The following is a 57051-nucleotide window of genomic DNA, read 5'->3' on the forward strand; positions in this document are numbered from 1 at the left end:
TTTTCCGGCAGGCCTGGCGATCCTCGAGGCTATTTTCGACGCACTCGAATTGCAGCGCATGGACCATTGCGAAGGCGCCCTGCGTGAAGGCGTGCTCTACGACCTGCTCGGCCGCCATCACCATGAAGACGTGCGCGAGCGCACTCTGACGTCGTTGATGGAGCGTTATCACGTCGACCTCGAACAAGCGGCGCGGGTCGAGCGCAAGGCCTTGCACGCGTTCGATCAAGTGGCAGTGGATTGGGAGCTGGATGACGGCATCTGGCGTGAGCTGCTGGGCTGGGCAGCGAAAGTCCACGAAGTCGGCCTGGACATCGCGCACTATCACTATCACAAGCATGGCGCTTATCTGATCGAACATTCGGACCTCGCCGGGTTTTCCCGCGAAGACCAGCAGATGCTCGCGCTGTTGGTGCGCGGCCATCGGCGCAACATTCCCAAGGACAAATTCGCCGACTTTGGTGATGACGGCATCAAGTTGATTCGGCTGTGTGTCTTGCTGCGCTTTGCCATCCTGTTCCACCACATCCGCGGCACGCAGGCGATGCCGCAGGTGGTATTGCGCGCCAAAGGCAACAATCTGGATGTGCAATTCCCGGAGAACTGGCTGGATGAAAATCAGCTGACCCAGGCCGACTTCGGCCTCGAAGCGGACTGGCTGACGCGGGTGGGGATTGTGCTGACGGTTCACTGATTAGCGGGCAGTTGCAAAAAAGGCGATCCGTTGGGATCGCCTTTTTTATTGGGCTTGGCTTGAGAGCGGAGGTGACGCTTTCCCCTCACCCCAGCCCTCTCCCGGAGGGAGAGGGAGTCGATTTCCTTTGGCTTCAAGGCCTGAGTTCGACTCGATATTTCAGGTCGGCGTAACTCGCCCATACAACACGGTCAGTCCCCTCTCCCTCCGGGAGAGGGTTAGGGTGAGGGGCTCTTGGTTTTGCTCTCGGCTTTGCTTTAGCTGCTCACCGGCAGAATCGGGCTGCCCAGCCGCTCCAGCAACGTCGCCTGCGCGCTGCGCGGGTTCTGGTTGCCGGTGGGCGTGTTGCGGATGTAGCGACCGTCCGACTGCAGACTCCAGCTGTGAGTGTTGTCGGTCAGGTACAGCTCCAGCTCTTTCTTCACTCGGGTCAGCAGTTTCTTGCCTTCCACCGGGAAGCAGGTCTCGACACGCTTGTCGAGGTTGCGCTCCATCCAGTCGGCGCTGGAAAGGAACATCTGCTCGTCGCCGCCATTGAGGAAGTAGAACACCCGCGTGTGTTCGAGGAAGCGACCGATGATCGAGCGCACGTGGATGTTGTGCGAAACCCCGGCAATCCCCGGACGCAGGCAGCACATCCCACGCACTACCAAATCGATCCGCACGCCGGACTGGCTGGCCTTGTACAGCGCGCGGATGATCTTCGGATCGGTCAGCGAGTTGAACTTGGCGATGATGTGAGCCGGTTTGCCGTCAACGGCGAATTGGGTTTCCCGGGCAATCATGTCGAGCATGCCCTTCTTGAGCGTGAACGGCGCATGCAGCAGTTTTTTCATGCGCAGGGTCTTGCCCATGCCGATCAACTGGCTGAACAGTTTGCCGACGTCTTCGCACAAGGCGTCGTCGGACGTCAGCAGGCTGTAGTCGGTGTAAAGCTTGGCGTTACCGGCGTGGTAGTTGCCGGTGCCAAGGTGCGCATAACGCACGATTTCGCCAGCCTCGCGACGCAGGATCAGCATCATCTTGGCGTGAGTCTTGAAGCCGACCACACCATAGATCACCACTGCGCCGGCCGCTTGCAGACGGCTGGCCAGTTGCAGGTTGGACTCTTCGTCGAAACGCGCGCGCAGCTCGATGACCGCAGTGACTTCCTTGCCGTTACGCGCGGCATCGACCAGGGCATCGACGATCTCGGAGTTGGCGCCAGAGCGGTACAGGGTCTGACGAACGGCGAGAACGTGCGGGTCTTTCGCCGCCTGCCGCAGCAAGTCGACCACCGGCGTGAACGACTCGAAGGGGTGCAGCAGCAAAATGTCCTGCTTGCTGACCACGCTGAAAATGTTTTCGCTGTTCTGCAGCAGTTTTGGAATCTGCGGGGTGAACGGCGTGTATTGCAGCTCCGGATGGCTGTCCAGACCGGTGATGCTGAACAGCCGCGTCAGGTTGACCGGGCCGTTGACCTGGTACAGCTCGCTTTCGCTCAGGTTGAATTGCTTGAGCAGGTAGTCCGAGAGATGTTTCGGGCAAGTGTCGGCGACTTCCAGCCGCACCGCATCCCCGTAACGACGCGAGAACAATTCCCCACGCAGCGCGCGAGCCAAGTCCTCGACATCTTCGGAGTCGAGCGCCAGGTCAGCGTTTCGGGTCAGGCGGAACTGGTAGCAGCCCTTGACCTTCATGCCCTGGAACAGGTCATCGGCGTGGGCGTGGATCATCGACGACAGGAACACGTAGTTGTCGCCCGCGCCGCCGACTTCTTCCGGCACCTTGATGATCCGCGGCAACAGACGCGGCGCTGGAATGATCGCCAAGCCGGAATCGCGACCAAAGGCGTCGATGCCTTCCAGTTCGACGATGAAGTTCAGGCTCTTGTTCACCAGCAACGGGAACGGGTGCGTCGGGTCGAGGCCGATCGGCGTGATGATCGGGGCGATCTCGTCGCGGAAATAGCGGCGCACCCAGGTCTTGAGCTTTACCGTCCAGTTGCGCCGGCGGATGAAGCGCACCTGATGCTTTTCCAGCTCCGGCAGCAGGATGTCGTTGAGGATTGCGTACTGGCGGTCAACGTGACCGTGCACCAGCTCGCTGATTCGCGCCAGCGCCTGATGCGGCTGCAAGCCGTCAGCGCCGGCCTGTTCGCGGGCGAAGGTGATCTGCTTTTTCAGCCCGGCGACGCGGATCTCGAAGAATTCGTCGAGGTTGCTGGAGAAGATCAGCAGGAACTTCAGCCGCTCCAGCAACGGATAGGACTCGTCCAGCGCCTGTTCCAGCACGCGGATGTTGAACTGCAATTGCGAAAGCTCGCGGTGGATGTACAGGCTGCTGTCATCCAGGCCGGGAATGGCGATCGCCGGCACCACCGCAGCGGTTTCGGCCGCCGGCGCGGGTGGCGCTGGCTCCAGTTCCGGCGGGGTTTCAGAGATTTGCTCGACCACCGGTTGAGCTTCTTTTACGGCAACTTCAGTGAGTCCTTCGGTATTCATGGAATGTTCCTGGGAGGGCTATTTCTGCTCTCGTAACAATTGAGCGGCACGAACGGCAAAGTAAGTCAGGATGCCATCTGCACCGGCACGTTTAAAGGCGGTCAGTGACTCGAGAATCACCGCTTCGCTCAACCAGCCATTCTGAATCGCGGCCATGTGCATGGCGTACTCGCCACTGACCTGATAGACGAAGGTCGGCACCTTGAAGGCATCTTTTACCCGGAAAAGAATATCCAGGTAGGGCATGCCGGGTTTGACCATGACCATGTCAGCGCCTTCAGACAGGTCGGCACCGACTTCGTGCAGCGCTTCGTCGCTGTTGGCCGGGTCCATCTGATAAGAGGCTTTGTTGGCCTTGCCGAGGTTCGCCGCCGAGCCCACCGCATCGCGGAACGGCCCGTAGTAGGCGCTGGCGTATTTGGCCGAGTAGGCCATGATTCGCACGTTGACGTGGCCGGCGATTTCCAGCGCTTCGCGGATGGCCTGGATGCGCCCGTCCATCATGTCCGAGGGCGCTACTACCTGAGCGCCGGCCTCGGCGTGGGACAGTGCCTGACGCACCAGCGCATCAACGGTGATGTCGTTCTGCACGTAACCGTCGTCGTCGAGAATGCCGTCCTGACCGTGGGTAGTGAACGGGTCGAGCGCGACGTCAGTGATTACACCCAGCTCCGGGAAGCGTTCACGCAGGGCGCGAGTCGCACGCTGGGCAATGCCATCGGGATTCCACGCTTCAGCGGCGTCGAGGGATTTGAGTTCCAGTGGCGTCACCGGGAACAGGGCCAGCGCCGGAATGCCCAACTCGACCCACTTGGCCGCTTCCTCAAGCAGCAGATCGATGGTCAAGCGCTCTACACCCGGCATCGAGGCCACGGCTTCGCGGCGGTTCTCACCGTCGAGGACGAACACCGGCAGGATCAGATCGTCGACCGTCAGTACATTTTCCCGCACCAGTCGACGCGAAAAATCATCACGGCGGTTGCGACGCAGGCGGGTGGCGGGGAATAGACGGTTGGCTGGGGTAAAGCTCACGGCAGACTCCTGAGCCCGCGCAAACGGGCGAGCGTGACAGTTATAGACGGCCATTATGACGAACAGATGACAGTTGTGTGAGACCCGTGACACGTAGCCGCATTCCATTCTCAGTGTAGGAATTGTTCACGTCGAGACACATTTGGACACTTTCATGAATGTGTCTGAAGGGTTAGGCTGCGCGTTCATTTCGCCAGCACCCAGACAATGCTCCAACAATTTCTGCATGACTTTGGCTACTTTGCCTTGTTCCTCGGCACATTCTTCGAGGGCGAAACCATTCTGGTGCTCGCCGGCTTCCTCGCGTTCCGTGGATACATGGACATCAATCTGGTGGTAGTCGTGGCGTTCTGCGGCAGCTACGCCGGCGATCAGCTGTGGTACTTCCTCGGCCGCAAGCACGGGCGCAAGCTGCTCGCGCGCAAGCCGCGCTGGCAGATGATGGGCGACCGCGCGCTGGAGCACATCCGCAAACATCCGGACATCTGGGTCCTGAGCTTCCGCTTCGTATATGGCCTGCGCACCGTGATGCCTGTGGCGATCGGCCTATCCGGTTATCCGCCGGGACGCTATTTGCTGCTCAACGGTATCGGTGCGGCGATCTGGGCCACCGCGCTGGCGGCGGCGGCTTATCACTTCGGCGCGGTGCTGGAAGGCATGCTCGGCAGCATCAAGAAATACGAGTTGTGGGTGCTCGGCGCCCTGCTGATCCTCGGCCTGGGCCTGTGGCTGCGTCGGCGCTTCAAGAATGCGCAACTGGCGAAGAAGATTTATCAGGACGAGCAGATCGCCAAAGCCGCCGAGGCCGAGCAGTTGCGCCAGGCCGAGTCAGCCAATCCTGCCGAGCCCAAAACGCCCGCCGAATAAGCGCGCACTGGCGGCCACCCGGTGGCCACGCCAAATAATGAACACCCCGCCTCGATTGCGATCCATTGAGAGAGCGCTTTGCGCCCGCTTGTCGCCGACCATGACCCTATGGCAACGCGCGACGATTTAGCGGACATTGAGCGCCATGAATCTGGAGAGAAGCCCATGAGCAAAAAAGTTGCAGTGATCCTGTCCGGCAGTGGCGTGTACGACGGCGCCGAAATCCAGGAAAGCGTCATCACTTTGTTGCGCCTCGACCAACGCGGCGCGCAGGTGCAGTGCTTTGCCCCGAACATCGCGCAACTGCACGTGATCAACCACCTCACCGGCGAAGAAATGCCTGAGTCGCGCAACGTCCTGGTGGAATCGGCGCGGATTGCCCGTGGCAACATCAAAGATCTGCGCGAGGCCGACGTCAACGATTTCGATGCGCTGATCGTCCCCGGCGGTTTTGGCGCGGCGAAGAATCTGTCGAACTTCGCGATCGAAGGCGCGGGGTGCACCGTACAACCCGAGGTGCTGGCCTTGGCGGAGGCGTTCGCCGAAGCGGGCAAACCGGTCGGGCTGATCTGCATCTCCCCGGCACTGGCAGCGAAAATCTACGGCCCTGGCGTCACCTGCACCATTGGCAACGATGCCGACACCGCTGCGGCGATGAACAAGATGGGCGCGACCCACGAAGAGTGCGCGGTGACAGAAATCATCGAAGACAAGGCGCGCAAACTGGTGACGACCCCGGCGTATATGCTGGCGCAGAACATCAGCGAGGCGGCTTCGGGGATCAACAAACTGGTCGACCGCGTGCTAGAGCTGACTCACGAAAACGACGCTTAAAATCAAAAGATCGTCCGATCGCGGCCCGAACCTTCGGCAGCTCCTACAGGTTTCGCGTCGCTCCATAACACGCGCCAGCCTTTGTAGGAGCTGCCGCAGGTTCGGGCCGCGATCGGACGATCTTTTCAGGGCTTGCGGGTGAGTCGGGTCAGAATCCGGTCCAAAGCATTGGCAAACGCCTGCTTCTCGCGCTCGCCAAACGGCGCCGGTCCACCGCTCATCTGGCCCTGTTCGCGCAAATCGGTGAACAGATTGCGCACCGCCAGGCGCTCGCCCATGTTCTGCGCGTCGAATTCTTTGCCGCGCGGATCCAGCGCCGCCACGCCCTTCTTCACCAACCGATCGGCCAGCGGAATATCGCTGCAGATCACCAGCTCGCCGGGCACCGCGTGCTCGACCAGATAATCATCCGCCGCATCGGGCCCGCTCGGCACCACGATCAGTTTGACGATGGCCAGGCCCGGCTTGATCTGCGGCTGCCCAGCCACCAGCACCACTTCGAACTGGCGCTTGAGAGCGAACTTCACCACCAGATCCTTCGCCGCCCGCGGACAGGCGTCGGCATCGATCCATACACGCATGTTGTTTACCTCCAAAAAACAAAAGATCGCAGCCTCCGGCGGCTCCTGCAGAGTGCGCGTCTCGACATGATACGCACGACCACTGTAGAAGCTGCCGAAGGCTGCGATCTTTTCGGTATCACTCAGTCAAGCAGCCGAAACCCTGCGCTTCTCCGCCAGCCAACTGCGGCCATACAACACGACAATCGCCAGAATCGCCACTGCCTGCGCCATCAATGAATAGGCATCGGCATGAATCCCCAGCCAGTCGAATTCAAAGAACGCGACAGGCCGGGTGCCGAAGATCCCGGCTTCCTGCAACGCCTTGACCCCGTGACCGGCAAACACCACCGACAGCGCGCACAGCAGCGCCGCGTTGATGCTGAAGAACAACGTCAGCGGCAGTTTTGCCGAACCGCGCAGAATCACCCAGGCCAGACCGACCAGCAGCACCAGTGCCGTGGCGCCGCCCGCGAGCACAGCGTCATGCCCGGCAGGACCGGCCTGCAGCCACAGGGTTTCGTAAAACAAAATGACTTCGAACAGTTCGCGATACACCGAGAAGAACGCCAAGATCGCAAAACCGAACCGCCCGCCGCCCCCAACCAGACTGCTCTTGATGTAATCCTGCCATGCGGCGGCGTGGCGTCGGTCGTGCATCCACACGCCGAGCCACAGCACCATGACGCTGGCAAACAGCGCGGTGGCGCCCTCCAGCAGTTCACGCTGCGAACCGCTGACGTCGATCACGTACGCCGCCAATGCCCAGGTGCCAAGCCCCGCCAGCAGCGCAAGACCCCAGCCGACGTTGACACTGCGCACCGCCGATTGCTGACCGGTATTGCGCAGGAAGGCGAGGATCGCCGCCAGCACCAGAATCGCTTCCAGACCTTCGCGCAGCAGAATCAGCAAACCGGAGATGTAGCTCAGCGACCAGCTCAGGCCGTCGCTGCCCAACAGGCCGGCGGACTCCTTCAACTTGGCTTTGGCGGCATCGAGACGCTGTTCGGCCTGCGCGACGGGCAAACCGTCCTGCAGCGACTGCCGATAAGCCATCAGTGATTTTTCAGTGTCCTTGCGCACGTTGGCGTCGACGTTATCCAGCGAACTCTCGACCAGCTCGAAGCCTTCCAGATAAGCCGCCACCGACAGGTCATAAGCCTGATCGTGCTCACCGGCGCGGTAGGCGGCGAGGCTCTTGTCCAGCGTTGCGGCGGTATAGTCGAGCAACTGCGCCGGGCCACGCTTGACCTGCGGCGGCTGCGCACGTTGCGCTCGGAACGTCGCAGCGGCCGGCGCGCCTTCGGCGGCCTGTACTTCAGCCGGCGTCTGGCGCGCCAGATCAGCGATGTTGTAGGTTTTCTCGGCTTTGCCCGCCGTCGCATCAGCGCTGAACACGGCGATGTACGTCGCCAGGTCCCAGCGCTGCCGATCATCGAGCTGATCGGCAAACGCCGGCATGTCGGTGCCCTCGACGCCTTGACCAAGGGTGTTGTAGATCGCATACAGGCTCAGGCGATCCATTCGCGCTGCGTCACGCAGATTGGCTGGCGGTGGCGTCATGCCGAGCCCCGCCGGGCCGTCGCCGGCGCCACTGTCGCCGTGGCACACGGAGCAATGCTGCGCATAGAGCGGCGCGCCACGTGTCGGATCAGGAGTGATGACTGGCGCCTGACTGACTTCATACGCTACGGCCAGTTGTGCACCCAGTTGTCGCGCTTGCCGCGCCACGTCGGCACCGTCCTGCCTGGCAACGATCGCCCCGTGCAACGCTTTGACACCCTGCTCCAGCGCAGCTTTCTCGGGCTTGGCCGGCATTCCGGCGATCAGCCCCTGCAACGCTTGGGTAAATTCCAGTTGCTCGCGATACTCGGCGTCATCGACGACCTTTCCCGCCTCGACCGTCGGCGGGTAATCCGCGCTGATGTAATCGAGCAGGTGCAGCGCTTGCGGTGCGCCTTCCACCGTGTCGGCGAGCAGATTGAAACTGCTCAGCGCGCACAGCGGAAACACCAGCCAGGCCAGAAATCGGGACGAGGCAGTCATGAACGAGTCTCAAATGGAAATGCGAAGTTACATATTGTTCACTTCGAAGGCATTTCCCTCAAGCTTTCTCGGCATTTAGCGTAAAACGCGCCGCGCGGTAGCGCCCGTGCTCGGCCATGACGGGGGCTTGCTTGCCACAGTTGGATGTTCCACAGAGCATTAAAAAAGGCGACCTGATCAGGTCGCCTTTTTTGTAACGGCCGGGTTCAGGCAGCCGCTTTACGCAACGTCGCCATGAACGCCGCAGCGCCCACGAACAGCCCGGCAAACGTGCGGTTCATGCGCTGTTGTTGCTTCGGCGTGCGCAGCAAGCGCAGGACCCTGGAGGCAAGTCCGGTGTAGCCAGCCATCACGATCAGATCGACAACGATCATGGTGGCACCGATCACCAGATACTGAATCAGCAGCGGTGCGTGGGGATTGATGAACTGCGGCAGCACGGCCAGCATGAAAATCAGCGCCTTGGGGTTGCTGATGTTCACCAGAAAACCACGGAACACCAGGGCCAGCGGTTTGCCGATCGGGCGTACCGCCGCGTCGTCACTCATGTCCATGGGCAACGCACGCCATTGCTTGATGGCGAGATAAATCAGGTAAGCCACGCCGAACCACTTGATCGCGTGGAAAGCTGTGGCCGAAGCCGTGAGGATCGCGCCGACGCCTGCGCCGACGATCGCAATCTGTACGGCCAGACCGATTTGCAGACCGAGGGCGTTCCAATAGCCGCGCCAGAAACCGTATTGCAGACCGCTGGACATCGACGCGATGGCACCGGCACCCGGAGAAAGACTGATCACCCAGCAGGCCGCAAAAAACGCCAGCCATGTTTGAAGCTCCATCGCACACCTCGACTCATGCTCGTGACAAATGCCTAAGCTAATGCGGGCTTGAATGGATGACCACCGATTTTTTGTTGAATATTGCGAGCAGGCTCGCTCCCACTTTTATTTATCAGTGGGCACGGACCCAATGTGGGAGCGAGCCTGCTCGCGAAGGCGCCAGACCAGACGCCCAGGAATCTACTTCTCGAACCCGCTCACCGAAAATCCATCGGTACCACGCCAACGCCGCACCGAACGCTGGAAGAACAGACTGTTCGGCACCTGCACCATCGCGCTGCCGGTGCCCAATTCTTCCGCCTCGACCAACGTGGTGTAGAGCAGATTGATCGCCACCACCCGGCCTTTCACGCCCGGCTTGTCAGTAGTATCCACCAGTTCGACGATATCCCCGAGACGAAATGGCCCGACGGTGAAAATCAGAATCGCGCAGAGCAGATTCGACAGCACGCTCCACATCGCAAAGAACGCGACCGCCGCGACGGCAACGAAACCTGACAGCGCCGTCCACAGCACCGTGGCCGAAACGCCTAGACGTTCCAGCACAAAGAGCAGCGCACTGCCCATGATCAGCCAGCGCAACACACCGCGCAGTGGCATCAGCAATTGCGGCGGAAACGGATAGCGCTCACCCAGGCGCGTCAGGCCTTTGGCAACGAAGCGCTGGGCCAGGTAACCGGCCAGCAGGATCAGCAGAATCTGCGCGGTGAACCAGATCGGCTCGACCCACACCGCCGAGAAGGGCAGCTCGAAAGCTTCCATCAGGACAATGCCTCCAGCTCCGCCTGCATGCTTTCCAGCGTTTCCAGAGCTTCCATCCATGCCTCTTCCAGCTCGGCTTCGCGAACCTTCAACTTCGCCTGCTCGGCCAGCAGATCGCGCAATTCGTTCTTGCGCGCCGGCTCGTAGATGTCGCTGTCGCCAAGACTGGCATCGACCTTGGCGAGCTTCTCGTGGAGCTTGCCCAGTTCGGCTTCGAGCTTGTCGGCTTCACGCTTGTGCGGGGCCAATTGCTGACGCAGCGCAGCCGCGGCCTGACGCTGAGCCTTCTTGTCGGTCTTGTCCGGGTTGACCGGTGTGTTGCTGACCGGCGCGTTGCGCTGACGGTATTCCACCAGCCAACGAGCATAGTCTTCGAGGTCGCCATCGAATTCTTCGACCTTGCCGTCCGCGACGAGGTAGAAATTGTCGGTGGTGCTCTTGAGCAAGTGCCGATCGTGAGAGACCACCAGGACCGCGCCGCTGAATTCCTGCAGCGCCATGGTCAGCGCCAGGCGCATTTCCAGATCGAGGTGGTTGGTCGGTTCGTCGAGCAGCAACAGGTTTGGCCGTTCCCAGGCAATCAACGCCAGAGCCAGACGCGCCTTTTCACCGCCGGAGAAATTCAGCACCGGCTCATCGATGCGCGCACCGCGGAAGTCGAAGCCGCCAAGGAAATCACGCAGGGTTTGCTCGCGCTCGCTCGGCGCCAGACGCTGCAAGTGCAGCAACGGGCTGGCCTTGGCATCCAGCGAGTCGAGCTGATGCTGGGCGAAGTAGCCGACCACGGTGTTCTCGCCACGGGTCAGCCGCCCGGCCAGCGGCGACAGTTCGCCGGCGAGGTTCTTGATCAGGGTCGATTTACCCGCGCCGTTCGGGCCAAGCAGGCCGATTCGCGCGCCCGGGGTCAGTTGCAGCTTGACCTTCTCGAGGATGGCCTTGTCGCCATAGCCCAGACGCGCATCGGACAGGTCGATCAGCGGGCTGGAGATTTTGCTCGACTCGCGGAAAACGAAGTCGAATGGCGAATCGACGTGGGCCGCCGACAGCTCTTCCATCCGCTCCAGTGCCTTGATCCGGCTCTGCGCCTGACGGGCCTTGGTCGCCTGGGCCTTGAAGCGCGCGATGTAGCTTTCCATGTGCGCGCGCTGCGCCTGTTGCTTCTCGTAGGCCTGTTGCTGCTGGGCCAGACGCTCGGCACGGGCGCGCTCGAACGCGGTGTAGCCGCCGCGATACAGAGTGATCTTGCGCTGATCGACGTGAGCGACGTGATCGACGACTTCGTCGAGGAAATCACGGTCGTGGGAAATCAGCAGCAAGGTGCCGGGGTAGCTTTTCAGCCACTCTTCGAGCCAGATGATGGCGTCGAGATCCAAGTGGTTGGTCGGTTCGTCGAGCAGCAACAGATCCGATGGGCACATCAAAGCCTGCGCCAGGTTCAGACGCATCCGCCAGCCACCGGAGAAATCTCCTACCTGACGATCCATCTGCTCGTTGGTGAAACCAAGACCGGCGAGCAACTTGCGCGCTCGTGCGTCGGCGGTGTAGCCGTCGGCGCTGTCGAGTTCCGAGTGCAGACGAGCCTGAGCGGCGCCGTCATGCGCAGCTTCGGCGGCCGCGAGGTCACGTTGCACCTCGCGTAGACGCAGGTCGCCATCGAGCACATAGTCGACAGCCAGGCGTTCGAGCGTTTCGATCTCCTGGCGCATGTGGGCGATGCGCCAGTCGGCCGGCAGGTAGCAGTCACCCGAGTCCGGATGCAGCTCACCCCGAATCAGGGCGAACAGGCTCGATTTGCCGGCACCGTTGGCACCGATGAGACCGGCTTTGTGGCCGTCGTGCAGGGTCAGCTCGGCGTCTTCTAGCAGACGTTGCGGGCCACGTTGTAAAGTCAGGTTCTGAAGTCGGATCATAATGGCGGCGGAGTCTACCAGCTTCGCTCACAACTGGCGCGAGTAGCACGATGTCCTCTGACCTGTGGAGCTTTTCCCTTGCCACCTACGCCCGACCGGGTGTGGAAGACGCCTGCCTGCAATTGCAAACGGCGGGCGCCAATGTCTGCCTGCTGTTGTGCGGGTTATGGCTCGAACAACGGGGCGTGACTTGCGATGAACAGTGCGTAACAAAGCTTCAGGCGCTGACCGAACCGTGGGACTTTGAAGTGGTACAGCCGCTGCGGGCACTGCGCATGCAATGGAAGGCGCGGGCGGTTGATGATGCCGTGCTGAAAGGAATGCGCGAACAACTCAAATCACTCGAACTGGAAGCTGAGCGAGCGTTGCTGTCACGACTTGAGGGAATGGCGCAGGCGTGGACGCGTAGCGCCACTGTTTCAACGGATTGGCTCGAGGCATTGACCGGCGAAGCGGCCAGCCTGAACCGCGACGCGCTGCAAGTGCTGCGCGCCGCGGCGACCGGCACTTAGGAAGCGCTGGTTGAGTTGCTGCTGGCGTTCGACGTAGCGGCTGGCGTTGGCGCAGTCGAAGGCGTCGCGGTAGAAGCGCCTGGCGCTGGGGTAGCTGGCGCAGTCGACGCGGCCGGCGCGGCTGGTTTCGCGGCTGGCGTGCTCGCCGGTTTGGCGGCAGCGGGTTTGGCAGCGGCCGGCTTTTTAGCGGCGGGTTTAGCGGCCGGTTTTGCAGCTGGCTTGGCGGCCGTAGCGGCTGGCTTGGCAGCCGGTTTGGCGGCGGCTTTTACCGCTGGTTTTGCGGCAGGCTTGGCAGCGGCTTTCGCAGATGCTTTTGCAGCAGGCTTGGCGGCTGCTTTCGCAGCGGGTTTGGCAGCAACCGGCTTGGCCGCGGATTTCGCAGCAGGCTTGGCAGCGGACGTTGTGGCAGCAGGTTTAGCGGCTGCGGTTTTCGCCGGAGCAGCTTTCGCAGCAGCAGGTTTCGCCGCAGTTTTTGCAGCGGGTTTGGCAGCGGCGGTACGCGCAGCCGGCTTGGCGGCAGCAGGTTTGGCCGCAGTGGTTTTAGCCGCAGGTTTTGCCGCACTCGCTGCAGCCGGTTTTTTCGCCGCTGGTTTAGCAGCAGGTTTGGCAGCGGCTTTCACCGGTGCTTTCGCAGCAGACTTGGCGGCAGTTTTTACTGCAGGTTTGGCGGCGGCAGTTTTCGCTGGCGCTTTCACAGCAGCAGGCTTGGCTGCCGCTTTTTTCGCAGGGACCGCTGTCGGTGCGGCCGAACGCGTGACTAGGATTTTGCCCACTGCTTCCTGCACACGGCCGATACCCTGGGCCAGTTTCAGACTTTCCTGAGCGTCACGCTTGAGTTGCAGAATGTAGCTGCGGGTCTCGGACTGACGATCTTTCAAGGCATCGAGCAGTTCTTCGAGTTCCTTCACGGCGCCTTTGGCTTTGTTCTGTGCCTTGGCTTTACCGGCGGTAGCGGCGTCCTGCAATTTGGTGCGGGATTTGTGCAGTTTTTCCTGCGCCTTGCCACGTTGCTTTTCCAGTTTGGCGAGCAGTTTTTCAGCATCAGCCAAGGCTTGCGAGCAAGCGTTTTCCAGATGCTCGAGCAGGCTGCCCGAGAGTTGCTGGAGTAGGTGCAACGGAGTATTTACAGGCTTCTTGGTGGCCGACATGGTTTACCTCCTGGCTGACGTGAGTGCGGCTCATACTAGACCTCTGCTGATACCGCGGCTAGGGCATCTTGACAGTATCGATGGCGTTGCGTTGCACCGCAGCGAAAATGTTCTGCGCGGCAGTGAAAGCAGTTCACCGTTGCGCACCTCCGCGCTGGCATAATCGCCCCCATCTCAGGACGGAGAGTGCCGATGTCGCGCTACCTATTTTTATCCCTCTGCATGGTTTTTTCGGCCGCTCACGCCGACGAAAAAACCGCCGCGAACGACGCTCATGATCTGGCCTACAGCCTCGGTGCAAGCTTGGGTGAACGACTCCGCCAGGAAGTCCCGCAGCTGCAGATTCAGGCGTTGATCGAGGGCTTGCAGCACGCCTACCAGGGCAAGCCACTGGCGCTGAGCGACGCACGCATCGAGCAGATTCTGGCGGATCACGAATCGCAGAATGCCGAACAGAAATCGCTGCCTTCGACGGACGCGGCAATGGAAACCGAGCAACGGTTTCTCAGCGCGGAAAAAGCCAAACCGGGGGTAAAGGAATTGGCCGACGGCATCCTGCTGACGGAGCTGACCCCTGGCACCGGTGCCAAGGCCGGCCCCGATGGCAAAGTTCAGGTGCTATATGTCGGTCGGTTGCCGGACGGCACGGTGTTCGATCAAAACGCGCAGCCGCAGTGGTTCAACCTCGACAGCGTGATCGCGGGCTGGCGTACGGCGCTGCAGAATATGCCCGTGGGCGCGAAATGGCGGCTGGTGATTCCGTCTGACCAGGCCTATGGCGCAGACGGTGCCGGTGACCTGATTGCGCCGTTTACGCCATTGGTGTTCGAAGTCGAACTGCGCGGCGCGGCGAGTTGATCAGGCAATAAAAAACGGTGCGCTTTTGGCGCACCGTTTTTTCGTCAAACGCAGATCAGGCCTGAACCGGATCTTCCTGCTTGTGCGCCGTATGCAGCACCTCAATCAAGCAGTCTTCAAGTTCGAAGCGCTCGTGTAGCAGGCCGCCAAGTTCCTTGAATTTCTCGGCAACGCATTTGCCTTCATCACAAAGGTCGTTGAACGCGAGCAGCTTTTCGGTGATGACATCGATACGCGGCCAGATCGTCTCGGCGAGTTCCAGACCCCGCTTGTCGTTGAACGCCTTGGCCTCGCCAGTCAGCTGTTCGTAGATTTCGAAATGACCGGCCGACACGTAATCGACCAGCACGCCGCAAAACTCCAGCAGAGGCTTACGGCTCTCGGACAGCGAATCGGGCTGCGCACCAAGTTTGTCGTAGGCACCGATCAGCTCTTCACGCTCCTGCAACCAGCGGTCGATCAGCAGATGAACTCCACCCCAACGTTCCTGAGCATTCTGACAACTTTCGAGCATGGCAATCTCTCTTCCCTTGTGGGTCATGCTGCTCTACACCCGCGCCCTCTTCTGGTTAATGATCAGGGTGGCGGCCGGGCAGAGCGTCATCGAGCAACATAAATCCAATGACACGTGCGGGCCAGATTATGCCCGCACGCCTATGGCTTCAAGTTACGCAGGAGATAAAGTTCATACAAGTGTTTAATCCCTGAGCAACGCCCGGTGCGACGCTTCGCCGCTGAGTGGTTGCCGCAGAGCGCTCCAGACCAGACGCAGCAATTGATAAACCGCGAATATCGACATCGCGACAAAGAACAGCAGACTCCACTCCGGGATGCTCAGATCGAACAGTGTCCAGGAAATTTCCGCGCAATCGGCGCTGCCTTTAAACATGCGAATGGTTGCGCAGAACCATGGCAGGCTGCTCATCAGCGCTTCGGGATCGGGTGAACAGTTCGCCAGTTCCGACAAGGTGTCGCCTTGCAGCAATACCTGCCGCCAAGCCGCCGTGGTGCCGCCCAGGCTCGCGCCCAGCGCTCCGCCCCAGTAGAGCGACAGGCCGAGGCGGCCCGGGCCGTGCACGGCCGCCAGCCCACAGCAAGCGCTAAGCAGCGTCAGGAACAACCGTTGCACCAGACACAGGCTGCACGGCGTCAGTCCAACCGCGTATTCAAGATAATAGGAAGCTCCCAGGGCCAGAGCCCCTGCGGTGAAAGCCATGAAAAACAAGGAGCGTGAGCAGGCCAACGACATGGCTTATCCGTAACAGTAGAGACAGACAGTTACGGTAGAGGAAAGCGTGTCAGCCTTTCAAGGCGAGGCCCCGTAGACACTTCACCAGAGGTGTAAGGAAATCCCGACAGGATGGCGAGGAAATGGTGTAGCAGCTTGTAGGATTTCGTCCGAAGCAACCGGTAACAGCAAACGGTCAGGCGTGAATCGCGGCGAGGGAGCGACCCCCCTCGCCCGTTCAGACGCGAACCGACACTGGCAACGGTGCAGCAAGAAGACGCTCGTCGAGCAGGCCGAGTCCTTCCTGGAACAAATGATTACTGCGTTCGGTATCGCCGAGCTGGGCGAGCAGCCGCGCCAACTCCGCACACGCTTCCGGATTGCGCTGCACGCGCAGACTGCTTTCCAGATAATCACGCGCCTTGCCCCACAGACTGGTCTGCAGACACAGACGGCCCAAGGTCAGTAGCAGGCTTGTATCAGCCGGATGCTCTTTGAGCCAGCCTTCGGCGGTTTGCAACTGACGCGCAGGATCGCTGCCTCGCACCAGGCCGTACAGTCGCGCCAGATGGCTGTCGTACTTGCGCTTGAGGGCGGTGCGCAACACTTCTTCGGCTTCGACCTGAGCGCCCAACTGACGCAACTGCTCGGCATAGGCCAGGACCAGCGGCGCTTCCTGACGCTGCGCCGAAGTGAGCTGTTGCCAGGCACCGTTGAGCGCTTGCAGACCGACTGTACCGTCCTCCTCGCGCTGGGCCGCCAGCGACAGATTCTCGCCCCAGGCGCGACGCTCCAGCTCAGCCAGTTCAGCGGGAGGCAGAACCTTGTCCTTGCGCAGTTCCGGCAACAGACGAATCACCGCCGACCATTCGCCACGTTGCTGATAGAGGCGCTGCAACTGACGCAGCGTCTGCGCATTGTGTGGATGGCGTTCATGCATCGCCTGCAATGTCACCAGTGCGCCATCGGTGTCGCCACGATCGGTCTGCAGTTGCGCATGACTCAAGGCAATCGCCAGTTCCGCCTGGGGCTGACGCTCAAGCGCACGTTCCAGCAAATGATCGCTTTCTGCGTAATTGCCCTGCTCGTTGGCTGCCCGTGCGGCCCCGAGGTAGTAGAGCAGCGGCTGGCGTTCGGCTTCAGCGGCGCGGTACAGGTGACGCTGCGCGCTGGCCCAGCGGCCCTCGGCCAGATCCAGTTGCCCGTGCTCGATCGCCACTTGCACCCGGCGACTGCGATTGCGCCGCGACCATGGATTGACTACGCCGGTGGAGGTCATGACCAATTCGACCAATGCCTTGATTCCCCAGATCAGCAGCCACAGCACGGCGATCACCCCGAGGGTCGCCCACAGGCTCGCTTCATAGCGGAAGCTCTGGTAAGCGATCAGCACGTAGCCAGAATGCTGCGCCACCGCAAAACCCAGTGCCGCCGTCGCCGCGATCACCAGAAACACGATCACATAGAGGCGTTTCATGGCGTGGCCTCCTGCGCGGTGTCAGCGGCAGGTTTGGCGAACGGTTTCACCGATTCTTCGGCGTTGACGTTGCGGCGCTCCAGATAACCTTGCACCGCACTCAGGGTGCCGGCCATATCCGGTGTATTGACGGTGACCGGTTCTTTGCTCAGCTCAGCGACTTGCTCGAGCATCACCTTGCTTTGCGGGTTGTCCGGATTGAAATTGTTCTTCAGCACGTCACGCGCTTCGGCCATTGCCTGGGTATAAACCGGCGCCTGTCCGTTGAGCGCTGCCCACTGCGCCTGTTCCAGCGACAGGCTCAGCGCCAGGCGCACCTGACTCAGACTCTGCCCGGCGAGCAAAGGACGCACGTTTTTGTCGGCGTTGAAATCGATGCGGATGTAGCGCGACACCTTGTCCCACCACTGCGCCCAGCGACTGGCGCCATCGCCGTCGGAAGTCAGGCCCAGCAACGATTCACCCCGATCCTTGTATTCCGGCGCCAGCTCGGTCAGGCCAATGACCTGATCACGCAGTGCGCCGATGCGCAGGAACAGACCTGTGCGATCCGGCTGCACGGTGCTGCGCAAGGCGACGAGGGTCTTCGCCACTTGTTCACGAGCGGCGAACGACCCGGGATCGTTCTGTTCACGAAGAATTTCGTCGGCGCCCTGCACCAGCGCCTGCGCGCTGCTGATGTCCTGCAACGCCGACAGACGCAGGCTGGCCAGACGCAGCAAGTGCTCGGCCTCTGCCAGACGCCAGTCCTTGCGGCTGGCACCGAGGACCGTTTCCAGACGTTGATTGAGGCGCTGTTGATCGCCCTGTAGCTGCGCCACCAGACGCTGGCGTTCGGCGAGTTCATCAGCGCCCGGCAATTGCGCGAGGCGTTCGGTGAGACGTTGCTCATTGAGTTTCAGGCTCTGCGCCTGATCGTTCAGAGCCTGCACCTGACCCGACTGTTGCTGGGTGTTGGTTTGCAGGTGCCGCACCTGCCAGACACCCCAGCCACCGATCGCGACGCCGGCAGCGCCGAGCAACAGGGCGACGATGGCCAGGCCATTGCCTCGGCGCGGCTCGGTGGCCGGCGGTGGAGTTTCAACCTGAGGTTCGATCACAGGCTGGACGTCATCTTTAGGCAAGGCTGTTTCGCTCACGTATCCATCCTTTGCATTGGAAAACGGCATGGGCAATTCCCGTAACGCCGTCAGCAAAGCCGCGGCACTCGCGCCGCGGCAATCCACAACTGTTTGAGCCCCGGCGGCACGTGCCTGCTCGGCGACTCTTGGGCTTGGAACAAACAACGGCATCTGCGCAATGCTCGGCCAGGCATCGCCGGCCAGCTGCCGCAGGTGCTCGAAACCCTGTCCACTGCTGACCACCAGCCCGTTCAAGCGTTCCGCTTCAATCCGCCGTGGCAGCTCGTCGGGCGCGTAGGCAGGCAGGTCGCGCCGGTACAACTCCAGATACTCGACACTAGCACCAAGCTCGCGCAGACGCTCGGCCAGCAACTCGCGCCCGCCCTCACCGCGCAGAATGACCACCTGTGCATTCGCCACGCCGACCGCTTCGCGCAGACGCGGCAATTGCAGCAAGGCTTCACTGTCGTCGCCATCAACCGGGAAGTGCGCGTCGAGACCGTGATCCAAGAGTATCTGGCCGGTCGCGGCGCCGACACTGAACCACGGCAGTGTCAGCGGTTGCGATGTGTGCTCATCGAGCAATTCCAGGGCAATGCGTGCGGCCGGTTTGCTCACCACAATGACCGCGTTGCAATCCGGCAATCGTTGGATGACCTGGCGCATTTTTGCAGAGACCGGCAGCGGTGTGATTTCCAAAAGCGGCAGGCAACTGCTGAAAATCCCCTGCTCGGCCAATGTCTGCGCCAGCGCCACGCTGTCATCGGCAGGGCGCGTCAGCAACAGGCGCCAAGCGGTCACTCGTGACCCGCCTCGCCGTATACCGCTTTGAGAATGTCGCCCGCACCCTGACCGAGCAAATCTTCGGCGACTTTTATGCCCAGCGCTTCAGCATCGGCGCGCGGCGCACGGGCTTCGGCGCTGATCAACTTGCCGCCGCTCGGCTCACCGACCAGACCGCGCAACCACAACTGCTCACCTTCGAGCACGGCGTAGCAGGCGATCGGCACTTGGCAGCCGCCATTCAAATGCTTGTTGAGGGCTCGTTCAGCAGTGACGCGCGACGAGGTATCAGCATGATGCAGCGGTGCGAGCAAGGCGTGGATTTCACTGTCGACGCTGCGGCACTCGATACCGACTGCGCCCTGACCACCGGCGGGCAGGCTGTCATCGACGCTGATCGCCGAGGTGATGCGCTCTTCGAAGCCGAGACGAATCAGACCGGCCGCGGCGAGGATGATCGCGTCGTACTCGCCGGCGTCGAGCTTGGCCAGTCGAGTGTTGACGTTGCCGCGCAGGAAGCGGATCTGCAGATCCGGGCGACGCATCAATAACTGCGACTGACGACGCAGACTGGAGGTGCCAACGATGGCACCGGCAGGCAACGCATCGAGGCTTTCATAAGTATTGGAAACGAAGGCATCGCGCGGATCTTCGCGCTCGCAGATGCAGAACAGACCGAGGCCTTCAGGGAAATCCATCGGCACGTCTTTCATCGAGTGAACAGCGATGTCGGCTTGGTTTTCCAGCAGCGCGGTTTCCAGCTCTTTGACGAACAGGCCTTTGCCGCCGATTTTCGACAATGGCGAATCGAGCAGCTTGTCGCCGCGACTGACCATAGGCACCAGCGTCACCAGCAGACCTGGATGGGCCGCTTCAAGACGGGCTTTGACGTATTCGGCCTGCCAGAGGGCCAGCGCACTTTTACGGGTGGCGATGCGGATTTCGCGAGAGGACATGGATCAATCCGTACTGAATAGATACGGCGGATAATAACAGCTCAGTCAAATCCACTTTGACTTGAATCAGAGTCGGCGCGGCCTCCCTGGCCTGCAATGCCCGGTAAAAAGCTACTGGAATCGCCCGCGATGACCGGGTTACAGGCCCTGCATCATCTTGCGCACACCGGCCACGTGCCGACGACTGACAATCAGCGCATCGCCATTGAGCCCTTTGAGGAATAGCTGGAAATGCCCCAGCGGCGTCCGTTGCAAACGTTCGATGCGGTCGCGCGCGACCAGTGCGTTGCGGTGGATACGCACAAAGCGCTCGCCGAATTCATCTTCGAGGGCCTTCAGTGGCTCGTCGAGCAGCACTTCGCCGGCCTCGTGGCGCAAGGTCACGTATTTGTGATCAGCGATGAAATAGACCACCTGATCCAGCGGGATCAGCTCAATGCCTTTGCGGGTGCGGGCGCTGATGTGGCTGCGCGGGCCGGTGCCGCTTTCGGCAGCGGGACGGGTCAGGGCCGAGAGTTGCGCCCGGTTGGGACGTTCAGCCCGCTTAAGGGCTTCATGCAGATGTTCGGTTCGCACAGGTTTCACCACATAGCCCACGGCGCTGGCCTGCAGGGCTTCCACGGCAAATTCATCGGGGCTGGTGCAAAACACCACGGCGGGCGGCGTTTCTCGTTCGCACAGACGGGCAGCAACCTGCAGGCCATCGAGGCCTGGCATGCGGATATCGAGCAGGACGATATCCGGCTTGTGGCTGTCGATCAGTGCCAACGCCTCCTCGCCATTCGTGGCGCTGGGCTCCAGAACTGTATAACCCTCAAGCTCACTCACCATTCGGCTGAGGCGCTCGCGAGCCAGGGGTTCGTCATCAACGATCAGGACATTCATATTGCGCTGGATTCCTGCGTGAGTCTCGCACAAGGATAGCGTAGACAGGTGTAGTGACGTCCGTCACCGCGATCCACGCTAAGACTAGCCCGAGCGCCAAAAAGTGCCGTACGTCGGCCAGCAATATTTGCCAGTGTCCGGGTCGTACTGCTCGAAGCCCGCTGTTGCCTGCGTTTCTCACGGGGATTGCCGAAGGACAATCGCACCCATCCCCTTTTCTTATAGTCGGCGGCCTGACTTTTGCGTGACACGCAGGTGCGCCGACTCTCATGTCCTACTGTAGACGTTCGTCGGAACGATATTGCTCAATCAAAAAATATCCTTGCGCAAATTTCTTGCAGCCAGCATCCGCCATGGCTGACATCCGCGGAAAAAAACGTATCGACCAGTGTCAGCGACAGGATTGGCAACCCTGTTATCATCCGCGCCAGCGTTTCACGCCATTTTCTTCAAGCCGATACGAGCGAATTCATGAGCACTGACAAGACCAATCAGTCCTGGGGCGGCCGCTTCAGTGAACCCGTCGACGCCTTCGTCGCCCGCTTCACCGCCTCCGTCACTTTCGACCAGCGCCTGTATCGCCACGACATCATGGGCTCGATCGCCCACGCCACCATGCTGGCCAAGGTCGGCGTGCTGACCGATGCCGAGCGCGACAGCATCATCGATGGCCTGAACACCATTCAGGGCGAAATCGAAGCGGGTCAGTTCGACTGGCGTGTCGACCTCGAAGACGTGCACATGAACATCGAAGCAAGGCTGACCGACCGCATTGGCGTCACCGGCAAAAAGCTCCACACCGGGCGCAGCCGCAACGACCAGGTCGCCACCGATATCCGCTTGTGGCTGCGTGACGAGATCGACCTGATCCTCGCCGAAATCACCCGTTTGCAAAAAGGCCTGCTGGAGCAAGCCGAGCGTGAAGCAGCCAGCATCATGCCGGGCTTCACTCACCTGCAGACCGCGCAGCCGGTAACGTTCGGGCACCACATGTTGGCCTGGTTCGAAATGCTCAGCCGCGATTACGAGCGCCTGGTCGACTGCCGCAAGCGCACCAACCGCATGCCCCTGGGCAGCGCGGCGCTGGCCGGCACCACCTACCCCATCGATCGCGAATACACCGCGCAACTTCTTGGCTTCGACGCAGTCGGCGGCAACTCGCTGGACAACGTCTCCGATCGTGACTTCGCCATTGAATTCTGCTCGGCCGCGAGCATCGCGATGATGCACTTGTCGCGTTTCTCCGAAGAGCTGGTGCTGTGGACCAGCGCGCAGTTCCAGTTCATCGATCTGCCAGACCGCTTCTGCACCGGCAGCTCGATCATGCCGCAAAAGAAAAACCCTGACGTGCCAGAGCTGGTGCGCGGCAAGACCGGCCGCGTGTTCGGCGCGCTGATGGGGCTGCTGACGTTGATGAAAGGCCAGCCGCTGGCTTACAACAAGGACAACCAGGAAGACAAGGAACCGCTGTTTGACGCCGCCGACACCCTGCGTGACTCGCTGCGTGCGTTTGCCGACATGATTCCGGCGATCAAGCCCAAGCACGCGATCATGCGTGAAGCGGCACTGCGGGGTTTCTCCACCGCAACTGATCTGGCGGATTATCTGGTGCGCCGTGGCTTGCCGTTCCGCGATTGCCACGAGATCGTTGGCCACGCGGTGAAATACGGTGTGGACACTGGCAAGGATCTGGCCGAGATGAGCCTGGAAGAACTGCGTCAGTTCAGCGATCAGATCGAGCAGGACGTTTTCGCGGTGCTGACCCTGGAAGGCTCGGTGAATGCCCGTGACCATGTCGGCGGAACCGCGCCGGCGCAGGTCAAGGCAGCAGTTGCTCGCGGTCAGGCCTTGATCGCCAGCCGCTAAAAGCATCGCTGGCAAGCCAGCTCCCACAGGGTTCTTTGTGGAACACAATTTTGTGTCCAACCCATAACCGTGTGGGAGCTGGCTTGCCAGCGATGACTGACTTCAGAACGCTACAAACCTACTTCTTGGCAGCAATCATCGCCAAAAACCCCGGCATCGCCGCGTCCTTGTCCGCCGCTATCTTCTGCACATGCGGATTTTGCTCCAGCCGTTCCAGCAGCGCTTTCGCCTGTGGCATCTCGGCCAATAAATCAATCCCGAACAGCTTCTGCCCGACCGCACAGGCCAATGGCACGCTGTAGAGGAAATACAAATCGGCAACGCTCAGGCTGTCGCCCGCCACGTACGGGGCGAATTTGCCGTGCCGGCCCAGCGCCGCGAACCCCAGCAGCAATTCGGCCTTGGTCTTTTCCTTGATGGCATCGGGCAAAGTCACGCCGAAAAACGCTTCGCCGTAACACGCGCGGCCCGGCAGCTCGATATACAGCTCGATTTCCTTGGCGATCGCCAGCACCTGCGCGCGCTCGAACGGATCGCTCGGCAGCAGCGGCGGGCCTTTTTGGGTTTGCTCGAGGTATTCGAGGATGATCGCGGTTTCGTTGATGTAGCCGGTGTCGACACCGAGCACCGGCACCTTCCCACGCGGGCTGATGGCCAGAGACTCCGGGGTTTGCGCAGGATAAAAAGTCACTTCCTCGAACGGCAGACCTTTTTCCAGCAATGCCAGTTTGACCATGTTGTAGTAGTTGCTGACTGAAAATCCGTAAAGCTTGAGCATCACATAGCCTCCAGGCCGTGCGGGGTGGGCAGTGCCTGTTTATAGATTGCCGCAGCCAGTCCCGCCAGCAGCATCACGCCGCTGAATGCGGGTAAACTGGCGCCTTTCCTTGAGGAGCCTGCCATGAGCGAGCCGACAGACATCGTCAGCGATGACGAAGAAGAATTCACCGAGGCGACGTTGATCGAAGCCATCGAGAACCAGATCGAAAGCGATAACCCGCCGGCTGCCAAGGCAACGTTCAACAAGCTGACGCTAGTGGGCGTTGAGCGCGAAGAGATCCTCAATCTGATGGCCCACGTGCTGGCCTACGAGATTGACGCAATGCTCGATGAAGATCGCGCGTTCAACACCGAATGGTACGAAGCGGCGCTGCGTAATCTGCCGGAGCTGCCTCCGGAAAAGTCTTAAGATCAAAAGATCGTCCGATCGCGGCCCGAGCCTTCGGCAGCTCCTGCACAAATCCCCTGTAGGAGCTGCCGAAGGCTGCGATCTTTTTTTGGGGGGCTACACTGGAATTTGCTTCAAGACAAAATCCCTGATCTGAGCACTGGACATGCCGCAAAAGCGGGTTCACCTTAGGGGCGCTGTCGTCCAATTCCTAGAAAGTCTGGAGTCCTTATGTCGCTTACCCCTGAGTTGGTTGCCGAACTGGAAGTCCTCGCACTCTTTCCCCTGGACAGTTCCCAGGAAGGTCTGAAAATTCATCAGACCGCTGCCCCGAAACACATTGCCGCTGCCCAGCGCCTGTTTGATAAAGACCTCACCGACCAGCCCGATGGCGGCTATCTGACCAGCCTCGGTCGCGATGCCGCGCAAAACGTGCAGACCGTGCTGACGATTCTGAGAGAGCAAGAAACCGCCTGATTTTTTCTGACTCTGCCCACGGGAACTCCTGCCACGGGATTTCCGCGGGCCCGCCCGGTCACACCTTCAAAAATCTGACGTCAAAAAAGCAAATTCAGCTTAAACGTCCTGCTGCGCAGAGGCTAAACTGCGGCCATTCCGAGACCTTCTACGTCCGAGCCTGCAAGCCGGTTTGAGCCAACATGACGCGCACCCACGAAATCCGCCCCGACCTGGACGAAGGCATCGACCGCAAGGTACTCAGCCAACTGCGCGCACGCTTTCTCAAGCTCAATGAAGGCCGTCTCGGCCGTGCCCTTGAAGGCTTGTCGACCCGCCAGCAAAGCGTACTGACGCTGCTGCCGCTGTTCTTTCACGTCAATCATCCGTTGCTGCCGGGTTATGTCTCGGGAAGCATCCCGGCCGGTCTGTCGAATTACGAGCCGGACGCCGATACGCTCGCCGAAGCCCAGCGCCTGACCCGCTCGTTCGCCTATAAACCACGCCACGGCAGCAATCCGCCGCGGCCGATTCACGGCCTGTTCCTGATGGGCAGTCTCGGCACGCTGGCCCAAGCCGATCAGAGCGATATGGACGTGTGGGTCTGTCACGCGCCAGACCTGAGCGAAAGCGAACTCGCCGAGCTGAGCAAAAAATGCCGGTTGCTGGAAACTTGGGCCGCCAGTCAGGGCGCCGAGGCGCATTTCTTCCTGATCGACCCGGTGCGCTTCGTCAAAGGCGAGCGCGACAGCCAGCTCAGCTCGGAAAATTGCGGCAGCACCCAACATTATCTGTTGCTCGATGAGTTTTACCGCACCGCGATCTGGCTCGCCGGACGCACGCCGATCTGGTGGCTGGTTCCGGTTTACGAAGAAACGGCCTACGACGCATACACCCACACCCTGCTGTCGAAGCGTTTTATTCGCGCCGACGAAACCCTCGATCTCGGGCACATGGCGATGATTCCGCCGGGAGAGTTCATCGGCGCCGGTTTGTGGCAGTTGTTCAAAGGCATCGAGTCGCCTTACAAATCGGTCCTCAAGCTGCTGCTGACCGAGGTTTACGCCAGCGAACACCCAAACGTGCAGTGCCTGAGCCTGCGCTTCAAAAAAGCGGTATTTGCCAATCAGCTGGATCTCGACGAGCTGGATCCCTACATGGTCGTGTACCGGCGCATCGAAGAATATCTCACCGCGCGCAACGAGCCGGAGCGCCTGGAACTGGTGCGCCGCGCGTTGTATTTGAAGGTCAACCGCAAGCTCACCGGCAACAGCCGCACGCAGAGCTGGCAACGATCCTTGCTCGAACGCCTGGCCAACGAATGGCATTGGGATCAACGGCAACTCGCCCTGCTCGACAGTCGCAGTCAGTGGAAAGTGCGCCAGGTCAGCGCCGAACGTCGCGCGCTGGTCAACGAGCTCAATTACAGCTATCGCTTCCTGACCCAATTCGCCCGCAGCGAACAGACTGTCAGCCTGATCAACAAGCGCGATCTGAACGTTCTCGGCCGGCGTCTTTACGCGGCTTTCGAGCGCAAGGCCGACAAGGTCGAGTTCATCAACCCGGGCATCGCCCCGGATCTGGCCGAAGACACCCTGACGCTGGTGCAGTCACGCAACAAAAAGGAACCGGGGCAAACCCAATGGGGCCTGTACAACGGCAGCCTGACGGCGCTGGAGTGGGAACACTTCGCGCCGATCAAGCGCAGCCGCGAGCTGCTCGAACTGCTGACCTGGTGCCACCGCAACGGCGTGATAGACAGCAGCACGCGCCTGGCGCTGCACCCCGGCACCAGCGATCTGAGCGAGTTCGAGCTGTTCAACCTGCTCGGCAGCCTGCAACAGTGCATCGCCCTGCCCCTGCCCACGGTGGCCGAAGAGCCGTTGCTGCGCGCCGCCGTACCGAGCGAAGTGCTGCTGCTGGTTAACGTCGGGATCGACCCGCTCAAGCATCATCGCGACCTGAACATCTTGATGACCACCGAGCGCACTGACTCGCTCAGCTATGCGGGAGTGCGCGAAAACCTCGTGCTGACGCTGGATCAGGTCACGCTCAATAGCTGGAACGAGGTGTTGGTCAGTCGTTTCGACGGGCCACACGCCTTGCTCGATTGCGTGCGCGACTATCTCAACAATCTGCCGCGCGGGCCGTTGCAGCCGTCGTTGAAGGTGCGCTGCTTCTGCCACAACCGTGCGCAATTCATCGCCCGGCGTGTCGAGGAAATCGTCGACACCGCGCAAAACCTGCTGCTCAGCGAACTGAACCATCGTTATCTGATCCAGGTGCAGCAGCACTATCACGTACTGGAATTGGTGCCAGGCCAGGTCAACCATGTTGCCTTGGCGACACTGCCGGCGCTGCTCGATTACCTCGGCGAAGAACAGGCGCGCTACAGCCCGCTGCACCTGGACCCGATGGCGCTGGAGGACCACGACCTCGCGCTGATCCTGCCGATGGGCCAGCCGGAATGCATTCAGGTTTTCTACCGCATCACCGAACAGCAAGCCGAGCTGTATGTGCTCGATGAGTTCAACGCGCTATGGCAGCAACATCTGCCGTATCACGACGAACAGAGCCTGCTGGTCCCGCTGCAGCGCTTCCTGCAATCGATCCTGTTCCGCCGTGAAGCCGTGCTGCCGATGGAAGGTGGGTCGGACGTGCGCCTCGAAACTTTGTATTACCAGCTATTACCTTCGGGGCCTGGGCGTGCGCGCCGGGTCGAGGCCCGGCCAGCGCCGCAAACCCCGGTGAACAAGCCGTTCTACGATGTGCAGGCGATTGTCGGCAAAGCCGCACCGGGCGAAGTGCAGGTCACTCTGTACTGCAATCAACGTGAATTCAGCGAGCTGGAACATGGCGACCAGCTGTTCAGCGTGGTCGCCCGGGAGATCGTCGAGCAGCGCCGCGACAGCGAACGCTATCGCTGCTACATCACCGATCTGGACCTCTCGGGCCTGCTCGGTGACGGGCAGAGTTCAAGCAATCTGTATCTGCGCTACAAGGCTGACCTGGAGCGCGCCTTGAACGAGGCACTCGAACAGGTCTGAGGCGGGCTTACTCGGGGAAATCACCGCCGTTGGCCGGCTGCGATTCGACTTCGAGCAAAGTCAGTTTGAGGGTTTTGCCGCCCGGCGCGGGCCAGTCGATGTGCTGACCGACCTTCAGGCCCAGCAAAGCGCTGCCGACCGGGGCCAGAATCGAGATCTTGCCTTCATCCGCATTGGCGTCCTTGGGATAGACCAGCGTCAGGTGGTAATCCTTGCCACTGCCTTCTTCGCGGCAGTGCACGCGAGAATTCATCGTCACGACATCGGCGGGCACTTCATCGTGACCGACCACGGAATCGGCGCGGTCCAGTTCGGTTTGCAGCGCAATCACGCCCGGCGCAGCCTGGTCTTTCTCGCTCAGGTTGTCGATCAGGCGCTCCAGACGTTGTACGTCCAGACGGGTAAGGGTGATGGAAGGTGCGGTCATGATCCGTGCAGACTCCTTTCTTCTGCGCTAAAAAAGCAAAACCCCGCCAAAAAAGACGGGGTTTTCACCAGGCCTCGATGGTTTGAGGCGTCTGCGGACACTATCACAGCTCAAAAAATATACAAGTCACCCACCGGTCATCCCTGTAGGAGCTGCCGCAGGCTGCGATCTTTTGCTTTTAAAGATTCAAGATCAAAAGATCGCAGCCTTCGGCAGCTCCTACATTGAGCAAGTGCGGCGGTCGGCGGCTTGGGCGACGATCACGCGCCGACGATCATCGTCCGCCGAACGCCATTCACGAATATCTTCGACATGACGGAAGCAGCCCAGGCAAACCTTTTGCTCATCCAGCCGGCATACGCCGCTGCACGGCGAAGGTACCGCCGGGCTGATGTTGCTGTAGAGCGGCTTGGGCGGACGAGCAGGAGCGGTGTCAGTCACGAATTCACAGACCTTCGAAATCGAATTCAGCGCCGGCCTGCTGCTTGACGATGCGCTCAAGCATTTCGCCGAGCTGCTCTTCGCTCTTGTCGCACATCCAGCGCTCGCTTTCTTCGTCGTAATCGAAGTGGAAACCGCCGGACACCGCCGCCAGCCATAGCTGACGCAGCGGCTCCTGACGGCTGAAGATCAGCTGGGTGCCGTTTTCGAATTTGACGGTCAGCACACCGGCCGAACTTTCCAGATCGATGTCCAGATCGCTTTCGTCAAAAATGTCTTCCAGTTTTTCCTGGGTTTCATCGACCAGATCGTGAAAACGGGCTTCGGTCAAACTCATCGTGGCAACCTCAAAAAATGTCTGATCAGGCTCAAGCGCCGAAAGATACGGACGCTGCCGGCCGATTGCAAAGGATAACGACCAAGCGCCGATCGGCGTAACAAACCCGGTACCTGTGGGAGCGGGCTTGCCCACGATGAGGCCGGCAAATTCAACATTGATGTCGATTGAACCACCGCAATCGAGGGCAAGCCCGCTCCCCCAGGGTTCTATATGCTGACGGGCAAGCCCCGCCGGACGGGAACCCCATCGCATAGGCAAGCTGCCGGGTGGCCGGTATACTCCGGCGCAATTAACGCATTTTCAAGGATTTCGCCATGAAGCGCCTGATCTCTTCCCTTGCTGCGCTCGTCGCGGTTGCCTGCCTGGTTTCGGCCTGCGGTCAAAAAGGCCCGCTGTATCTGCCCGATGACAGCCAGGACCCGGCCGAACAAGCCCAGTCCTCGCAAAAGCAGCCATCCAAGGCACACAAGCACGACGTCTACCAATAAGGGATCGCCATGGACGCTTTTAACTACCGTGGCGGGGAACTGTTCGCGGAAGGTGTGGCGCTGTCCGCCATCGCCGATCGCTTCGGCACGCCCACTTATGTTTATTCGCGCGCGCACATCGAAGCCCAGTATCTGGCCTACGCCGATGCGCTGGCCGGCATGCCGCACCTGGTCTGTTTTGCGGTCAAAGCCAACTCCAACCTCGGCGTACTGAATGTCCTGGCCCGTCTCGGCGCCGGTTTCGACATCGTATCCCGTGGCGAGCTGGAACGCGTGCTCGCCGCTGGCGGCAGCCCTGACAAGATCGTCTTCTCCGGCGTCGGCAAGACCCGAGACGACATGCGTCGCGCCCTGGAAGTCGGCGTGCATTGCTTCAACGTCGAATCCACCGACGAGCTTGAGCGCCTGCAAGTGGTCGCCGCCGAGCTGGGTGTTCGCGCCCCGGTTTCGCTGCGGGTAAATCCGGACGTCGATGCCGGCACCCACCCGTACATTTCCACCGGCCTCAAGGAAAACAAGTTCGGCATCGCCATCGCTGACGCCGAAGATGTCTATGTGCGCGCCGCGCATCTGCCGAACCTGGAAGTGGTCGGTGTCGACTGCCATATCGGTTCGCAACTGACCACGCTGCCGCCGTTCCTCGATGCCCTCGACCGTTTGCTGGATCTGGTCGATCGCCTCGGCGACTGCGGCATTCACCTGCGTCACATCGATCTCGGTGGTGGTCTGGGTGTGCGTTATCGCGATGAAGAGCCGCCATTGGCCGCCGACTACATCAAAGCCGTGCGCGAGCGTCTCAACGGTCGTGATCTGGCGCTGGTATTCGAACCGGGCCGCTTCATCGTTGCCAATGCCGGCGTCTTGCTGACGCAGGTCGAATACCTCAAGCACACCGAACACAAGGATTTCGCCATCGTCGATGCGGCGATGAACGATCTGATCCGCCCGGCGCTGTATCAGGCATGGATGGACGTCACCGCAGTCAAGCCGCGCGAAAGCGCTGCCCGCAAGTACGACATCGTCGGCCCGATCTGCGAGACCGGTGATTTCCTTGCCAAGGACCGTGAACTCGCGCTGGAAGAAGGCGACCTGCTCACCGTGCATTCGGCCGGTGCCTATGGCTTCGTCATGAGTTCCAACTACAACACCCGTGGCCGCGCCGCTGAAGTGCTGGTAGACGGTGATCAGGTTTTTGAAGTGCGCCGCCGCGAAACCGTGGCCGAGCTGTTTGCCGGCGAAAGCCTGCTGCCGGAGTAACCCATGCTGCTGCGTTTTACCAAAATGCACGGCCTGGGCAATGACTTCATGGTTCTCGACCTGGTCAGCCAGCACGCGCATATTCAGCCCAAACACGCCAAGCAATGGGGCGACCGCCATACCGGCATCGGTTTCGACCAGTTGCTGATTGTCGAAGCGCCGAGCAACCCGGACGTGGATTTCCGTTATCGGATCTTCAATTCCGATGGCTCGGAAGTTGAACAGTGCGGCAACGGTGCGCGCTGCTTTGCCCGTTTCGTACTCGACAAGCGCCTCACTGCCAAACGGCAGATCCGCGTCGAGACCAAGGGCGGGATCATCGAACTGGACGTGCGTAACGACGGCCAGATCGGTGTGAACATGGGCGCGCCGCGTCTGGTTCCGGCAGATATTCCGTTCGATGCGCCGGCGCAGGCCAGCAGCTATCAACTGGAAGTCGACGGCACCACGGTGGAACTGGCCGCGGTATCGATGGGCAATCCGCATGCCGTCTTGCGCGTGCAAGACATCAACAGCGCGCCAGTGCATGAGCTGGGCCCGAAAATCGAACACCATCCGCGCTTCCCGGCGCGGGTCAATGTCGGTTTCCTCCAGGTCATCGACCGCAATCGTGCGCAACTGCGCGTGTGGGAGCGCGGCGCCGGGGAAACCCAGGCTTGCGGCACCGGCGCGTGTGCCGCAGCGGTTGCCGCGATCAGCCAGGGGTGGATGGATTCGCCGCTATTGATCGACCTGCCTGGCGGGCGTCTGTCCATTGAATGGGCTGGCCCTGGCCAACCGGTGCTGATGACCGGACCGGCAGTGCGTGTATACGAAGGACAAGTGCGTCTTTGAGTGAGCAGAAACCATGACCGATAAGCCTCAGGTACCCGCCCGACAGTCCGACGAATCAGCGTCCGAGAGCCTGGAGGCGGCAGCGGTTGCCGCATACCTTGAGGCGCATCCGGACTTTTTCGTCGAGCACGAAGAACTGCTGCCTGCCCTGCGCATTCCGCACCAGCGCGGCGATACCGTGTCGCTGGTCGAGCGGCAGATGACCATCCTGCGCGACCGCAACATCGAGATGCGTCATCGCCTTTCGCATTTGATGGACGTCGCCCGTGACAACGATCGCCTGTTCGAGAAGACTCGCCGCCTGATTCTCGCCTTGATGGACGCCAGCAGCCTGGAAGACGTGGTGATCAGCGTCGAAGACAGTCTGCGTCAGGATTTCCAGGTGCCTTTCGTCAGCCTGATTTTGCTCGGTGACAACCCGGCGCCGGTTGGCCGCTGGGTGACCCACGCCGACGCCCAGGTCGCCATCGGTGGCTTGCTCACCGAAGGCAAGAGCGTCAGCGGCAGCCTGCGCGAGCATGAACTGGACTTCCTCTTCGGTGAAGAACAGCGTAAGCAGATCGGCTCCACCGCCGTGGTTGCTGTCAGCCATCAAGGCATCCACGGAATTCTGGCGATCGCCAGCCGTGATCCGCAGCACTACAAGAGTTCGGTCGGCACTCTGTTCCTCAGTTACATCGCCGAAGTCATGGGCCGCGTGCTGCCACGGGTCAACAGTTCCCTGCGCTCGGTACGCTGAATATGGAACGGCAACTGGACGCTTACTGCGAACACCTGCGCAGTGAGCGGCAGGTGTCGCCGCATACGCTGTCGGCCTATCGCCGCGACCTCGACAAAGTGCTCAGCTGGTGCGTCAAACAGAACATCGGCAGTTGGGCGGCGCTGGATATCCAGCGCCTGCGCAGCCTGGTCGCGCGCCTGCATGCGCAGGGCCAGTCGTCACGCAGCCTCGCCCGACTGCTTTCGGCAGTCCGCGGGCTCTATCATTATCTGAATCGTGAAGGTCTCTGCGACCACGATCCGGCCACCGGTCTGGCGCCACCGAAAGGCGAACGCCGCCTGCCGAAAACCCTGGATACCGACCGTGCGCTGCAACTGCTTGAAGGTGCGGTCGAGGACGATTTCCTCGCGCGGCGCGATCAGGCCATCCTCGAGTTGTTTTATTCCTCAGGTTTGCGCTTGTCCGAGCTAACCGGGCTCAACCTCGATCAGCTCGATCTGGCCGACGGCATGGTTCAGGTACTCGGCAAGGGCAGCAAGACACGTCTGTTGCCGGTAGGCAAAAAAGCTCGGGACGCGCTCGAACAATGGCTGCCGTTGCGTGCCATGACCAACCCGGCGGATGACGCCGTGTTCGTCAGCCAGCAAGGTCGGCGTCTCGGTCCACGCGCGATTCAGGTGCGGGTCAAACTCGCCGGCGAGCGCGAACTGGGACAGAACCTGCACCCGCACATGTTGCGACACTCCTTCGCCAGTCATCTGCTGGAATCCTCGCAGGATCTGCGCGCGGTACAGGAGTTGCTCGGTCATTCCGACATCAAGACCACGCAGATCTACACCCATCTGGACTTCCAGCACCTGGCGGCGGTCTACGATAGCGCCCATCCTCGGGCCAAACGCATGAAAGGCGATGATTCATGAGCATTCAGTTGATCACCTTCGACCTCGACGACACCTTGTGGGACACGGCACCGGTGATCGCCAGCGCCGAAACCGTTTTGCGCGAATGGCTGAGCGAACATGCGCCGACGCTGGGCGCGGTGCCGGTGGAACATCTGTGGGCAATTCGCGAACGTGTGCTGGCCCGCGAGCCGGGGCTGAAGCATCGCATCAGCGCACTGCGTCGGCGGGTCTTGTTCCATGCTATGGAAGACGCCGGATATGCCCATGACGAGGCGTCGGAACTGGCCGACAAGGGTTTCGAAGTGTTCCTGCATGCGCGGCATCAGATCGAAGTGTTTCCCGAGGTCGAGCCGGTGCTGGAGCTTCTTGCCAATCACTACGCGCTTGGCGTGGTCACCAATGGCAATGCCGATGTGCGGCGGTTAGGCCTCGCGGATTACTTCAAGTTTGCGCTGTGCGCGGAAGATATCGGCATCGCCAAACCGGATGCGCGGCTGTTTCACGAAGCCTTGCAGCGCGGCGGCGCGACGGCCGAAACTGCCGTGCATATCGGCGATCATCCCGGTGATGACATCGCCGGGGCGCAGCAGGCCGGATTGCGGGCGGTGTGGTTCAATCCGGCGGGCAAAGCCTGGGAAGCTGATCGCTTGCCGGATGCCGAGATTCGCAGCCTGACGGAATTGCCAGCGGTGCTCGCCCGCTGGAACCGCTGAAAAGATCGCAGCCTTCGGCAGCTCCTACAGGGAAACGCATTCCAATGTAGGAGCTGCCGAAGGCTGCGATCTTTTGATCTTTTCATCACCCATGAAAAAGCCCGCAGCGACGGCGGGCTCTTTCAGCAAGCAAGCGGCACGCCTCAGATAGGGCGGCTGCCGTACTTGTTGTCCGGCTTCTTGGGCGGATCGGCGACCACATTGGCCTCCACTTCCTGCACCTTGCCGCCGCGCGCAAGGAATTCTTCCATGGCCTTGGCCAGGGCGTCGCGCTCCTTGTTCTTGGCTTCGATGCTCGGCAATTCATCTACCGACACTGCAGCCTTGGCTTTGCCTTTGGCAGCCGGGGCCGGCGTATCGTCACCGCCATCGTCCTCGGCAACGTCTTCCGCTGCCGCTTCCAGGCCTTCCTCGGCCTCGTCTTCGTCGCCTACTTCGAGGTCGTCGTTTTCCAGATCATCGTCGCTCATGTTCTACCTCATGACTTGCCAAAAGCAGATTAGTTATAGACCAGCTTTGGCGACTGTCGAAGCCGCCGTTGAAAAATCTTCCACCGCTGTTGATCAGCGGCTCATGCCTCTTCACCGTGCAAGGTGGCGAGGACTTTTCGCGCACCGCCATGATCACGGTGCTCGCCCAGATAAACGCCTTGCCAGGTCCCGAGCGCCAAACGACCTGCCGCAACCGGCAGGCTGATCTGACAACCCAGCACGCTGGCCTTGAAGTGCGCCGGGAGGTCGTCCAGGCCTTCGTCGTTATGCTCATAGCCGTCTGTTCCTTGTGGGATCAGACGATTGAAAAATCGTTCGAAGTCGCGACGTACCGCCGGATCGGCGTTCTCGTTGATGGTCAACGACGCCGAGGTATGCTGCAGCCACAAATGCAACAGACCAACCCGGCACTTGCCGAGTTCAGGCAGGCCGGCGAGTAACTCGTCCGTTACCAGATGAAAGCCCCGGGGCCTTGCCCGCAGGGTTATCAGAGTCTGTTGCCACATACCGTTCTCCGCACGTTCGGGGCGCATTCTAGCGCGCTCTGGGAAAAAACAAAGGCCCTAATATTCGCTCAATGATGTAAGCGTTTGGCGGCAGAAAAACACTCGTCGTAAACACGACTAAAGGCGTACGAAAAATCCTTTCAGCTGCTCTCTCAATGACAAATCCCGGACAAAAAAATGCCCGGCGAACCGGGCAATTTTTTTCTTGCGCGTGCTTTACAGGTTGTAACCGCGCTCGTTGTGTTGTGCCAGATCGAGGCCAACCGACTCTTCTTCCTCGGTTACGCGCAGACCCATGACGGCGTCCAGTACCTTGAGGATGATGAACGTGACGATCGCGGTGTAGATCACCGTGAAGCCGACGCCTTTGATTTGAATCCAGACTTGCGCACCGATATCGGTGACGGTGCCGAAGCCGCCCAGCGCCGGCGCTGCGAAAACGCCGGTGAGGATCGCGCCGAGGATACCGCCGATGCCGTGCACGCCGAAGGCATCCAGGGAATCGTCATAACCGAGTTTGCGTTTCAGGGTGGTAGCGCAGAAGAAGCACACCACACCGGCAGCCAGGCCGATCACCAGTGCGCCCATCGGGCCAACGGTGCCAGCGGCCGGAGTGATCGCCACCAGACCGGCGACCACACCCGAAGCGATACCCAGTGCGCTTGGCTTGCCATGGGTGACCCACTCGGCAAACATCCAGCCCAGTGCGGCAGCGGCAGTTGCAATCTGAGTCACCAGCATCGCCATGCCGGCGGTGCCGTTGGCGGCGGCAGCGGAACCAGCGTTGAAGCCGAACCAGCCGACCCACAGCATCGCCGCGCCCATCAGTGTGTAACCGAGGTTGTGCGGTGCCATCGGCGTGGTCGGGAAGCCTTTGCGCTTGCCCAACACCAGGCATGCCACCAGACCGGCGATACCGGCGTTGATGTGCACCACGGTGCCGCCCGCGAAGTCGAGCACGCCCCAATCCCACATCAGGCCGCCGTTGCCGGACCAGACCATGTGTGCGATCGGTGCATAAACCAGAGTGAACCAGACGCCCATGAAGATCAGCATTGCGGAGAATTTCATCCGCTCGGCGAACGCACCGACGATCAGCGCCGGAGTGATGATCGCGAAAGTCATCTGGAAGGTGATGAACACCGCCTCAGGGAACAGCGCAGCCGGGCCGGTAATGCTCGAAGGCGTGACACCGGCGAGGAACGCCTTGCCCATGCCACCGAAGAACGAATTGAAGTTGACGACGCCCTGCTCCATGCCGGTGGTGTCGAACGCAATGCTGTAGCCATAAATGACCCACAGGATGCTGATCAGACCGGTAATGGCGAAGCACTGCATCAGTACGGAAAGAATGTTTTTCGAGCGAACCATGCCGCCGTAGAACAGCGCCAGGCCAGGAATGGTCATGAACAGCACGAGGGCTGTCGAGGTGAGCATCCAGGCAGTGTCGCCGGAATTGAGGACTGGGGCCGCCACTTCGTCTGCCGCCATAGCAAGGCTGGGCATTACGATGGACAACAGGGCTCCTAGCCCTGCGAATTTACGCAGAGTCATATTGTTTTCTCCTGGGGCGTTGGGGTTTGTGGCGGCGGTTTTAAATCGCGTCGGTATCGGTTTCGCCGGTACGGATGCGGATCGCCTGTTCCAAATTGACCACGAAGATCTTGCCGTCACCGATCTTGCCGGTGTTGGCCGCCTTGGTTATCGCTTCGATAACCCGATCCAGATCCTTGTCGTCGATGGCCACGTCGATTTTCACCTTGGGCAGAAAATCGACCACATATTCCGCGCCGCGATACAGCTCGGTGTGACCCTTCTGCCGACCGAAGCCTTTAACTTCAGTGACGGTAATGCCCTGCACGCCGATTTCGGACAGCGACTCGCGCACGTCGTCCAACTTGAACGGCTTGATGATGGCAGTGACTAGCTTCATGAAACTCTCTCCCGAATTGGTGGACTTGCCCCAGGAAAACAAACCCGACTCAAGTCTAAGCGCAGTGCCTGGCTTTGTAACGCATCGTCGGCCGTACCTGCCCGACTGACGCCAGTTAACCGCTGCCGACGAAACTCCCCGCTCCGTCTGCCGCACTGCATTCGTCACAGCGACTGCATCAGTGCATGGGTCGAAGGTGACTAAGCAGAAACCTTGCCATCTCGCCAAAAACCACTGATTTCAATCTGTTGGCCGCTGCCGCACGCCATCCCGTGCAAAACCCCATCCGGATACGCACAACAACGGTGCGTCGCCGTCCGTCCGCCTGCGCGAAAAGCGTGCATCCCTGACCACGAGATTGACTATAGACACTGCGTGATACACTGCCGGCCATTGTTTACAGGACATCCACCATGCTCGCGCCCAAAGACTTCCTCGACGCCCTGAGCGGCACCGCCTCCCGCCTCTTCAGCGGCGACAGCCCGCTGCCGAAAGCCGAAATCGAAAGCCAGTTCAAGATGCTGCTGCAAAGTGCTTTCAGCAAACTCGACCTGGTCAGCCGTGAGGAATTTGATAGTCAGATGGTCGTTCTGGCCCGCACTCGCGCTCGCCTCGAAAGCCTCGAAGCGAAGGTGGCTGAGCTCGAAGCCAAACTGACTCCGCCCGCTGAATAATCCGCTCCCCCTGTAGGAGCTGCCGAAGGCTGCGATCTTTTGATCCTCAGCCCCTCAAATCTTTCGGCAACTTCCTACAACTTGCACCACTGCCGTCCGATTGCGCCGAAAAGCCCAGGTTTCCAAGCTCACCCGATGCTGAATGTTCAGCACCGGGTTTGGCGACCTGGATCGAATTTGACGCAATGCAACTAAATTCACAGAGAGGTTTTTTCTCTCAACGAGTTATGGCGGCTTTGCGTGGGAGACCTCAGGGTCTGCCGGTTTCGAATTCACCGGTTCGCCAACCCGCGCATAGCTGCCACCCTATTCGCTTGGCGACGAACAGAAGCAGTTTTCTTCACTTGAATTCGAGAACTGAACCATGGACGAAAACTATCTGACACCTAGCATCTTCACCCGCCACAAACTCCCCCTACACGCCCTCCTCATCCAGAATCAACCCTGGTTCTGCGCCCGAGACCTGAGCCGCCTGCTGCACATCTACCTCAACGAACGCATGCTGCGAAAACTCGACCCCGACCAATATCAAACCCGCAAAACCCTGATCCACAACCAGATCGAAAACACGCTGCTGATCAGCGAATCCGGCATCTACGCCCTGCTTGCCTACCACTACTGCCCCGAATACCGAGCGCTGCGCGAATGGCTCACCCACCAGGTCATCCCCACCCTGCGCGACGCCCAACACCCCAGCACAAGCGAACGCCCATACCTGAGCCTGCTCTGTTGGCCGGACATGACGTTGAGTTTGTTGCACTGGAATAACCAGCCGTGGATACGGTTACAGGATGTGCCGCAGATGATGGTGGAACGGGAGCAGACCAAGCGCCCTATGACGGGGCCATGGTGGAAAAGAGCTTCGCGGATGCTGCAATTGCTATAAACCCGCATGCCGGAGCTGGGTCCTGCGCAAATCGTAAGTCGATTGGAGATTCATCCAGAACTCAGGCGTAGTGTCGAGATGAGTGGCAAGGCTGATTGCCAGATCGGCGCAGATTCTGAGCTGGCATTTCACAAGCTTTTCGATCTCACTTTCGGGCCAGTTCGTGGGCATCGCCAGATCCATGACAGTCATGCCTAACGGCTCCATGAATTCCTTATTCAAAACCTCGCCCGGATGAATCGGGCGCATACCATTGCGATCCATTTTTCGCCTCCAGAGGCTGCGTTGAACGGCCAAACTGGAGCACCGATTCAGGGAGGTAACGCCCTCGAAAGCCTTTCGCCGACGTCCTACAACTATTGGGGCATGGCCCTACGAAAATCAGCGTCTACATCTGATTACGCGGCTCTTCCTCTTAGTATTACGCTGAACACCAGAACATCCATCACCCAAAAAAATCGAGGTTTAGATGAAGGACAGAACGAAAGGGGCAAAGCTGCTGGAAATTGTAGAAAATCATACCGAGGCACTTCAGCCAGCCGGAGGCTTATCAGCCAGTCAACGCCACTTTATTGAGATAGCGGTCAAGTACGGCAAAGAACTCGAGCCGGACGGTTGGCTGGCCGGGGGCGGCAGTACTCCCAAACATCGCTTCAAAAAAACTCAATGTGAATGACGTGTGGTTGGATGGTAGCTTCCAATTTTCGAGGGGCAATCATGTACCTCACTTTTGCAAATGGCCGCGCCCAAATCAGTGCAGAGGTTATCGCGGTGCACTATCGGCCTCCTTTTGGCGAGCAAACTCCCATCTGTGGTCATACTTGGCTTATTCGTGGGAGGCTACACAGAGTCACACATCTGAATTTGACAGGGTGTTAGAGCTGCTCGTCGCAGGCGTATTACCGCTTGTCGCCAAGGCAAATAGAGCTATGCTAAACCCCAATCGGAGGTTTAACTTGAGCATATGCGCCTGTAGAATGCGCGCCTGCTTTTACCGTCACCACACAGGGGATGAACCGAGATGAAAAAAACTGAGGAGTCAACCGTGCCACTATCCACAAAGCTCGCTAGCGGCGCTTCGGATAGGCGCTCCAATGTGATCGGCTTCGCTCAGTTCAAGGAACGGCAGGCCAACGAGGAATACAGAAAAGCTCTTGAAGTGGTTGTCGCAAACGCTCAAAAAGCTGACTGGTAATTCCGAATACCCTCAAATCTCTTCAAGGATGTGAAGATGGCCGCTCCCGCCCCCAAGGAAAGAGTTACTAAAGGTGCTGATGCTAAGTCGTCCTCTATGGGCATACGCCAACGAATCGAAGGCCGACGTACAGATGAGATCGTCATCGCCTTCTGCGGACCCGTTGGTTGCAATTTAGCCGATGTCATACGATCCATCCGCCTTCAATTCGAAGAATACGGTTATGTCACTGAACATGTAAAAGTCAGCAACATTATCAAGACACACTTTAAGACCCATGGTCTTCCTTCGGAATTGAAAAACGTTTCACTCGATGTTTCCTCTGGCAAGGAGCGGTATACAACTCTCCAAGACTTGGGCAATGAGCTTAGAAAGAAGCATGACTCACCAATTCTTGCAGCTTTGGCGATGCAAGAAATAGCTGTCAAGCGTACTATAGCAAAAGGCCCAGAAGGCAAGGCTCCTAAAACCGTCTATATAATAGACCAACTTAAACACCCAGAAGAGGTAGAACTTTTCAAGCTTGTTTATGGAGAGATCTTCTATCTTATTGGAGTATTGAGCCCTGAAAAAATTAGATTCAACTATCTAACTCGTTCGGAAAGAATCCCTAAGCACGAAGCACAATATTTGATTGACCGTGATCGAAACGAACTCAATGCAACTCACGGACAGAAACTAGAAAAAACTTTGCAGCTTGCGGACTTCTTCATCCGCAACAACCAAGACTCAGTTTCAAACCTAACCGCTCCTTGCCAAAGATTTGCTGCACTAGTACATGGAAAAAATGGCATTACACCAACTATAGATGAATCAGGCATGTATGCAGCCTATTCAGCTTCATTAAAATCCGCATGTCTAAGCAGACAAGTTGGTGCTGCCATTGTCAACAAAGAGGGAAATGTTATTTCGCTTGGTTGGAACGATGTTCCAAAATTTGGAGGTGGACTTTACACCTCAGATAGCTCAAATGACCAACGATGCATATACCACGGTGGAAAATGCTACAACGACATACACAAGTCACATCTGATTGAAGACATTGTGAATATCGTTAGCAAGAAAGTTGCAGTTACTCAAGAAACAAAAGATGATCTTGCTCGTCTGATCCAAAAAGAAACACGAGCGGGGTCAATCATAGAGTTCTCTCGCGCCATTCACGCAGAGATGGAGGCGATTCTCGGTCTAGCTCGGTCTCATGGGAACTCAACCGACTCCTGCGTCCTATACACAACGACATTTCCTTGTCACAACTGTGCTCGACATATCATTGCCGCTGGGATCAAGCGGGTCGTCTACATTGAACCGTATGAAAAAAGTCTTGCACTTGACTTACATGAAGACGCCATTACTACAGATGCTTGGACTCCGGACAAGACGTTATTCGAAACGTTTTCTGGAGTACCTCCCAGCAAATACTCCGCATTCTTCATGTCTAGAGGCGATAAAAAGGATAAAACTGGCCAGGCCATTGATATTATTAAAACGGATGCAATGCACATCGGAACTCAGTACCTTGATCCATATCAGACTATCGAAGGAAAGGTTGTTCAAGATCTACTGAGCAAGGTTGGCGCATTTACTCCACCGCCTCCGCCAGCTCCTGGAAGTATTCGGCAGAATACAACAACGCCGAGTGGCCTTGGCGGACCGTCGACTACTTTCCCATCAGGACATCAATCGGCCAATGGACCCCAACCAACATCACCTTTGCCCCCAGAACCTGAACCAGCAGCATAAAAAAGCCTTGCATAAAGCGGGGCTTTCACATAATAAAATCTTAACGCCCCACTGCTAAATTCCCCTATTAATATCGAATACTGATTCCCTATCGGCCCTTTTGACCCTATCGGCTTTTATAAGCATTTTCGAACTATTTAACATCAAACATTACGCTTCTCGTATTTTTCTCAAAGCTTGTCATATATCCAAATTACAGACGCTACCCGCATCACTGAAATGCATAAGCGCACTTCCAGTAATATTAATTATTCAATTATTAGACTTAGCACCTGCTATTTTTCTCAAGCAATGTGAATTAGTTAGCATCCATTCGACGACCCAAAGGCCTCATAAAAAACGATATAGCGTACCCACGATTAGGTCCCTGATAAATTTTGCAAAACTATGAGCAATCGACTCATTTTTTGTCGGCTACCCTTCAAAAACCCGCAGGAAGCGGCCCCCGATTCAGCTCAAGGAACGACCATGTCCCTCTCCATCGTCCACAGTCGCGCCCAGATTGGCGTGGATGCTCCCGCCGTCACCGTCGAAGTTCATCTCGCCAACGGTCTGCCGTCGCTGACCATGGTCGGCCTGCCCGAGGCGGCGGTGAAAGAGAGCAAGGATCGCGTGCGCAGTGCGATCATCAATTCCGGGCTGCAGTTTCCGGCGCGGCGGATCACTTTGAATCTGGCGCCGGCGGATCTGCCCAAGGATGGCGGGCGGTTTGATCTGGCGATTGCCTTGGGGATTCTGTCGGCGAGTGTGCAGGTGCCTTGTCTTACGCTGGATGATGTGGAGTGCCTCGGCGAGTTGGCGTTGTCCGGCGCGGTTCGGCCGGTGCGCGGGGTGTTGCCAGCGGCTCTCGCAGCGCGCAAGGCCGGGCGGGCGCTGGTGGTGCCGCGGGCGAATGCCGAAGAGGCCTGCCTGGCTTCGGGGTTGAAGGTGTTTGCGGTGGATCATCTGCTTGAAGCCGTGGCGCATTTCAATGGGCACACCCCGGTCGAACCTTACATATCGGACGGGCTGATGCATGCCGCCCGACCCTATCCCGATCTCAATGAGGTGCAAGGGCAGATTGCCGCCAAGCGCGCGCTGCTGGTCGCGGCTGCGGGGGCGCATAACCTGCTGTTCAGCGGGCCGCCCGGTACCGGTAAGACTTTATTGGCCAGCCGCTTGCCCGGATTGCTGCCGCCGTTGTCCGAGTGCGAAGCGCTGGAAGTGGCAGCGATTCAGTCAGTCGCCAGCGGCGTGCCCCTCACCCACTGGCCGCAGCGGCCGTTTCGCCAACCGCACCATTCCGCGTCCGGGCCGGCGCTGGTCGGCGGCAGTTCGAAACCGCAACCCGGCGAAATAACGCTCGCTCATCATGGCGTACTGTTTCTTGATGAGTTGCCGGAGTTCGATCGCAAAGTTTTGGAGGTTCTGCGCGAGCCATTGGAGTCCGGGCATATCGTGATCGCCCGAGCCAAGGACCGGGTGCGCTTTCCCGCGCGGTTTCAATTGGTGGCGGCGATGAATCCGTGTCCCTGTGGATATCTTGGCGAGCCAAGCGGCAAATGCTCATGCACACCGGACATGGTCCAGCGCTATCGCAACAAGCTGTCTGGACCGTTACTGGATCGGATCGATTTGCACCTGACGGTGGCGCGGGAAGCGACGGCGTTGAACCCGCAGGTGAAGCCGGGAGAGGATAGCGCCAGCGCCGCAGCATTAGTGGCCGAGGCACGCGAACGACAGCAGAAGCGTCAGGGCTGTGCCAATGCGTTTCTCGATCTGCCGGGGTTGAAGCGGCACTGCAAGTTATCCACAGCCGACGAAGCCTGGCTCGAGTCGGCCTGTGAGCGATTAACGCTTTCGCTGCGCTCGGCTCATCGCCTGCTCAAGGTCGCCCGGACACTGGCAGACCTTGAGCAAGTCGATGCAATCAAACGCGAACACTTGGCCGAAGCGCTGCAATACCGGCCAGCGACACCTTAATGCTCAGTCAGATCAACCAGCGGCGTCTGCCGCACGTCGGTGTCGCGTCCGGCCTGAATTTCGGTCACACGCTTCAAGGCGTTATCAACAGCACCTTTGTCCGCGAGCAGGCTATAGCTGATCTGAAACTGCTGGCTGGCTTTCGGCGCGATGGTCGGCACCAGGTTCAGCGGCCGTTGATAGCGACGGTTGTAGGAAAAACTGGTGCCGGGCTCAAGCCCTGTAACGTAGCCCTGCCCTTGGGTATCGGTGTTTTTCCACAGGGAAAATACCGGCAACTGTTGAGTGTTGAAGCCGACAGAAACGCCCAGGCTGCCCGCCTTGTTATGCAGAACGGTCAGAGTCTGCCCCTTGGCATCCGCATAGGGCACGACGTTATAAACCGTTTCGTCGTAATCCTTGGTCGGCCCGCGATAGGTCTGCCAGTCGGCCAGGTCGCCTTTGGCCTTGTCGTTGAACGGCGACACCTGCTTGACGGGCGCGGCAAACCGGGCGCCCTCTCCGAGAAAAGGCGTACTGAAGTTGCTGTGATACAGCGCCTGATATTCCTTCGGATAGTCACCGTTGTTGGTCAACGTATCGTTAAGCGCGAAAGATGTACTGCCCGGCACAGTGAGCAGCTCGGTGGCCACGGAGAAATCGACTTTTTTGAACGCCTGCTCTTTCAACTCGCCACGCAAAGTAATGGCGTAGGGCGGTTTTTCGTCGATGTGCAGGCTGACTTTGTTCGCGGGAATGTTCGCCGCGCGACCGTGCAGGGTCAGCAATTCGCCATTGTCCATGCCCGGATGGCCAACCCACTCATAACCGCAGCGGGTCACCAGTTCGTTGAAGCCTTCCAGCCAACCCAGCCCCCCACGGCCATTGAGCTCGATAAAGGCCGGATTGACCACTTCCTTGACCGGCGAATCCCAGCCCATGCGCACATCCCCAACCTTGGCCTGCAGGACATTCATGCCGCGGGTCGGGACGACCGAGAGTTTCATCGTGCCGTTATCGATGTCGACAATGCTCACACCCTCCTGCCGACCGCCATGCAGGGTGCGCAGGGTCACAGAGAAAGGTTTGTCGGTTTTGATGCCCAATCGCTCACTGGTAACCGTCCAGTTTTGCGCAGGCTTGTCAGTGTCGAGCAGGACGTAATCCCAAGCCATGGCCTGAGAAGCCGCCGCCATCGTGGCGAGGGCAACAGCGAGTTTGAGCGAAGTCATGGAACGTGCCTTTTATTGGATTTGTAAGTTTTTTATAGCGCTGATGAAACGTTTCAGCAAGTGCAAAAACTTCTCGTCCAAAGCACTCCTCGGTAAGCGACGCATTAATATCGAGCAAGGCTCGCAATCTTCAGCTAGCCTCGTTCGGTTTTGGCCTAACGGCTGATTGACGGCGACATCATAATGACATTAAGGTCGCCAGCTAAATGCAGGAGCAAGCGCAGGCATTTCCGCCTGGCATTTGCGCAACGGAACATATGGAGTATGGATGCGCGGGGCACTACTACGCAGCGGTAAGAGCGGGTCATTCACTGCCTTGGGCGAAACAGGCCAACCGGTTTACCGAGCGGCCCTGCAATTGCGCGAAGCGATTCGCCGCAAGAACCCCGAGCTGGTTGATCACTTGGCCATCCCTCAAAGCGATGAACTCGGCAATCAAATCGACTGGTACAGCGGTCTCGATGGTGACGTGATCCCGTGGAGCAGCGCCACCGAAGAAGAGCGCGCGCCTGCGCGTCGTCAACTGGAAGCGCTGAAGACCGCCCTCGAAGAATTGAGCCAGCGTTTCCTCGGTTCCGATTCGGACGAACCGCAGCAAGGCGACAAAGCCGTGTTTGGCAAGTTGCTCAAGCGCGTCATTCATTTCCCTGACGAAAACTTCGTCTACCTGGTGCAAGGCAAACCCGTGCTGACCTTCTGGGGTTTCGAGCACGCCGGCGCCGATCGCAATCGCGACCCGCTGCACTGCCTGTATCAAGTTCCTCCGGTTTTCACCTTGCCTCCAGAAACGCCAGCACCCGCAGCGGCGCCAATCGCGCCAGTGGTTCCTGTCGTGACGCGTCCTTGGTGGCGGCGCTGGTGGTGGTGGCTGTTGCTGCTTCCATTGCTGCTGTTGCTTTTGTGGCTGCTGCTCGGGTTGCGCGGCTGCGTGCCGATTCCACTCGTCGCCGTCGACTTGCTGCCAGCGGGTGTCGTGCCGGTGGAAAGACAGGTTGAACCGCTGCCCGTCGGCACCGCTGCAACGGTCAATGGCGTTCCGGTCACCGGCACTGGCGCTGGCGTCGACACCGGCGCAGCCGTGCTCGGCACACAAGGCGCGGAAGTCCCGGCACCCGACGGCAACGAAGCCGTCGCCGAGAACGCAGGGGTGACTCAAGACCCGGCTCTCGAAACACCTGCCAATGCCGCGGAAAACCCGAGTGCGCCACCTGCCCCGGCACCGGCCCCGGCTGACGCAGACAAGGCTGCCGCCGCCGCAAAAGCAGGCCCGGCTCTGAGCATTCCGCCGAACGCGGCTGACGGTGCCGCCGATTTCCTTGATGGCCAATATCGCGCGGGCGCCGGCATCCAGGACCGCCGGACCGGCAAGCCGCTGCGTCTGGAATACCAGTTCAAGGACGGCAAGGGCGAAGTGACCGTGCATCAGGCCGACGGCTCGAAATGCAGCGGCCCGGTTGCCGCCTCGATGAAGGGCGGCAGCCTCGCCATCGACAGTCAGGGCCAGGCCGTTTGCGGCGATGGCAGCACCTACGACATGCCCAAGGTCAACTGCCGCAAGGGAGCGACCAGCGTCGCCGACTGCACCGGTGGTTATGGCAAAGATCAATTCCCCATGTCCATGCGGCAAATGGGCGAATAAGCACGGAATAACGCAAAATGTTGCCTGAAGTCACCCAGTTCGAAGACACCGTCACGCTCGTCAGCGATACCGGCATCCAGTTCATGGATTTTGCCTTGCGCCTGGATCCCCGCAAGGAACCGGCGGGTGAGTTCGCCCCGATGATCAGCGGGCTGGTGTGCCGGTTGATGTACAACGAAGAGAAAGACTTCTACTTCTACGAGCCCGAGCCGGAAAAGATCGAGAAAGCCAAGCCGGCGTTCAGCCTCGACATGAAAAGCAGCCTCGACCTGCTCAACGGCGTCTGGCTGCCGATTCCGTTTTTTCGCTTCATGCCGCCACACCGTTTTGACGAGGGTCCGAGCAACTGGTCGCGCATGCGTCTGGTGAAACTCGCCGCGCCAGACATCGATGGCAACACCCATCGCCTGACCATGGCCTTCGACAGCCGCGTGATGCCCAAGCGTGACGGTACGGCCTACCTGGCGCCAAACGAGGAGGACATCAGCTCCGGTGTGTCTTTCAAACTGGCAACCAAGGCCAGCGAAACCCGCTGGTTCCTCGCCCAGCCGTGGGTCAATGAATGGCTGCTGGAACTGTTCAACGAGGGCAACAGCCATCGTTCGCGTGAAGAACTCGACATCGACATCCGCGCCAATCATCACCTGGCGCATTACCTCAACGTCCTGAGCCTGCTTGGCAAGCCGTCCACCGCCATGCAGTCGACCACCCGGCCGAAAGTCGACATTCCCGAACTCAAAGTGGTTGCAAATGACGCCAACGGTCAACCGATCCTGGTTGACCTGGTTCTCGACGTCGGCAACTCGCGCACATGCGGCATCCTTATTGAAAACCACGGCCAGGCTGGCTCCGGACTCAAGCACAACTACGTGCTGGAACTGCGCGACCTGATCACCCCCGAGCACACCTACAATCAGCCGTTCGAGAGCCGTGTGGAATTCGCCCAGGCGAACTTCGGCAAGGATCACTGCTCGGTCAAAAGCGGTCGCCACGATGCGTTCCAGTGGGCAACGATCGCTCGGGTCGGCAATGAGGCCGGACGCCTCGCCAGCCGTCGTCGCGGCACCGAAGGTTCAACCGGGCTGTCGAGTCCGAAACGCTATCTGTGGGACGAGAAGGCTTACGCGCCGGGCTGGCGATTCAACTGCTCGTACGTGAAAACCGATAACGAGCCCTACGCCACCGCCGCGCCGTTTTCTCACCTGATCAACGAAACCGGCGAGGCGCTTTACAGCCTCGACGAAGATGACCGTTTGCCGGTGTTCATGCCGCGTTACTCGCGCAGTTCGCTGATGACTTTCATGCTCGCCGAAGTGCTGGCGCAAGCGCTGTCGCAAATCAACAGCCCGGCCCAGCGCTCGCGCCAGGGTCACACGCGCTCACCACGCCAGCTCAACAGCATCACCCTGACCGTGCCGCCGGGGATGCCTCAGGCCGAGCGCAGCATTCTCAACGAGCGCATGCTGCAAGCCATCGGTCTGGTGTGGAAAAGCCTCGGCTGGCATGCCGGCGAAGAGGATCCGCATCAGAAAGAAGGCGTCAGCCCACGCACGCCGATCCCGAGCATTCGCGTCGAGTGGGACGAAGCCTCCTGCGGCCAGTTGGTCTATCTGTACACCGAGGTCAACGAGAACTTTGCCGGCCACCCGGAAGAGTTCTTCGACACCATTGCCCGCCCTGACAAGACCGACCGCGAACGCATCACCCTGGCGACCATCGACATCGGCGGCGGCACCACCGACCTGGTGATCACCGATTACCGTCTCGACCGCGCGGGCAATACCGGCAGCGGCAGCAACGTGCACATCGTCCCTGAGCAGCGTTTCCGCGACGGTTTCAAAGTGGCCGGCGACGATATTTTGCTCGACGTGATTCAGGACTTCATTCTGCCGAGCTTCGAAAAAGCCCTGCAGATCGCCGGAGTGAAAGCGCCGGACTCGCTGATGTCACGCCTTTGTGGCGATGAATCGGTCAGCGCCCAGGACGTGATTCTGCGCCAGCAATTGAACCTGCAAGTATTCTCGCCACTCGGCCTGGCGCTGCTCAAGGCTTACGAGCACTACGATCCGCAAGTGCCGCAGGAAGCCACGCCGCAAAGCTATCGCCAACTGCTCGGCGACCAGGCGATCAGCCAGACCGTGCTCGAATACGTCAACGCTGCGGTGCGCCGCGATGTCGGTGGGCAGAGCCAATTCGATCTGTACGAGGCGCAGATCAGCTTCGATCTGCAAAAACTGCACGCGGCATTCCTCAACGACCAGATCAACATCACCAAGATTCTCGGTGCCCTGTGTGAAGTGGTCGCGCAATACCCATGCGACGTCCTGCTGCTGACCGGCCGGCCTTCGCGCCTGCCGGGTATCCAGGCGTTTATCCGCAAGGTTCTGCCACTGCCACCGGGTCGCATTCTGGCGTTGCAGAATTACCGCACCGGCGGCTGGTATCCGTTCCACAAGAACGGCCGTATCGACGACCCGAAAAGTACCGCATCGGTCGGCGCCATGCTGTGCCTGTTGTGCGCCAACCACAGCGTGCCGAACTTCTATTTCCGCTCTTCGGCGCTGAAACCGTATTCGACGGTCAAGCACATCGGCGTGATCGATCTGAACAACGTGATCAAGGATGCCGACGTGCTGTATCGCGACATTCAGTCCGAAGACTACAAGATCAAGTTGCCGGAAATCGGCGTCGGTGACGATGCCGACACGCCGCAGCTGGAAATGCGCGGCGACCTGCGTCTGGGCTTCCGCCAGTTGGCCGCCGAGCGTTGGTCGGCCTCGCCGCTGTACACCTTGCGTTTCACCAAGGCCGGGCGGGAAAAGTTCTCGCGCGCCGTCGGTGAAAACGGCAGTGCGCCGTTGCTTAAGGTGCGCTTCGAAGTGAAGACCGCCGACCAATACACGAAAAAACAGGATCTGGTCAGCGACCGCCTCACGGTGCGCGCCATCGAATCCAACAGCAACAACGTCAGCTTCAACCCGCGCAGCGACCTCGAGCTCGAACTCAATACCATGCTCGATGCCGGCCTGAGCGAGACCAAGTACTGGCTCGACAGTGGAAGTGTGAAACGCAAATGAACGACCTGACCCCCGATCAACGCCAGCTTTCCGCCCGGTGGGCTGCGGTTTACGAAGGTGCCGGTCAGGCACTGGACTGGATTGAACAGACGCGCGTCAACGCGCCGCGCCTGGACAGCGAAGCCGACAACCTGAACATTCGCCTGCATCGCGCCCGCAACCTGGCTCACAGCCTCGGTCGCGTGGCCTGCACGCCGATGACCATCGGCTTTTTCGGTTTGTCCCAGGCCGGCAAGTCCTATCTGATTTCCGCTTTGGCTGCCGGTCAGAACGGCAAACTGGAAACAGACTACGGCGGCCAGCGCCTGGACTTCATCCGCCACATCAACCCGGTTGGGGGTGGCAAGGAAGCCACCGGTCTGGTGACGCGCTTCAGCCGTCGCGCCACGCCGAGCCAGGATCCACAGTTCCCGGTGGAGCTGACGCTGTTCAAGGAAATCGAGCTGGCGAAGATTCTCGCCAACTCCTGGTTCAAGGACTTTGACCTTGAGCGGATTTCCTATGAGATCGACGAAGAACGCATCCAGCGCGTCCTGAAGCCCTTCGAAGGCCGTGAGAACGGGCCGCTGCAACCGGGGGTCAACGCCGACGATCTGGTATCGCTATGGGATTACCTGCGCGACAACTTCCGTAATTCGGTGAAGAAACTCGAACACCTGTACTGGCCGAAAGCGCTGCAACTGGCTCCACGCCTGAACTATCAGGAACGTGCCGAACTGTTTGCCATTCTCTGGGGCGAGCAGCGCGAGCTGACCCGGATGTATCAGCAACTGGCCGGCGCGCTGCACAAGCTTGGCCTGCCCGAAACCGTGTTCGCACCGCTGAAAGCCTTGGTGACGTTCGAGAACGGCACCTACAGCCAGCGCGACAGCATCATGAACGTCGACATTCTCGAGCGCTTCGGCAGCCCGGCGGATTTGCCGGTCGATGTTCGCCCTGTCGTCGCCGGGAGCCTGAAAAACAGTCAGGGCATTCCCGTTGCGCAACTGGCGGCGCTGACTGCGGAAATGACCTTCGGGCTGATTGAGGATCCGGTCGACGCGATCGTCAACCAGGTCGACCTGCTCGACTTCCCGGGTTATCGCGGACGCAAGAAACTTCACGAAATCGCCGACTCCAGCGACCCGGAATCCGCGACCAAGGACAATTCGGTCTCGCAATTGATTCTGCGGGGCAAAGTCGCCTATCTGTTCGAGCGCTACACCGATAATCAGGAAATGAACGCGCTGGTGGTGTGCACCGGTTCGACCAAACAGAGTGACGTCAACGACGTCGGCCCGGTCCTCACGCGCTGGATCGAAAAGACCCAGGGCGCCGATGCCGCCGAGCGCAGCAAGCGTGCAACCGGACTGATCTGGGCGCTGACCATGCTCGACCTGCGGGTGACCAACTCGTTGAGCCTGACCGCCGATCAATACGACGAGAGCTGGAACGGCATGGTCAAGCTGACGATGCTCGAACGCTTCGGCAGCCTCAGCTGGATGAACGACTGGGCCGGCACGCCGTTTCAGAACACCTTTCTGGTGCGCAAACCGCGGATGGATGCGGCGTTTATCGTGCAGGATGCCAGCGGCGCCGAAACCGGCCTCAACAGCACTTATCAAGCCCGCGTCGAAGCACTGGGCAGCAGCTTCGCCAGCAACGCGCTGGTGTGCCGGCACGTCGCCAACCCGGCGAAGGCCTGGGTGGAAATGCTGAAAGATGATGACGGTGGTATCAGTTATTTCAGCAACAGTTTCACCAAAGTGGCGAATATCGAATTCAAGTTGCAGCGCATCCGAGAGCAGCTCGACGAATGTCTCGAAGGCCTGACCACTCACGGCCTCAGCACCTGGTATCACGCCGACGGCGACGGTGCGGCAGCGGCCAAGAAAGCTCAGGCGCAAATGATTCTGTCCGGCCTCGGTCGACGCCCGGCGGTGCTCGGCGAGTTGATCGATCAGCTCGACATGCGCAGCGAAGAAGTGCGTGACCTGTACCTCAGCGGCGTCTACGAAACCGATGACGAACCGGCTGCCAACGATGAGCCGGTCAGCCCATCGCCTAGCCAGAGCCTGTACGGCAACGACGCGGGGTTCGATTTCGACTTCGGTGGCGATCTCGGTCAGGACAGTGCTCCGGCCAGCAGCAAAATCGGCAGCGCAGCGCCCGAACTGCAAAGCAATGAACACCGTTTTGCCAAGGCAGCCTTCAAAGCCTGGATCGCCCACCTGCGCGAACTGACCACCCGGCAAAGTCTGCTCAACCTGCTCGGTCTGGAGAAAGCGCTGCTGGAAGCCGTGGTGGATGAATTGATCACCGCCGGTTACCGCCATGACTTGCCGGGGCAACTGAGTCGCGCCGTACTCAAGCGTGCGCAGAGCGGCGCGCGCCGCGATCAACTGGTGGAGCGTCAGGTGCTCGAGGTGCAGCGGGTGCTGCGCGATTTCGTCTCCTGGTTCGGCTACATCCAGAAACCGGTCAGCGAACGCCCGAACAGCCGGGCCGGTGCCAAGGCGCCGCTGTTTTCGTTTTATACCGACATCGGCCCGGGGCAAGTTCCGGTGCTGCCGGCACAACCGTCGAATCAGGCGCAGCTGTTTTTGGGCGACTGGCTCTCGGGCCTGGCCTACATCACGCTGGACAACGCCGGCCATGGTGCCGGTCGCGAAATCACCCCTGAACAGAACGAACGGCTGGGCCAAGTGCTCACCGCCTTCGCAGCGAGATAAGCAATGCCAATTCGTGTCGACCTGCTCGCGTTAGAGCCCAATGTCCCTGGCCGCGCCTGCCTTACCGTAAAGAAATGGCAAGGGGCGCAGGAGCAGCTGGAGTTTTCCATCCAGCGTAACCAGGACAGTTTCTACCTCCAGGAAGGACAAGTCTGGAGCAATAATCCGTGCTGGTTTCAGGTCTCGCGTTTCGACCTCGCCGCCAACGGTGAAGCGCTCGAAGCTCAGGTCGGCGCGGATGTCGTCGACCCGTTGCTGGAAGGCGGCGCCAATTCACAATTTCGCATTGAACTGCGCGAACAGGGTCCTGGGCAAAGCGACGTCGGGGTCGTGCGTCCGGGGGTCGGGCTGCTGCCGTCAACGGCCGGCGGGGAAACACGCTCCACTTACGGCGCCGCGCAGCTGAGCACGCCAAGCGCTGCGGAGCCGGAGATTCCCGAGTTGCCGGAGCTGGTACTGCCTGAAATCGAGGCCCCCGTCGAACCTGAGCCGATCACCGCTGAGCCCGTCTACACCCCGCCACCGGCACCAGTGAAGAAGAGCAACAAAGGCTTGATCGGCCTGATCATCGTGGTGCTGCTGCTATTGGCGGCGGCCGCCGCGTTCTGGTGGCTGAAGCGCGCCCCGGAACCGACCGCTCCTGCTGTGGCCGCGACGCCAGCGGCCGGTGCCGATGCCGCGGCCTGCACGCTGGAAAGCATGAACAGCCTGCCTGAGCTGACGTTCGTGCAGACTTGCATCAAAGCGGCGCCGGACAGTGCCAAGCTGCTGGAGATCATCAATCAGGCCAAGGCCGGCAAACACTGCGGTGTCGCCCAACGCCTGTACGCCAACCGCGCTCAGGCCGGGGATGCGTTGATCGCCAACGCCTATGCCCATGAGTACGATCCGAAATACCTCAAGGCCAGCGATTGTTTCCCGACAGCGGATAACGCCACCGCCGCTTACTGGTACGAAACGATCCTGACCCAGGACCCGAACAACGCCGAAGCCAAGCAGCGTTTCGAGGAGTTGCAGAAGTGATGCGTGCGTCCGTGAATCGTTTCCTGCTCAGCAGCGCCGCATTGCTCGCACTGTGCATCAGCCCGGTGACGCTCGCCGATGCCAAACCGCTGATCCAGGAAGGCAAAAAAACCTTGTTCCAACGCGTGCTGACTACGCCGGGCTGCAAGATCAGCCCGAGCGCGGGCGGCGCGGCCGGTGAAGAACAACCGGTGTTCAGCCGTTTCTATGTCTACGAACGCGCGCAGGCGAGCAACGCCGAGTGGCTGAAAGTCGGCCCCGACAGTTACGGCAAGACCATTGGCTGGCTACCGGCCAGTTGCACCACCGACTGGAAGATGCAACTGACCCTGGCCTTCACCAACCCGGCCAACCGCGATCGACTGCTGTTTTTCAAAGAGCGCGCAACGGTCGAAGGCATCCTCGATGCGCCGGACCCGGTGAGCAAAGTCGCACCGCTGCGGGCCACGCTGAAGAAAGGCCAACAGGCCCCCGGCGTGCTGGCCGAAGAACCTGAATATTTCGTCGACCTGCAAAAGCAGTTCTATCTGTTGCCGGTGCTCAGCGGCGAAGAAGTCATGACCGAAGCCGGTTTCCGCACGCGCCTGCTCAATGTCGCATCGGTCAGCAAAACCGAGGCAAAAGACGCCAAAGGTGCCGCTGCTGGCGGCGTATCCGGCGGCAAGGAAGCTGAAGACAAGGCCACCAGCCAACTGAAGGAATTTAGTGCGGCGGTAGTCTTTGTGATCGATTCGACGATTTCCATGGACCCTTACATCGACCGCACCCGTGAGGCGATCCGCAAGGTCTATCAGCAGATCGAATCGCAGAACCTTGGCAAGCAGGTCAAGTTCGGGCTGGTGGCTTTCCGTTCCAGCACCGATGCGGTGCCGGGTCTGGAATACACCACGAAAATGTACGCCGACCCGACCAAGGTCAAGGACAGCGCGGACTTCCTTGCCAAGGTCGCCGACCTCAAGCAAGCCAAGGTTTCCAGCAGCAGTTTCGACGAAGATGCCTACGCCGGCGTGATGCATAGCATCGACACGGTCGACTGGAGCCAGTTCGGCGCGCGTTACGTGGTGCTGATCACCGATGCCGGCGCCATCGAAGGCGATGACAAGCTGTCGAAAACCGGTTTGAGCGCTGCGCAGGTTCGCCTTGAAGCGGCCAACCCAGGCGTGGCGATTTATACCCTGCACCTGAAAACACCGGCGGGCATCAAAGACCACGCCAAGGCCGAGGCGCAATACCAGAACCTGTCGACTTATCCAGGCACCACTACCTCGCTGTACTACCCGGTGAATGCCGGCGATATCCAGGAGTTCGGCCGCAAGGTCGACACTCTGGCTACCGCCATCACCTCACAGGTCAAAGCCGCGTACATGGGTGAAGATGCCATCGGCAGCGCCGTCAACGCCAAGCAGGATCCTGCCGAGAAGAAAATGCTCGATGACGCGGCCCTGATTGGCCACGCCATGCAACTGGCGTATCTGGGCGAAAAGACCAACAGCAAGGCGCCGCCAGTGTTCAAGGCCTGGATCACCGACCGCGATCTGATCAAGCAGAACATTCCGACCACCGATGTACGTGTGCTGCTGACCAAATCCCAGCTCAGCGATCTGAGCGATGTGATGAAACAGATCCTCGACGCGGCCAACGAAGGCCTGATTTCGCCGACGGAAATGTTTGATCGCCTGCGCTCGGTCGCCGCGACCATGGGCGCCGATCCCAACCAGCTCAAACAGAACAGCAACGCCAAACTCGCCGACATGGGTGTGCTCGGCGAATACCTCGAAGACCTGCCCTACCAGAGCGAAGTGTTGAACCTCGACGAGGAGACCTGGAAGAGCTGGGACGGCCTGGCCCAAGAGAAATTCATTCGCACGCTGAACACCAAACTGCGCCACTACCAGCGCTACAACGCTGACGTCGACCGTTGGGTGGCACTGGCCAAGGATAGCGATGCGCGCGACAACGTTTACCCCGTGCCTCTGGAAATGATGCCCTGACGAGACGCTGATGCTCGAGATCAAAAACCTGCTGGTGCGCCGCGGTGAGGGCGCATTGGCGCATCACGTGCGTCTGCCGCAATTGCGGATTGGCGGCGGAGAAATCCTCGCCATTACCGGCGAAAGCGGCAGTGGCAAAAGCACGCTGCTCGAAGCCATCGGCCTGTTGCTGGCGCCGGTCGAACTCGAGCGCTTTCGCCTCGGCCCAGCGCCCGCGTCAACGCAAACGGCGCAAGACATCGCCCGCCTGCTCGCGAGCGATGACCAACCGGCGCTGGCCGCGGTGCGTTCGCGGGATTTAGGTTTCATTTTGCAAAGCGGCGGCTTGCTGCCGTTTTTGAGTGTGCGCGACAACATCAGCCTGCCGCGCCGCTTGCTCGGCATGTCCGCGCATAGCGCGCACATCGATCAGGCGATTGAGGTGCTGCGCCTGCAGGATCTGCTCGGTAAAAAACCCCAGGCCCTGTCGATCGGTGAGCGTCAGCGCGTCGCCTGTGTGCGCGCCATTGCCCATGAACCGTTGTTGCTGTTGGCCGACGAACCCACCGCCGCTCTCGATCCGCACAGCGCCCGACGCTTGTTCGAATTGTTGCTGAGCCTGGTCTCGAATATGGGGCTGAGTGCCTTGGTGGTCTCACATGACTGGGCGTTGCTCAAGGATTTCGGTTTGCCACGGCTCGGCGCCATCAGCCGTCAGGGAGAAACACTGTTTGAACCGATGGACTGAGCGCCTGCGCCTGCTGATCACGCTGGCCCTGCAAGACCTCTGGCACGACCGCAAGGTGTCGCTGTGCATCGCCGCCTCGCTGGTGGCGGTGATTGCGCCGTTGCTGCTGTTGTTCGGGCTCAAGCACGGCGTGGTCAGCCAGTTGCAGGACGAGCTGCTGCGCGATCCGCGCAATCTGGAAGTGAAGATGCTCAGCAACGGCAACTACGACAGCGCCTGGATCGAGCGCCTGCGCCAGCGCCCGGAAACCGGATTCGCCCTCGGCCAGACCCGCTCGCTCAACACTCAAGCCGATTTGCTGATGGGCATGCAGCGGTTCGTCGAAGGCGCGGAGATCATTGCCACCGAACCCGGCGATCCACAACTGAACCTGCCGCAACTCAACCCGGTCGGCAATCAAGTGATCCTCAGCGCCCGCGCCGCACAACGCTTGCAGGCCAAGGTCGGCGACCGTGTGCAACTGCGCGCGTTACGCCGACTCGAAGGCGTCAACGAACGCGGTGAAATCACTTTGAGCGTCCTCGCCGTGCTCGACGGCGCACGTTTCGGCCGCGCCGCCGGGTTTGTCGCGCCACCGCTGCTGCTGGAACTCGAGCGCTTTCGCGACGGCTACCAGGTCAGCGCATTCGGCCTTGATACCGGCAAGCCGCAAGGCGATCTGCAACCGCTGTACGCCCGTGCGCGCGTATATGCGCGGGATATCGATCAGGTTGCGCCGCTGGAGCGCTGGCTCAACGAACAGCACATCGAAACATCGAGCCGACTGGCCGACATCGACAACGTCAAAGCCATCAACCATGTCCTCGGTCTGATTTTCGGCGTAATTGCCCTGGCGGCGCTGATCGGCTGCGTAGCGTCGATGGTCGGGGCCTTCCTGGCCAACATCGACCGCAAGCGCAAAAGCCTCGCGGTGCTGCGCCTGCTGGGTTTCAACCGCGCGGCTGTCGGCGGTTTCGTGATTACCCAGGCGCTGCTGCTGAGCCTCACCGGCTATCTCGGCGGGTTGGGGTTTTATGCCGTCGGCAGCCACTTGTTCGATTACTTGCTCGGCAGCAGCCAGGCGACCGGCACCTTCGTTTGCCACATCACTTTCTGGCACGGCCTCGCCGCCCTGCTCCTGACCTTTCTGGTCGCTTCGCTCGTCGCCATGATCGGCGCGATGCGAGCCATCAGCATCCAACCTGCGGAGAGTCTGCGTGAGCTATAAACATTTTGGCTTGCTGTTGCCCCTGAGCCTGGGCTACCTGCTCGACGCCTCGGCGGCGGGCTGGGAAGAGAAGTATTACAACCCGATGCCCGAGGCCAGCGACGTGGTCATGCCAATGCCTTGCGAAGGTTCGATGGTATTTCGCAAGGTGTTCATCCCGGTCGCCGGTCCGCTCGATGACTACCCGATCAACATAGGCCAGGACGGCGCTGAATACGGTTATGTCGAGCAGACGCGACCGACCTTCATCGCCGGCAGTTTTACCGGCGGCAAGAGCGATAAATCCCGTTACTACCTGATGGCCAAGTACGAGATGAGTCAGCTGCAATACGCCGCGCTGACCGAAGAAACCTGTCCTACCGCTGCGACCAAAATGCGCCTGCCGCAAGTCGCCGTGAGCTGGGTGCAAGCCATTGATGCCGC

53 protein-coding genes and 2 pseudogenes (2 of these 55 only partly in view) are annotated in these 57051 nt (G+C 59.9%); 29 read left to right on the forward strand and 26 right to left on the reverse strand.

Features of this window, described 5'->3' with window-relative positions; all coding sequences use genetic code 11:
* On the forward strand, positions 1–694 hold the final stretch of the coding sequence (ppx, locus tag EL257_RS26385) for an exopolyphosphatase (RefSeq protein WP_126367536.1). Its footprint begins 809 nt before the window's first position; 694 of the gene's 1503 nt are visible here — the last part of the coding sequence; its start codon lies off the left edge, out of view; it ends in the stop codon at positions 692–694.
* Between the two features lie 257 nt (positions 695–951).
* Here ppx and ppk1 read toward each other — a convergent pair whose 3' ends face one another.
* Together ppk1 and hemB are read right to left on the reverse strand one after the other, a co-directional pair.
* Positions 952–3177, reverse strand: a complete 2226-nt coding sequence (ppk1, locus tag EL257_RS26390; protein ID WP_126367538.1) for a polyphosphate kinase 1 — start codon at positions 3175–3177, stop codon at positions 952–954.
* An 18-nt stretch (positions 3178–3195) separates the two neighbouring features.
* Positions 3196–4209 (reverse strand): porphobilinogen synthase, encoded by a 1014-nt coding sequence (gene hemB / locus EL257_RS26395; protein WP_126367540.1) that lies wholly within the window; start codon positions 4207–4209, stop codon positions 3196–3198.
* A 207-nt stretch (positions 4210–4416) separates the two neighbouring features.
* On the opposite strand from hemB, the gene EL257_RS26400 reads away from it, so the two are divergent.
* Together EL257_RS26400 and elbB are read left to right on the forward strand one after the other, a co-directional pair.
* Positions 4417–5076 carry a DedA family protein gene (locus EL257_RS26400; RefSeq protein ID WP_126367542.1) on the forward strand — a complete coding sequence of 220 codons (660 nt, stop codon included), beginning with the start codon at positions 4417–4419 and terminating at the stop codon, positions 5074–5076.
* 165 nt (positions 5077–5241) lie between these two features.
* Complete coding sequence (gene elbB / locus EL257_RS26405) at positions 5242–5910, forward strand: isoprenoid biosynthesis glyoxalase ElbB (protein WP_126367544.1); 669 nt, start codon at positions 5242–5244, stop codon at positions 5908–5910.
* A 125-nt stretch (positions 5911–6035) separates the two neighbouring features.
* On the opposite strand, the gene EL257_RS26410 is transcribed toward elbB, so the two are convergent.
* The 5 genes from EL257_RS26410 to EL257_RS26430 form a co-directional block, all read right to left on the reverse strand.
* Positions 6036–6491 (reverse strand): YaiI/YqxD family protein, encoded by a 456-nt coding sequence (locus EL257_RS26410; protein WP_042607095.1) that lies wholly within the window; start codon positions 6489–6491, stop codon positions 6036–6038.
* A gap of 126 nt (positions 6492–6617) precedes the next feature.
* Positions 6618–8516 carry an FTR1 family protein gene (locus EL257_RS26415; protein WP_126367546.1) on the reverse strand — a complete coding sequence of 633 codons (1899 nt, stop codon included), beginning with the start codon at positions 8514–8516 and terminating at the stop codon, positions 6618–6620.
* Between the two features lie 206 nt (positions 8517–8722).
* On the reverse strand, positions 8723–9355 hold the full coding sequence (rhtB, locus tag EL257_RS26420; RefSeq protein WP_126367548.1) for a homoserine/homoserine lactone efflux protein: 633 nt from the start codon (positions 9353–9355) through the stop codon (positions 8723–8725).
* Positions 9356–9535: 180 nt separating this feature from the next.
* A complete protein-coding gene (locus tag EL257_RS26425; protein ID WP_126367550.1) occupies positions 9536–10117 on the reverse strand; it encodes a mechanosensitive ion channel family protein in 582 nt (193 codons plus the stop codon).
* Positions 10117–12027, reverse strand: a complete 1911-nt coding sequence (locus EL257_RS26430) for an ATP-binding cassette domain-containing protein (RefSeq protein ID WP_126367552.1) — start codon at positions 12025–12027, stop codon at positions 10117–10119. Before EL257_RS26430 ends, EL257_RS26425 begins: the two co-directional genes overlap by 1 nt.
* A 50-nt stretch (positions 12028–12077) precedes the next feature.
* Between EL257_RS26430 and EL257_RS26435 the strand changes: the two genes are divergently transcribed.
* A complete protein-coding gene (locus tag EL257_RS26435; protein ID WP_126367554.1) occupies positions 12078–12539 on the forward strand; it encodes a TIGR02444 family protein in 462 nt (153 codons plus the stop codon).
* Here EL257_RS26435 and EL257_RS26440 read toward each other — a convergent pair.
* On the reverse strand, positions 12536–13687 hold the full coding sequence (locus EL257_RS26440) for an AlgP family protein (RefSeq protein ID WP_126367556.1): 1152 nt from the start codon (positions 13685–13687) through the stop codon (positions 12536–12538). The two genes, EL257_RS26435 and EL257_RS26440, sit on opposite strands and share 4 nt — an antisense overlap.
* Before the next feature lie 192 nt (positions 13688–13879).
* Between EL257_RS26440 and EL257_RS26445 the strand changes: the two genes are divergently transcribed.
* On the forward strand, positions 13880–14545 hold the full coding sequence (locus EL257_RS26445; protein ID WP_126367558.1) for an FKBP-type peptidyl-prolyl cis-trans isomerase: 666 nt from the start codon (positions 13880–13882) through the stop codon (positions 14543–14545).
* A 55-nt stretch (positions 14546–14600) separates the two neighbouring features.
* On the opposite strand, the gene rsd is transcribed toward EL257_RS26445, so the two are convergent.
* The 8 genes and pseudogenes from rsd to EL257_RS28550 form a co-directional block, all read right to left on the reverse strand.
* On the reverse strand, positions 14601–15059 hold the full coding sequence (gene rsd / locus EL257_RS26450; RefSeq protein WP_126367560.1) for a sigma D regulator: 459 nt from the start codon (positions 15057–15059) through the stop codon (positions 14601–14603).
* 183 nt (positions 15060–15242) lie between these two features.
* The gene (locus EL257_RS26455; protein ID WP_126367562.1) at positions 15243–15794 is read right to left on the reverse strand and encodes a disulfide bond formation protein B; all 552 of its coding nucleotides are present in this window, start codon (positions 15792–15794) and stop codon (positions 15243–15245) included.
* Positions 15795–16011: 217 nt separating this feature from the next.
* Positions 16012–17250 (reverse strand): heme biosynthesis protein HemY, encoded by a 1239-nt coding sequence (locus tag EL257_RS26460; protein WP_126367564.1) that lies wholly within the window; start codon positions 17248–17250, stop codon positions 16012–16014.
* Positions 17247–18389, reverse strand: coding sequence for a uroporphyrinogen-III C-methyltransferase (locus EL257_RS28160; protein ID WP_232013129.1), 1143 nt, complete (start codon positions 18387–18389; stop codon positions 17247–17249). The genes EL257_RS26460 and EL257_RS28160 overlap by 4 nt, the downstream gene beginning before the upstream one ends.
* An 84-nt stretch (positions 18390–18473) precedes the next feature.
* Positions 18474–19172 (reverse strand): annotated as a pseudogene (locus EL257_RS28165) (uroporphyrinogen-III synthase); the annotation flags it as partial.
* Entirely contained in the window at positions 19169–20110 is a 942-nt protein-coding gene (gene hemC / locus EL257_RS26470; protein ID WP_126367568.1) for a hydroxymethylbilane synthase, read from the reverse strand. The pseudogene EL257_RS28165 and the gene hemC, both read right to left, overlap by 4 nt.
* A gap of 138 nt (positions 20111–20248) precedes the next feature.
* Positions 20249–20995, reverse strand: a complete 747-nt coding sequence (locus EL257_RS26475) for a LytR/AlgR family response regulator transcription factor (RefSeq protein WP_126367570.1) — start codon at positions 20993–20995, stop codon at positions 20249–20251.
* Positions 20992–21225, reverse strand: a pseudogene (locus EL257_RS28550) (sensor histidine kinase); the annotation flags it as partial. The pseudogene EL257_RS28550 and the gene EL257_RS26475, both read right to left, overlap by 4 nt.
* A 241-nt stretch (positions 21226–21466) precedes the next feature.
* Here EL257_RS28550 and argH point away from each other — a divergent pair.
* A complete protein-coding gene (gene argH, locus EL257_RS26480) occupies positions 21467–22861 on the forward strand; it encodes an argininosuccinate lyase (protein WP_126367572.1) in 1395 nt (464 codons plus the stop codon).
* A gap of 118 nt (positions 22862–22979) precedes the next feature.
* Here the strand turns inward: argH and EL257_RS26485 are convergent, their stop codons facing one another.
* Positions 22980–23639 carry a glutathione S-transferase family protein gene (locus tag EL257_RS26485; RefSeq protein ID WP_126367574.1) on the reverse strand — a complete coding sequence of 220 codons (660 nt, stop codon included), beginning with the start codon at positions 23637–23639 and terminating at the stop codon, positions 22980–22982.
* 123 nt (positions 23640–23762) lie between these two features.
* Between EL257_RS26485 and EL257_RS26490 the strand changes: the two genes are divergently transcribed.
* From EL257_RS26490 to EL257_RS26500, 3 genes are all read left to right on the forward strand, one after another.
* Complete coding sequence (locus tag EL257_RS26490) at positions 23763–24050, forward strand: hypothetical protein (RefSeq protein WP_126367576.1); 288 nt, start codon at positions 23763–23765, stop codon at positions 24048–24050.
* Between the two features lie 210 nt (positions 24051–24260).
* The gene (locus EL257_RS26495; protein WP_126367578.1) at positions 24261–24506 is read left to right on the forward strand and encodes a TIGR02647 family protein; all 246 of its coding nucleotides are present in this window, start codon (positions 24261–24263) and stop codon (positions 24504–24506) included.
* Positions 24507–24688: 182 nt separating this feature from the next.
* Complete coding sequence (locus EL257_RS26500; protein WP_126367580.1) at positions 24689–27532, forward strand: class I adenylate cyclase; 2844 nt, start codon at positions 24689–24691, stop codon at positions 27530–27532.
* 7 nt (positions 27533–27539) lie between these two features.
* Here the strand turns inward: EL257_RS26500 and rnk are convergent, their stop codons facing one another.
* The 3 genes from rnk to cyaY form a co-directional block, all read right to left on the reverse strand.
* Entirely contained in the window at positions 27540–27959 is a 420-nt protein-coding gene (gene rnk / locus EL257_RS26505) for a nucleoside diphosphate kinase regulator (protein WP_126367582.1), read from the reverse strand.
* A gap of 219 nt (positions 27960–28178) precedes the next feature.
* Complete coding sequence (locus EL257_RS26510) at positions 28179–28400, reverse strand: DUF1289 domain-containing protein (RefSeq protein ID WP_126367584.1); 222 nt, start codon at positions 28398–28400, stop codon at positions 28179–28181.
* Between the two features lie 4 nt (positions 28401–28404).
* Positions 28405–28737, reverse strand: coding sequence for an iron donor protein CyaY (cyaY, locus tag EL257_RS26515; protein ID WP_126367586.1), 333 nt, complete (start codon positions 28735–28737; stop codon positions 28405–28407).
* A gap of 317 nt (positions 28738–29054) precedes the next feature.
* On the opposite strand from cyaY, the gene lptM reads away from it, so the two are divergent.
* Genes lptM through EL257_RS26545 form a run of 6 tightly spaced genes read left to right on the forward strand, consistent with a single transcriptional unit; the run spans position 29055 to position 33655 of the window.
* A complete protein-coding gene (gene lptM / locus EL257_RS26520) occupies positions 29055–29228 on the forward strand; it encodes an LPS translocon maturation chaperone LptM (protein ID WP_010465096.1) in 174 nt (57 codons plus the stop codon).
* Positions 29229–29237: 9 nt separating this feature from the next.
* Positions 29238–30485 carry a diaminopimelate decarboxylase gene (gene lysA / locus EL257_RS26525; RefSeq protein ID WP_126367588.1) on the forward strand — a complete coding sequence of 416 codons (1248 nt, stop codon included), beginning with the start codon at positions 29238–29240 and terminating at the stop codon, positions 30483–30485.
* A 3-nt stretch (positions 30486–30488) separates the two neighbouring features.
* Positions 30489–31319 (forward strand): diaminopimelate epimerase, encoded by an 831-nt coding sequence (dapF, locus tag EL257_RS26530; protein ID WP_110718098.1) that lies wholly within the window; start codon positions 30489–30491, stop codon positions 31317–31319.
* Between the two features lie 13 nt (positions 31320–31332).
* Complete coding sequence (locus EL257_RS26535) at positions 31333–32058, forward strand: DUF484 family protein (RefSeq protein WP_126367590.1); 726 nt, start codon at positions 31333–31335, stop codon at positions 32056–32058.
* A 2-nt stretch (positions 32059–32060) separates the two neighbouring features.
* On the forward strand, positions 32061–32960 hold the full coding sequence (xerC, locus tag EL257_RS26540) for a tyrosine recombinase XerC (protein ID WP_126367592.1): 900 nt from the start codon (positions 32061–32063) through the stop codon (positions 32958–32960).
* Positions 32957–33655, forward strand: a complete 699-nt coding sequence (locus EL257_RS26545; RefSeq protein ID WP_126367594.1) for an HAD family hydrolase — start codon at positions 32957–32959, stop codon at positions 33653–33655. The genes xerC and EL257_RS26545 overlap by 4 nt, the downstream gene beginning before the upstream one ends.
* 143 nt (positions 33656–33798) lie before the next feature.
* On the opposite strand, the gene sutA is transcribed toward EL257_RS26545, so the two are convergent.
* From sutA to glnK, 4 genes are all read right to left on the reverse strand, one after another.
* Entirely contained in the window at positions 33799–34125 is a 327-nt protein-coding gene (gene sutA, locus EL257_RS26550) for a transcriptional regulator SutA (protein WP_016772583.1), read from the reverse strand.
* A gap of 101 nt (positions 34126–34226) precedes the next feature.
* The gene (locus EL257_RS26555) at positions 34227–34652 is read right to left on the reverse strand and encodes a secondary thiamine-phosphate synthase enzyme YjbQ (protein ID WP_126367596.1); all 426 of its coding nucleotides are present in this window, start codon (positions 34650–34652) and stop codon (positions 34227–34229) included.
* A gap of 216 nt (positions 34653–34868) precedes the next feature.
* On the reverse strand, positions 34869–36206 hold the full coding sequence (locus tag EL257_RS26560) for an ammonium transporter (RefSeq protein WP_126367598.1): 1338 nt from the start codon (positions 36204–36206) through the stop codon (positions 34869–34871).
* Positions 36207–36246: 40 nt separating this feature from the next.
* Positions 36247–36585: a P-II family nitrogen regulator gene (glnK, locus tag EL257_RS26565; RefSeq protein WP_002555808.1), complete on the reverse strand. Its 339-nt coding sequence runs from the start codon at positions 36583–36585 to the stop codon at positions 36247–36249.
* Between the two features lie 413 nt (positions 36586–36998).
* Between glnK and EL257_RS26570 the strand changes: the two genes are divergently transcribed.
* Positions 36999–37259 carry an accessory factor UbiK family protein gene (locus EL257_RS26570; protein ID WP_126367600.1) on the forward strand — a complete coding sequence of 87 codons (261 nt, stop codon included), beginning with the start codon at positions 36999–37001 and terminating at the stop codon, positions 37257–37259.
* A 364-nt stretch (positions 37260–37623) separates the two neighbouring features.
* Positions 37624–38145, forward strand: a complete 522-nt coding sequence (locus tag EL257_RS26580; protein ID WP_126367604.1) for a Bro-N domain-containing protein — start codon at positions 37624–37626, stop codon at positions 38143–38145.
* On the opposite strand, the gene EL257_RS26585 is transcribed toward EL257_RS26580, so the two are convergent.
* Positions 38140–38409 (reverse strand): HigA family addiction module antitoxin, encoded by a 270-nt coding sequence (locus EL257_RS26585; RefSeq protein ID WP_126367606.1) that lies wholly within the window; start codon positions 38407–38409, stop codon positions 38140–38142. The genes EL257_RS26580 and EL257_RS26585 overlap by 6 nt on opposite strands.
* A 205-nt stretch (positions 38410–38614) precedes the next feature.
* On the opposite strand from EL257_RS26585, the gene EL257_RS26590 reads away from it, so the two are divergent.
* The 4 genes from EL257_RS26590 to EL257_RS26600 all read left to right on the forward strand — a co-directional run bounded on the left by EL257_RS26590 (position 38615) and on the right by EL257_RS26600 (position 43042).
* On the forward strand, positions 38615–38821 hold the full coding sequence (locus EL257_RS26590) for a hypothetical protein (RefSeq protein ID WP_126367608.1): 207 nt from the start codon (positions 38615–38617) through the stop codon (positions 38819–38821).
* Between the two features lie 345 nt (positions 38822–39166).
* Positions 39167–39340, forward strand: coding sequence for a hypothetical protein (locus EL257_RS27825; RefSeq protein WP_172604524.1), 174 nt, complete (start codon positions 39167–39169; stop codon positions 39338–39340).
* A gap of 36 nt (positions 39341–39376) precedes the next feature.
* Positions 39377–41080 (forward strand): anti-phage dCTP deaminase, encoded by a 1704-nt coding sequence (locus tag EL257_RS26595; RefSeq protein WP_126367610.1) that lies wholly within the window; start codon positions 39377–39379, stop codon positions 41078–41080.
* A gap of 468 nt (positions 41081–41548) precedes the next feature.
* Positions 41549–43042, forward strand: coding sequence for a YifB family Mg chelatase-like AAA ATPase (locus tag EL257_RS26600; protein WP_126367612.1), 1494 nt, complete (start codon positions 41549–41551; stop codon positions 43040–43042).
* Here the strand turns inward: EL257_RS26600 and EL257_RS26605 are convergent.
* The gene (locus EL257_RS26605; protein WP_126367614.1) at positions 43039–44253 is read right to left on the reverse strand and encodes an aldose 1-epimerase family protein; all 1215 of its coding nucleotides are present in this window, start codon (positions 44251–44253) and stop codon (positions 43039–43041) included. The two genes, EL257_RS26600 and EL257_RS26605, sit on opposite strands and share 4 nt — an antisense overlap.
* Before the next feature lie 268 nt (positions 44254–44521).
* Between EL257_RS26605 and EL257_RS26610 the strand changes: the two genes are divergently transcribed.
* The 8 genes in view from EL257_RS26610 to EL257_RS26645 are tightly spaced (at most 17 nt apart) and all read left to right on the forward strand, a layout consistent with a single transcriptional unit that may run on beyond the window.
* The gene (locus EL257_RS26610; protein ID WP_126367616.1) at positions 44522–45892 is read left to right on the forward strand and encodes an SrfA family protein; all 1371 of its coding nucleotides are present in this window, start codon (positions 44522–44524) and stop codon (positions 45890–45892) included.
* A gap of 17 nt (positions 45893–45909) precedes the next feature.
* Complete coding sequence (locus tag EL257_RS26615; RefSeq protein ID WP_126367618.1) at positions 45910–48969, forward strand: virulence factor SrfB; 3060 nt, start codon at positions 45910–45912, stop codon at positions 48967–48969.
* Positions 48966–51680: a putative virulence factor gene (locus EL257_RS26620; protein WP_126367620.1), complete on the forward strand. Its 2715-nt coding sequence runs from the start codon at positions 48966–48968 to the stop codon at positions 51678–51680. The genes EL257_RS26615 and EL257_RS26620 overlap by 4 nt, the downstream gene beginning before the upstream one ends.
* Positions 51681–51683: 3 nt before the next feature.
* Positions 51684–52703, forward strand: a complete 1020-nt coding sequence (locus tag EL257_RS26625; protein WP_126367622.1) for a hypothetical protein — start codon at positions 51684–51686, stop codon at positions 52701–52703.
* Complete coding sequence (locus EL257_RS26630) at positions 52703–54694, forward strand: vWA domain-containing protein (RefSeq protein WP_172604525.1); 1992 nt, start codon at positions 52703–52705, stop codon at positions 54692–54694. The genes EL257_RS26625 and EL257_RS26630 overlap by 1 nt, the downstream gene beginning before the upstream one ends.
* A 10-nt stretch (positions 54695–54704) precedes the next feature.
* Positions 54705–55421, forward strand: coding sequence for an ABC transporter ATP-binding protein (locus tag EL257_RS26635; protein WP_126367624.1), 717 nt, complete (start codon positions 54705–54707; stop codon positions 55419–55421).
* A complete protein-coding gene (locus tag EL257_RS26640; RefSeq protein ID WP_126367626.1) occupies positions 55405–56628 on the forward strand; it encodes an ABC transporter permease in 1224 nt (407 codons plus the stop codon). The genes EL257_RS26635 and EL257_RS26640 overlap by 17 nt, the downstream gene beginning before the upstream one ends.
* On the forward strand, positions 56618–57051 hold the 5' end (the start) of the coding sequence (locus tag EL257_RS26645; RefSeq protein ID WP_126367628.1) for an SUMF1/EgtB/PvdO family nonheme iron enzyme. It continues 1111 nt past the right edge of the window; only the first 434 of its 1545 coding nucleotides appear in the window; it begins with the start codon at positions 56618–56620; its stop codon lies off the right edge, out of view. The genes EL257_RS26640 and EL257_RS26645 overlap by 11 nt, the downstream gene beginning before the upstream one ends.

It is taken from the genome of Pseudomonas fluorescens (assembly GCF_900636825.1).
GTDB classification, from domain to species: domain Bacteria; phylum Pseudomonadota; class Gammaproteobacteria; order Pseudomonadales; family Pseudomonadaceae; genus Aquipseudomonas; species Aquipseudomonas fluorescens_BG.

Bases quoted from the DNA above. Each gene is read 5' to 3' on its own strand.
- EL257_RS26490 (WP_126367576.1), top strand. From the start codon at position 23,763: ATGAGCGAGCCGACAGACATCGTCAGCGATGACGAAGAAGAATTCACC.
- EL257_RS26610 (WP_126367616.1), top strand. From the start codon at position 44,522: ATGCGCGGGGCACTACTACGCAGCGGTAAGAGCGGGTCATTCACTGCC.
- ppk1 (WP_126367538.1), bottom strand. From the start codon at position 3,177: ATGAATACCGAAGGACTCACTGAAGTTGCCGTAAAAGAAGCTCAACCG.
- EL257_RS26585 (WP_126367606.1), bottom strand. From the start codon at position 38,409: ATGGATCGCAATGGTATGCGCCCGATTCATCCGGGCGAGGTTTTGAAT.
- EL257_RS26445 (WP_126367558.1), top strand. From the start codon at position 13,880: ATGTCGCGCTACCTATTTTTATCCCTCTGCATGGTTTTTTCGGCCGCT.
- EL257_RS26625 (WP_126367622.1), top strand. From the start codon at position 51,684: ATGCCAATTCGTGTCGACCTGCTCGCGTTAGAGCCCAATGTCCCTGGC.
- EL257_RS26475 (WP_126367570.1), bottom strand. From the start codon at position 20,995: ATGAATGTCCTGATCGTTGATGACGAACCCCTGGCTCGCGAGCGCCTC.
- EL257_RS26455 (WP_126367562.1), bottom strand. From the start codon at position 15,794: ATGTCGTTGGCCTGCTCACGCTCCTTGTTTTTCATGGCTTTCACCGCA.
- EL257_RS26400 (WP_126367542.1), top strand. From the start codon at position 4,417: ATGCTCCAACAATTTCTGCATGACTTTGGCTACTTTGCCTTGTTCCTC.
- cyaY (WP_126367586.1), bottom strand. From the start codon at position 28,737: ATGAGTTTGACCGAAGCCCGTTTTCACGATCTGGTCGATGAAACCCAG.
- glnK (WP_002555808.1), bottom strand. From the start codon at position 36,585: ATGAAGCTAGTCACTGCCATCATCAAGCCGTTCAAGTTGGACGACGTG.
- EL257_RS26535 (WP_126367590.1), top strand. From the start codon at position 31,333: ATGACCGATAAGCCTCAGGTACCCGCCCGACAGTCCGACGAATCAGCG.
- EL257_RS26495 (WP_126367578.1), top strand. From the start codon at position 24,261: ATGTCGCTTACCCCTGAGTTGGTTGCCGAACTGGAAGTCCTCGCACTC.
- EL257_RS26435 (WP_126367554.1), top strand. From the start codon at position 12,078: ATGTCCTCTGACCTGTGGAGCTTTTCCCTTGCCACCTACGCCCGACCG.
- EL257_RS26485 (WP_126367574.1), bottom strand. From the start codon at position 23,639: ATGCTCAAGCTTTACGGATTTTCAGTCAGCAACTACTACAACATGGTC.
- EL257_RS26635 (WP_126367624.1), top strand. From the start codon at position 54,705: ATGCTCGAGATCAAAAACCTGCTGGTGCGCCGCGGTGAGGGCGCATTG.
- EL257_RS26430 (WP_126367552.1), bottom strand. From the start codon at position 12,027: ATGATCCGACTTCAGAACCTGACTTTACAACGTGGCCCGCAACGTCTG.
- EL257_RS26590 (WP_126367608.1), top strand. From the start codon at position 38,615: ATGAAGGACAGAACGAAAGGGGCAAAGCTGCTGGAAATTGTAGAAAAT.
- EL257_RS26500 (WP_126367580.1), top strand. From the start codon at position 24,689: ATGACGCGCACCCACGAAATCCGCCCCGACCTGGACGAAGGCATCGAC.
- EL257_RS27825 (WP_172604524.1), top strand. From the start codon at position 39,167: ATGAAAAAAACTGAGGAGTCAACCGTGCCACTATCCACAAAGCTCGCT.
- EL257_RS26545 (WP_126367594.1), top strand. From the start codon at position 32,957: ATGAGCATTCAGTTGATCACCTTCGACCTCGACGACACCTTGTGGGAC.
- elbB (WP_126367544.1), top strand. From the start codon at position 5,242: ATGAGCAAAAAAGTTGCAGTGATCCTGTCCGGCAGTGGCGTGTACGAC.
- EL257_RS26440 (WP_126367556.1), bottom strand. From the start codon at position 13,687: ATGTCGGCCACCAAGAAGCCTGTAAATACTCCGTTGCACCTACTCCAG.
- EL257_RS26600 (WP_126367612.1), top strand. From the start codon at position 41,549: ATGTCCCTCTCCATCGTCCACAGTCGCGCCCAGATTGGCGTGGATGCT.
- EL257_RS26555 (WP_126367596.1), bottom strand. From the start codon at position 34,652: ATGTGGCAACAGACTCTGATAACCCTGCGGGCAAGGCCCCGGGGCTTT.
- rnk (WP_126367582.1), bottom strand. From the start codon at position 27,959: ATGACCGCACCTTCCATCACCCTTACCCGTCTGGACGTACAACGTCTG.
- EL257_RS26560 (WP_126367598.1), bottom strand. From the start codon at position 36,206: ATGACTCTGCGTAAATTCGCAGGGCTAGGAGCCCTGTTGTCCATCGTA.
- hemC (WP_126367568.1), bottom strand. From the start codon at position 20,110: ATGTCCTCTCGCGAAATCCGCATCGCCACCCGTAAAAGTGCGCTGGCC.
- sutA (WP_016772583.1), bottom strand. From the start codon at position 34,125: ATGAGCGACGATGATCTGGAAAACGACGACCTCGAAGTAGGCGACGAA.
- EL257_RS26595 (WP_126367610.1), top strand. From the start codon at position 39,377: ATGGCCGCTCCCGCCCCCAAGGAAAGAGTTACTAAAGGTGCTGATGCT.
- EL257_RS26580 (WP_126367604.1), top strand. From the start codon at position 37,624: ATGGACGAAAACTATCTGACACCTAGCATCTTCACCCGCCACAAACTC.
- lptM (WP_010465096.1), top strand. From the start codon at position 29,055: ATGAAGCGCCTGATCTCTTCCCTTGCTGCGCTCGTCGCGGTTGCCTGC.
- xerC (WP_126367592.1), top strand. From the start codon at position 32,061: ATGGAACGGCAACTGGACGCTTACTGCGAACACCTGCGCAGTGAGCGG.
- EL257_RS26460 (WP_126367564.1), bottom strand. From the start codon at position 17,250: ATGAAACGCCTCTATGTGATCGTGTTTCTGGTGATCGCGGCGACGGCG.
- EL257_RS26615 (WP_126367618.1), top strand. From the start codon at position 45,910: ATGTTGCCTGAAGTCACCCAGTTCGAAGACACCGTCACGCTCGTCAGC.
- rsd (WP_126367560.1), bottom strand. From the start codon at position 15,059: ATGCTCGAAAGTTGTCAGAATGCTCAGGAACGTTGGGGTGGAGTTCAT.
- EL257_RS26425 (WP_126367550.1), bottom strand. From the start codon at position 10,117: ATGGAAGCTTTCGAGCTGCCCTTCTCGGCGGTGTGGGTCGAGCCGATC.
- argH (WP_126367572.1), top strand. From the start codon at position 21,467: ATGAGCACTGACAAGACCAATCAGTCCTGGGGCGGCCGCTTCAGTGAA.
- EL257_RS26620 (WP_126367620.1), top strand. From the start codon at position 48,966: ATGAACGACCTGACCCCCGATCAACGCCAGCTTTCCGCCCGGTGGGCT.
- dapF (WP_110718098.1), top strand. From the start codon at position 30,489: ATGCTGCTGCGTTTTACCAAAATGCACGGCCTGGGCAATGACTTCATG.
- lysA (WP_126367588.1), top strand. From the start codon at position 29,238: ATGGACGCTTTTAACTACCGTGGCGGGGAACTGTTCGCGGAAGGTGTG.
- EL257_RS26630 (WP_172604525.1), top strand. From the start codon at position 52,703: ATGCGTGCGTCCGTGAATCGTTTCCTGCTCAGCAGCGCCGCATTGCTC.
- EL257_RS26605 (WP_126367614.1), bottom strand. From the start codon at position 44,253: ATGACTTCGCTCAAACTCGCTGTTGCCCTCGCCACGATGGCGGCGGCT.
- EL257_RS26410 (WP_042607095.1), bottom strand. From the start codon at position 6,491: ATGCGTGTATGGATCGATGCCGACGCCTGTCCGCGGGCGGCGAAGGAT.
- EL257_RS26570 (WP_126367600.1), top strand. From the start codon at position 36,999: ATGCTCGCGCCCAAAGACTTCCTCGACGCCCTGAGCGGCACCGCCTCC.
- EL257_RS26415 (WP_126367546.1), bottom strand. From the start codon at position 8,516: ATGACTGCCTCGTCCCGATTTCTGGCCTGGCTGGTGTTTCCGCTGTGC.
- rhtB (WP_126367548.1), bottom strand. From the start codon at position 9,355: ATGGAGCTTCAAACATGGCTGGCGTTTTTTGCGGCCTGCTGGGTGATC.